Genomic DNA, 57,671 nt, shown 5'->3' with positions numbered 1-57,671 from the left:
GCCAGGGTTCACTTCTTATTACAAACGCCTGCAATACCAAGTTTACGATGTAACGCCATTTTTGCAAGAAGGCGCAAATGCGCTAGGTGTCATTCTCGGGGACGGTTGGTGGAGAGGGGCTACGGGTGGAGCAAGTTTAAAGAACAATTTTGGCTATAAAGTAGCATTTCTGGGGCAATTAGTGTTGGACTACGAAGATGGAAGCCGCGAGATCATCGGCAGTGACGGCTCTTTTAAGACTTCCCATGGTCCTTTGTTGAAATCGGATATGAAAGCGGGAGATCTTTATGATGCCAGAATTAATATAAAGGGTTGGAATCAACCATCCTATGACGATTCTTCTTGGGAAGAAGTGACGGTCACGGAGGATGGTTACGACAACTTGATAAGTTCTCGAAGCGTACCGGTAAAACAGAAGGAAAGATTTACACCGAAAGTAATGCGGACACCGAATGGAGAGACGATTCTCGATTTTGGCCAAAATATCGCAGGTTGGGTAGAAATGCAGGCTCAAGGCGATGCAGGAACTGAGATTGTTCTAGTCCATGGGGAAGCCTTAGATAAGCATGGAAATTTCACCTTACAAAATCTCTCAGATCATGGAACTTTGGAGGATTTCCAAGAGGTTCGTTACATTACGGCTGGACAGGGTGTAGAGAGCTATCGTCCACGTTTTTCGATCTTTGGATTCCGTTATGTTCTCGTTAAGAATTATCCGGGAGAAATAACGCCTGAGAGTTTTACAGCAGTGGCCGTGTATTCCGATTTAGACGAAACGGGAGATTTCACTTGTTCGAATCCGCTCATTACGAAGTTAGTATCTAACTCTAAATGGAGCCAGAAGGGCAACTTTATGGAGGTGCCTACCGATTGCCCAACCCGGGAAAGAGCGGGATGGACAGGGGATGCCCAAGTATTCAGTAGAACGGCCTCTGACTTCATGAACGTGTATCCATTCTTTGAAAAGTGGATGGCCGACGTTGCAGCGGAACAATTTGCTGACGGTTCGGTCGGCAGCACAGTGCCAACTGTTATCGGGCATCACAGCGTGGAGGCATGGAAAAGATTCGCAGAACAAAATAAAAACCCAATGGTGGCCATGCGCAGGCCCAAACCTGGTACAGCCAGTATTCTTGACGGTTCTGCAGGTTGGGGCGATGCGGCTGTTATCATTCCCTGGACGATGTACCTTTGTTATGGAGACAAGGCTATTGTAGAAAAGCAGTTTGATTCAGCAAAGGCATGGGTCGATTACATGGCTACTAGCGCGAAAAATGCGAATGAGCTATATCAAAATACGCCTGCTTATCAAAATTATACAGATGGAGAACGTGATGCTGATTACATCTGGGATACAAGATTTCATTGGGGAGAGTGGCTTGAAACGGATACGGAGTTCAGTGATCTCATGGCCGTTTTGAGCAAAACCAAAGGAAACCATCCGGATGTATCAACCGCCTACTTTGCCTATTCCACCCGTTTGCTGGCAGAAATGGCAGCTGTGCTAGGCAAGACAGAGGAAGAAGCCAAATACCGAGCACTTTATGAGAAAATTAAACGCGTATATAATCAGTATTTTATTAAAGATGACGGCTCTATATTGGAAGGCAGGCAGGCACCTAATGTTCGTACGCTTGCATTTGACTTGGCGTATGCAGATAAAAAACAAGCCGTTGCGGACAGACTGGCGCAGTTGGTCGTCGAACAGAACTACCACTTGAACACAGGTTTCCTTTCAACTCCTTTCATTCTTCAAGTGCTGGCGGATTACGGACATACTGATATCGCTTTCCGATTATTAGAGCAGGATACATGTCCTTCGTGGTTGTATGCCGTCAGTAACGGTGCGACAACGATTTGGGAGAGTTGGAAAGGCATTAAGCCAGATGGAGAATTGTCAGGGTCACTCAATCACTATTCGTATGGGGCCGTATGTGATTTTCTCTTTTCGGGCATAGCCGGAATACGTCCTGTTTGGGAGAAACCAGGTTACAAGCATGTCATATTGAAACCAAGGGTTGGAGGAACGCTGACGCAAGCATCCGCTACGTATGAGTCCCTCTATGGAACCATTGCATCTAGCTGGGAAAAAACGAATGAGGCTGTAAACTATCGTTTTGAGGTACCGGCGAATACGACAGCGACGATCATGCTTCCTGGGAATCAAGACGATCTTAAGCAAGTATTCATCGAATTCCCAGATGCCCGATATGAAGATGGCCGAATTGTATGTACGGTAGGGAGCGGCGAATATCAATTTACAATTTTGCTAGGGAGAGTGGCTGCACAATGAGAAGAAATATAGAGATCAACGAGACTTGGAGATTTATTCGTCAGGACGAAGAACAAGCTGCAAGTGAATTGTACAAGGATGATCATTGGCATACTGTGAATATTCCTCATACATGGAACGCGATCGATGGAGCCAACGGCTACGAGTATTATCAAGGCGCGTGTTGGTACAGGAAATCTTTTGTGGTTGAGCCGACTTACGAGGGAAGTAAACTATTTATCGAATTCAATGGTTCCAACAGTATAACGGATGTCTATGTAAATGGTCAGCACCTTGGACAACATAAAGGTGGGTACTCCACATTCAGGTTTGATATGACAGACGTTGTTAAACATGGCGATACCAATGTACTTGCCGTAAAAGTAGACAATACCGTTGTGGATGACGTTTATCCTCAGAAAGCAGACTTTACCTTCTACGGTGGGATTTACCGCGATGTGAAGATGGTGGTTACGAATCCTGTTCATTTCGATTTGATGGACCATGGTTCACAGGGTATTTATATTGTTCAAGAAGAGGTATCCAAGGAAAGAGCCCTACTAAGCATTAGAGCAAATCTTGTAAATGACGGTAATGAAGAGAAAAAAGTTCGATTGTGGGCAGACATTTTCGATGCTAATCATCATGTTATAACGTATGCCTCTAAGGAAGTTATACTGGCTGCAGGAGAAACTCGAACGGAAGAAATGCCTTGTGTTATTGATCATCCAACACTTTGGCATGGTAGAAGAAATCCCTATATGTACAGTGCTAATCTATCGCTGACTAGTTTTAATGACACAATCGATGAAGTATCGATTCCTTTTGGTGTCAGATACTTTCATGTTGATCCTGAAAAGGGCTTCTTCTTAAACGGCGAGCATCTGCCTTTGCATGGTGTATCCAGACACCAAGACAGGAAGGATATGGGCTGGGCTATTACGGAACAAGAACAAATCGAAGATATGGCCTACATTCGGGAAATTGGAGCCTCTTCCATTCGATTAGCTCATTACCAGCACAGCCAATATTTTTATGATTTGTGCGATAAAGAAGGTATGGTGGTTTGGGCTGAAATTCCCTTCATTTCAGTTATGTCGCAGAACGAATTAGAAGGGATCAATGCAAAGCAGCAGATGGTCGAATTGATCAGGCAGAATTACAATCATCCTTCTATCGTATTCTGGGGGATACAGAACGAAATTCAAATCGGCGGTGAACGACCAGAGGTCAGAAGACTTGTTAAAGAGTTACATGACTTAACGAAGAAAGAAGACCCGACTCGCCTTACGACAATGGCTAATGTTTTATTTGTCAGTGAGGAAGATGAATATAATCGTATGACGGATGTGATCGGTTACAACAAATATTATGGTTGGTATCATGGAAACGCGGGGGATTTTGCGCCTTGGCTTGATAAGTTTCACCGCATTAACCCCGATGTGCCGCTTTGTATATCCGAATACGGGGCAGAAGGTATTGTCCAATACCATAGTGCTGATCCCAAGGTAAAAGACTACACGGAAGAATATCATGCATTGTTCCACGAAACGGTTTGGAAGACTTTCGAGCAGAGACCTTATCTTTGGGCGACTTATGTATGGAACATGTTTGATTTCGGAGCGAACATCCGAGATGAAGGTGGCGTTCAAGGTAGAAACAACAAAGGGCTTGTCTCCTATGACAGAAAGATCAAAAAGGATGCCTTTTATATGTATAAAGCGCATTGGTCCGAGGAAAAATTTGTTCATATCACGAGTAAGCGCCATGTGGATCGAGCAGAGAGCAACATGACAGTTAAAGTGTACTCAAACTGCAACAACGTAGTGCTATATGTCAATGGAACTGAATTTCAATCTAAAATCAGCGAGGATAAGGTTTTCATTTTCGAGAATGTATCCTTAGTTAAAGGGTTGAATGACATACGTGCAGTGGCCACCGAAGATAACGCGCAGTACGTTGATATCGCCAAATTTAGCAAAGTGGAAGAACCCAATCCAAGTTATGAAGCTCCCGTAGAGGAAAAAGGCGGCGAAGTTACGAACTGGTTCCAAATGCCTGATCTGGATGGAGAGATCGAGGAATTACAGTTCACGGACGATGTTTATTCTACGCGTTGCACGTTTAAAGAGCTTTTCGAGAATAAAGATGCGGCTGTGGTCTTAAATAAATATTTAGGAGAAAGTTTTAGGGAGAGACCAACGTATAGTATGACGCAAGGATTTAAGATTGATACCTTGGCTGAAATGGCGCCAGAGCACTTCACTGACAAGCTATTATATGCACTAAATAGAGAGCTTACGAAAATTAACAAGAACAAGTAATGTTCATTAAAAAGTATCGAAAAAAGCCGGCGATTCCGGCTTTTTTTCGCATTTTCACCTAAAGCAAGTACAATGTTGGGCTTGAGTCCTCACAATGATATACTATTTAAATAGTTGCAAATTGAAAGGGGCAAGAAAGATGGCAGTACAATCAAGAATAATGCGGATGATCGTATTGTTAACCGTAGGCGCATTGCTTGCCCTAACAGTAACAGGATGTTCAAGTGTTGGTTCAGGTGGAAATGACACCGCAACTGGAAGTGCTTCAGGGAGTGAACAGAAAAAGGAAGCTAAGGCAGTGTACATTCTCATGTTCAGCGATTACGGGAGAATGCCTGGGCCAAACGATAAGCAGATGAAATACGTTACAGAGCAAACAGGTATTGCAGTTAACACATCAACGCTTCCTTGGAATGGCGGCACGGACTTTACAAAGGGTTTAAATGTGAAGATTGCAGCTAACGAACTACCAGATCTGTTCTTACCTCACGGGGTTGAAGATACGCTACTCAAGCAAGGTGCTTTACTTGCCCTGGATGATTTGCTGCCACAGTATGCACCTACCTTATGGAAGGCAATTCCTCAAGATGTGTGGGAAAGTGTCCGAGCCAACTCTCCGGATGGAAAAATTTATTTTATTCCGAGAGTTAATTTGTATCCAAGATATAGTTCATTGATTCGCAAAGATTGGTTAGACAAGGTAAATATGAAGATACCGACAACAAAGGATGAATATGTTGCTGTCCTTAAGGCATTTCGTGATCAAGATCCCAACGGCAACGGTATAAAGGACGAGATTCCTACCAGCGGACGAGAAGCGGGGCGATGGATGGATGACATATTCTTGATGTACGGTGTCGCTATGGTAGAAGGGTACCCGGTTTGGGATCTGTATAACAATGAACTTACGTACTCTGCTGTCACTCCCAATATGAAAGCAGCTCTTACATTTGCAAGAGAACTTTATAAAGACAAATTGCTGGATAATGAAACATTTTTGAATAAAGAATTGACATGGAAAGCTAAGATTCAGCAGGATAAAGTTGGCGTTTGGTATCATGTTCCGTATGGAATTAAGCAAAACTTTTTTGAGAATTTGCCTAAAATAAATCCGAATGCCTATATTGTCGGAATGCCGGTCCCTAAGGTAGAAGGGTTTGATGGTTTTACTCCGAGACCGCTTATCAATAATATGGAGTGGGCCATTCCCAAATCATCCAAGAACGCAATAGAAGCTTTGAAGCTCCTTGAATTTTATGCGAAGCCCGAGAATCGTAATTTTGCGTCTTTTGGAATTGAAGGCGAACATTATGAAATGAAGGATGGCAAAAAAAAGCGACTGCCTATCGGTTCGGATCAAACTTATCTGATCGATTTATTTCCAGTTATAACAACGGAGCAGATGGCACTGACCCTTCAGGATCAGTATGAACCGAAGGTTGCCCAGATGATGATAGATGCCATGATGGTAGGTGGAAGAGACGGTAAACGGATTGCCGGCGATGGAATACCTGTATCGATCTATGATGGCTTCCCGGACATTAAATCGAACAAGCTGTATCAAGAATACATGTCTAAAATTATTATTGGTGATTGGCCGATTGATAAATTTGATGAATTTATTCAAAGATGGAAAAGCAGTGGCGGAGACGAAGTCACGAATCGGGCGCGCGAGTGGTATGCAAAGAAGAAATAATGAGGGAAAACGGCAGGGGAAAGCATGAATGTATACAAGTACAAAGTGAAACTGATTTTCTCGAATATCAAAACAAGATTAATCCTTATACTGACACTGGTTATTTGCCTTGCTATTGCATTGGTTGGTACTGTCATGTACAGCCTCGCCAGACATTCACTGCTAGAGGAGATTAAAGTTCCGCACCAGCAGATGGTGACCTTCGTCAGGGATGATGTTGACAGGAAAATGAACGATATTATGACAACGTCTATTTATGCAGTTCTCGATCCACTGACGATCGATTTCTTGCGTTATGACAATCATAAAAGTATGGATACCATACTTGGAGTTGTGTCCATGTTGGATACATTAACTCAAAATAGTTCAATCATAGATAGTATCTATATTTATGATGAGAAAAATCGTCATGTTGTTGGCAGTTCTCCCTTCGGGTTTAATTCCAGTATTGAGACTTTTGGTGACAAAGGCTGGTTGTCTCAATTGTCTTTAGCTGAACAGGACGCAAACAATGTGACTTTCGCTAAAAGGATGAAAGACCAAGGCGAAATGATAAGTTTCATTAAACGGATATACGAGGGTAACCAAATATCCGGATACCTGATCATAAACTTGAAATCCTCCAAACTATTTTCCCAGATCATTCCGGAAGGTTCATCTAACAATGAAGCAGTTCGAATCATTCAAGACGCAAAGGGAGAAACGTTATTCTCAATTGGTGAAAATAAGAAAGAGCAGGTGAACCCCAACAAATACTTTATTACTCGCCTGACTTCAACTTCAACGCAATGGAATTACGTGTATGCAGTTCCTCAAAAACAAATTTTCGGCAAATTGTATTGGATTCGGACCATGACTTTCGTAGTGTCCGCGGTTACCATGTTAATCGGAATGCTGATTATCTTCCAAGTTAACCGCATTACGTTCAGACCTATTGAACGATTGATTAAAACGGTTCAGAGCCATCGGAATGAGGCGTTAGAAGTTGACTTCACTCAATTGGAGTCCTATGTCGGCAGACTGCTCACGCAACTAACTTTTTTGCATGGCAGTAACAAAGAACTAAAAGCCAAATTTATTCAAGATATGGTTTACGGAAGACTACGTCGTAAGGAATTTGATCGGAAATGGCGGCTGCTTTACTCAGAATGGCGTCCTGACTTACCTGTTTATGCGGTTATTGTTTCGGTGGATGCCTATTACAATTGGTTGAATGGGTACAAGCAAGATGATCAGTTATTACTTAAGTTTGCAGTAGGTAATATTTTCGAGGAAATTCTGGGAGAGAGTTTTAGGGTGCAGTTTGAGGATTTAACCCAGGATCGCAGTGCCCTCATTGTACAACCCTTGTCTTCTGATATGGATTTGCAAATGCTCTATAATAAACTTTCAAATGGGATTGAAATCGCAGAAAAACTATTGAAAATTTCATTATCAGTAGGTGTTGCCGAATCGCTATATCCGATTAGCGGTGATCTCAGCAGTCGCTACAAGCAAGCTGAAGTGTTGCTGCTGGATCGCTTGTATATGGGGTATAAAAAACTTCATGTGCCGGAGCAAGCATTACCCTACTCAGAAGCGCAAGGCCCTGGCTCTAAAAATGAAACCATGCATGAAATTGTTCAAGGGATTAAAGAAGGAAAGACGGAATATACAAACAACATCCTAGAGAAAATACGGATGGAGTGGGAAACGTCAAATGCAAAACCTCTGTACGTATACCGCTGGTATTCCAATGTAATTAAGGAAATGATAACGAAATTCAGAGACCCAGAAGATGAACAATTCCAGGAAATCATGGATTCGTTGGATTCCCTTCAAACGTTGACGTTTTCAGATTTGCATCAAATGACATTGGATGAAGCTACCTACCTAGCAGAAGAAGTGAAGAAAAGAAAACCAACAAAGCATGAGAATTATTTTAGGAAGATGGTCGAGTACATCCAAGAGCATTATCCAGAAAATATTGGCGTATCGCATGTAGCCGAGGCTGGAAGCATTAGTCAGTCTCAGGCAAATGTCCTTTTTAAACAAGAAACCGGAACTTCGATTTACGATTATATTACACAAGTACGAATTGAGAAAGCGGAAGAATTGCTTAAGAATACGAACTTGAAGGTCATTGAGATTTCTGAGAAAGTTGGCTACGCTAGCGAAAACAGTTTTATACGTAACTTCAAAAAAATTAAAGGGATTACACCTGGCAAATTTAAAGAATAAAAGACTTATATGTGAAGCGGAGAAGCTGAAAAAGCATCTCCGCTTCTATTTTTTTTATCTTCATTTTCAACAATTCATAACTATATCCACCATTAATACGGTAATTTGTTGGATTCAGTGGTGGATTGGGCAACTTCAATGTTGAGTCTGGATACAGATGACCGTATTGTTGGATCAAACAGAAGTGGAGGGGTCAGGTAGAGCTGAGCCGATCACAGTAACTAACAACTAAGAATCAGATTCAGGGGGGAATAAGTTGAAAGTAGTTGCATCTCATCGCATGAAGGTATTTTGGCCGCTGTATATCATGGCTATACCAGGTATAGTTTTTCTCATTATATTTAAGTACATTCCGCTTGCGGGCTCCGTAATCGCATTTCAAAACTATTCTGTATTCAAAGGATTCTTGGATAGTCCATGGGTTGGATTCAAAAACTTTGAAACCTTGTTCCAGTATCCGGATTTTATTAGGGTGTTCAGCAATACACTGGTGCTTGGATTTCTGCGCATTGTTATTGTGTTCCCAATTCCTGTCCTGTTGGCGCTCATGATCAATGAAATCCGGAAATCGGCTTTGAAGAAAGGGATTCAAACGGCTCTGTATGTGCCACATTTCCTTTCATGGGTCATCGTATCTGGCATTGTATTTGATATGTTTTCACTAAGCGGCCTGTTTAACATCGTGATCGGGTGGTTTCACCATGATCCTACCTTGGTTATGCAGGAAAGTTCCTATTTCCGTATTGTATATGTGCTTTCTGCCATCTGGAAAGATGCGGGGTGGGGAACTGTTGTTTATATGGCAGCCATCAGTTCGATAGATCCACAGTTGTACGAATCATCGATGATTGACGGAGCATCCAGGTTCAAGCAAATCCGGCATATAACATTTCCACTGCTGTTACCTACGGTATTAGTCTTACTTTTACTTGAAATCGGTAATTTCTTGGATTTGGGCTTTGACCAAGTATTTAATCTACAGACGCCAATGACTTATAGTGTTTCGGATATCTTAGATACTTATGTTTTCCGAACAGGTATTCAACAAGGGCAGTATAGCTTTGCTACAGCCGTCGGATTATTTCAATCGTTAATTGGATTTATTCTAGTATTTACTTTCAATAAGTTGTCAAAGAAAGTTTCAGACGGGGGGTTATGGTAAGAATGCTTGAATCCAGAGGGGAAAAATTATTCGGTTCAGTCGTTACTATCATCCTTCTACTTGTATCTTTCATCGCAATTATTCCGCTATTATCCGTACTCTCGACCTCATTTAGTTCTAAACGGATGGTGGATATGAATCTGGTCACAATTTGGCCAAAGGAATTTACATTAGCCTCATGGGATTTTATGATGTATCGTCCCGATCTATGGAAGTCATTCTTCTTAACACTGGGCACAACGTTAATTGGAACGATTTTGGCGCTGCTCGTCACGGCCCTTCTTGCATATCCGTTGTCTAAATCGGAATTTCGTTGGGGCCCTGTCATTATGATCGGTGTCGTAATTGCGATGATCTTCAAAGCGCCACTTGTTCCTTATTTTCTGACAGTAAAAGGTATCGGGCTTTACAATAACCCATTGGTGTTAATCATACCTCATATCTTAAATCCATTTAATTTGATCATTATGCGTACATTTTTCAAGCAGTTTTCCAAAGAGTTGGAAGAAGCTGCCTTTATAGAGGGCTGTGGATATTTCCGAATGCTGTTCCAATTCGTACTTCCGCTTTCCAAGGCTGTACTAGCTACTCTGGCTTTATTCTATGGTGTTGTGTTATGGAACCAGTTCCAGCATCCGCTGATGTTCTTGCAAGACACGAATCTATTCCCACTGCAAATTAAGATTCGGCAGTTCATCACCGACGACAACATATTGGTTACAGGAGCCGTTTCTACAGCTGGTTTAGCGTACAATGAGCGTACCCTTCGGGCGACAACTGTTATTTTTGCTATGATCCCTGTTGTGGCTGTATATCCTTTCTTGCAAAAATACTTTGTTAAAGGAGCTATGCTTGGCTCTGTAAAAGGATAATCCACATCGGTTTGTAGGCTCATTGAGTCTTAAACATAAACTATTTTAATAATTAGGGGGAACATGGAATGGTCATCAAAAAGATTGGGGTACTTGCGGCAGTCAGCGCCCTTGCTTTTACAGTAGTGACAGGTTGTAGCGACAAATCGAATTCTTCCGAAAGTGCAAGTTCTTCATCGGCGGCGCCGAGCCAAGGGGCATCTCCCAAGGCGGAAGAAATTGTTGATGTTGAAGTTTGGGGAACAAACATCGGCTATAAACCAACCACGAAAGGCAGCAAATTGTATGAATTTTATAAAGAAAAATTAGGCGTTGGCGTAATTAGTCCATATGTGGAATGGAACGGTGGAACTGCTTATTTAAATACGTTAAACCTTAAAATCGCATCTGGAGAATTACCAGATTTGTTCTTGCCACAACAAGGCCTTGAAAATACGTTGGCAAAAAATGGGGCTATCGCTGATCTAACCGATTTATTGCCTAAATATGCGCCCAATTTATGGGAAGCTATTCCGAAGGATATGTGGGACATTGTGAAAGCCAACGACCCTACCGGTCAGGGCAGAATTTACTATATCCCTGGTATGGTAGACTACGGAAGGTATTCCGGCATGATCCGCAAAGATTGGTTAGACAAGTTAGGCTTACAGATGCCGAAGACGCAAGATGAATATGTAAAGGTTTTGGAAGCATTCAGGGATAAGGATCCTAATGGCAATGGCCAGAAGGATGAGCTTCCGGCTGGTGGCCGTCAGGAAGCGCGCTGGATGGATCAATTGTTTGCGATGTACGGTGTAGCTATGTTTGAGGGCTATCCGGATTGGGACCTTTATGACGGTAAGCTGACTTACTCCGCGGTATCACCGAATATGAAGTCTGCCTTGGAGTTTATCTCCAAGATGTACAAGGATGGATTAATCGATAAAGAATCCCTACTGAACGATAAAGCGAAGTGGGATGGCAAGGTTGCAGCTAACAAGGTAGGTAACTACTTCCACTGGGCAGAACAAACGAATCTGTATTTAGATAACTTGCAAAAGAACAGTGGTGTCAAAGGTACTTTTGCTTCTCTTCCATTACCAGAGGTTCAAGGTTATAAGGGTTTCTATACTTGGAAGCGATTTACACCTCCGGCTTGGGTTGTGAAGAACAACAAGGACCAAAAGAAGTTAATGGCGACTTTAAAGTTACTGAACAATATGTATGACAAGAAAAATTGGAATGCCTTGTACCTGGGTGTTGAAGGCATGCATTATACGATGAAGGATGGCAAAGCCGTTAAACTTCCGGATGATAAAAGCACCCAAGAGAATCTTATCTTAGATCCTTATTCCAAAATTTCGACCCTTGATTTTACAAGTAATCTCCTGAAAACGACGTCATCGGAAGATAGAATGTGGGAGATTGATCAAACTGTTCAAATCATGCAGGATGCCCAGAAGTATGCGAAAGTCATTGCTGGAGACGGAATGCCGGCAAGCGTCTATGAGGGTTTTCCAGATATCAATAATCGCACACTCTATATCGAATACGCCAGCAAGATCATAACAGGACAGTACCCGATCAGCAAGTTCGATGAGTTTGTAGAAAAATGGAATAAATCGGGCGGCGAAGAGGTTACAAAGCGTGCAAGAGAATGGTATGCAAAAGTGAAAAAATAAATGTTAAAACGCTAATATCCGCTCGGCTTCTCATCGAAGTCGAGCGGATATTTCAATCTAATCTCGGGAATCGAATGAACCGAACCTAAATAGGGGGCTACACGCTAATGAGTAATCGTATTAAGGAAGTACTAGAGGGGCAAGAACATAATTATATCCTTCCTTTCTTATGGCAGCATGGTGAGGAAGAACAGGTGATACGTGAAGAGATGGCCCGTGTTCATGAAGCTGGCATCGGAGCGGTTTGCATCGAAGCTCGTCCTCATCCTGATTTTCTTGGACCAAAATGGTGGACAGATATGGACATTATCATGGACGAAGCTCGAAATCGCGGTATGAAGGTATGGCTGCTGGACGACGATCATTTTCCAACTGGTCATGCGGCGGGGAAGGTAAAGGAGGCTCCGGAGGAGCTTCATCGCAAGTTTTTGGGGGAACGATACATCGATACCATTGGTCCTGCACAAGGTACATCCCTGCTTCTGGATACTTTGTTATTGCGTGGGCTTAGGCCGACTATCTCTCATACGCAACGAGCAACTGGCAAAAATAAATTAATCTCCGTAGTCGCGGTCCGCCGACATCCTTCTAGTGGAGAATTACTCGATGATTGTATGGATATCACGGATCTTGTACAAGACGGTATCCTCTATTGGGATATCCCTGAAGGATATTGGCGCGTATTCATTATTTCCGAAAATAAGGATGGCGGCAGCCTACAGCAGGAGGATTATCTGAACCCGCTAGATCGAGATTCCGCTCGTATTTTGCTTGATACGGTGTATGAAGCAGTGTATGAACGATACAAGTCAGATTTCGGGAAGACATTTGCCGGATTCTTCTCTGACGAACCGGGATTTTACAATGATAAGACTACCTTTGACTTTAATTCAAGACCAGGAAAGCAAGGAGTACCGCTTCCTTGGAGCAGTGAAATGCCGATCTTACTTGAGCAGGCATTGGGTGAGAACTACCGTAAGCACCTCTATCTACTCTGGCATGATGGGGGAGAACAGTGCAATATTGTACGTTACACCTATATGAATATCGTTAGTAAGCTCTACGCGGATAACTTTTGCAGCCAAATCGGAGAGTGGTGCAGAGACCGCGGAGTAGAATACATTGGACATGTCCTCGAAGACAACAACGTACATGCAAGGCTTGGCTCCGGAGCCGGACACTTCTTCCGCTCAATGTGGGGACAAGATATGTCTGGTCTCGATGTGGTGCTATGGCAGATTGTTCCCGGCTTTGATGAATTGTCTTATAGCAAGCCTGGCGGGGATACGGATAGTGAATTTTTCCACTACGGCCTTGCTAAGCTTGGTGTATCGCTTGCACATATCGATCCGAAAAAACAAGGTCGAACCATGTGTGAGGTGTATGGTGCGTACGGCTGGGCAGAAGGTCTGAAACTAATGAAATGGCTCACAGATCATATGTTAGTTCGTGGTGTTAATTACTTTGTCCCGCATGCTTTTTCTCAAAAAGCTCCTGATCCGGACTGCCCGCCGCATATGTATGCAGGCGGGAAAAATCCGCAATACCGCTATTACAAACATTTAAATCATTACATGAATCGGATTAGTCACTTGATCTCAGGCGGAAGACATGTGGCCACTGCAGGCGTCGTATACCACGCTGAAGCCGAATGGTCTGGGGAAGCGATGTATTTTCAAAAGCCCGTGAAGCAATTGATGCAGCATCAGATCGACTGCGATGTGCTTCCCATTGATATTCTTCTAGGTGACGCTGGTGTGAGTAACAAGAAGCTGCATGTCAATAACGAAGATTTCCAATGCCTTATCTTCCCTTATGCAGAGGCAATTCCCGCAGCGATGATTAGGCGGTTAGTGGGGTTTGCCGAGCAAGGGCTAGCTGTTCGTTTTGTAGATGGACTACCGGAACGATCTAGTGAGGGTTCCGAGGTTTCTGACGATCTAGCTTACCTTGCCGATCACAAGAACGTAAAGGTTGTTGCTTTAGAAGATCTGGCTCAAGTACTTATTACTGACGGACATTATGAAATTAGTGTGGACGAACCTGAGCCATATCTTCGGAACTATCACTATAAGCATGACGGGTTAGATGTGTTTATGTTCTTTAACGAACATCCGCATCAAACGATCCGTAGGAAAATAACTTTGCCTGTTCAAGGTGATGTATATGCTTACGATGCATTTCGTAATCAGTTGACCAGTTTACATGTAACTCATGAGAATGGTGCGACTGCGGTGGAGGTCATACTTCATCCGTATGAGTCCACCGTACTGCTACATGGTACTGCCCTTGAAGGTTATGAGGCATTGCCGCAGCATACAGTTGGCTCTGGCGTTGAGTTGAAGGGTGAATGGAGCGTATCCACTGCAGAGTCTGTACACTATCCTCGTTTTAAGGAATGGGGGAAACTGGGGGCTTTAACGAATATGAGCGGACCTAGTTATTTACCTCGATTTACAGGTACCTTCCGTTATGAGACGGAATTTGAGTGGAACGAGTCTGCTGACCAAGCAATTTTAGACTTGGGGGAGGTCTATGAGACCGCTCAAGTGTGGATCAATGGTGAGGAAGCAGGCGTACGCATCTGTCCGCCTTACCGGGTTGCGATTAATGGCCTAATTAATAAGGGTAAAAACAAGCTAGTTATCGAGGTTACGAATACGTTGGTGAAAGAACAACCTGATTTCTTGTCGGCATTTGCGCAGCAAGAACCAAGTGGACTCCTTGGACCTGTAAGAGTGATCCAAATAGAATAGAGATATAGGAGACTTCAGATAAATCGCCTACAGTAGACGGCACTAGAATAATTTAGTTAAATAGATTTGATGATATAAAAAGAACCCAGTGGATTTGGTTCTTTTTATGCTTGTAGGCATAACTATTACAAATGAATGGAGGTTAAGGATGAGATACAGAAGCATACCCGGTACAGCGTTAACTCCATCTGTCATTTGTCTGGGCACATCGAATTTTGGTGAAGCTGTTAGCCGTGACACTTCAATTGAGCTGATGGACCGCTTTTTGGACAAAGGTGGAAATTTTCTTGATACAGCCAAAGTGTACTCCGATTGGTTACCAGGCGAGCGTAGTCGTAGCGAGAAGCTCATTGGGGAATGGATGAAGTCGCGTAAGAATCGCAGCAAGATCGTTCTCGCGACCAAAGGAGCACACCCTGAGTTAGAGACGATGCACCTACCACGCTTAAGCAGGGAAGATATTATTAGCGATGTGGAACAGAGTCTCCGTCATTTACAAACAGATTATATTGATCTGTACTGGTTACATCGGGATGACCCACAGCGTCCAGCCGATGACATTATGGATACGATGAATTTGTTGGTACAACAGGGCAAAATTAGATATTTCGGTTGCTCTAATTGGAGATCGGAACGAATAGAAGTTGCACAGCATTATGCAGGAAAGAAAGGAATACAAGGGTTTGCTGCCAGTCAAACCAAATGGAGCCTTGCTTCGTATTCCCCTGGAAATGATCCCACGACAGTTACAATGGATGAAACTGAGCTAGCGTATCACGAACGTACAGGAATGCCTGCGATTCCTTATAATGCACAGGCATCTGGCTTTTTCAGCGGTCGATACAAGAGCGAAATGCTGCTTGAGCCGAATAATGATAATAAAAATGTATGGAAGCTTTGTAATGAAAAAAATATACAGAAACTAAAGTCTGTCGAAGCGATTGCCCAGCGTTTAGATCTTACGATGACCCAAGTATCTCTAGGCTACTTACTTAAGCATCCTTTTCCTGTCTTTCCAATTTCCGGTTGCAAAAATAACAATCAATTGGACGATTCCTGTGCTGCAGGCGATGTTCATCTTGATGATCAGGCTTATGCTGAGCTGCGGGGCATTTAATAGAAGATATGTGGAACAAGTTCTGGTAACCAGATAGAAACGGCGACAGTTTTAAATTTCTTCATCCATGACTGTCGCTGTTTCAATTTGCTATGTTATAAGAGAGTTTTGGTCATTATAATATCTATTTGTTCTTCATCACCCATATAGAAAGAGTGGGCTCCTGTTTGTACAAAGTCCATTTTTTTATAAAAGGTAATTGCGCTCTCATTTTCTTCCCAAACCCCTAGCCAGATCTTCTGTTTTTTCAGTTCTACCGCTCTTTCTATGGCTATATTGACTAGATATTTGCCAAGCCCCTGTTTATGATGGTTTTTCCTTATATAAATCCTTTCGATTTCAAGCGAATCATTGCCCATTATTTCAGTTTGAGCATCATGGGTGTTTACCTTTAAGTACCCGGTAATTTCCTCATTAGCATAAATAAAATAGAATTCTGTAGAGAGATTTGATAATTCTTTTTCTAATTGTTGTAAGTTAAATGCTTTTTTCAAGTATGCATTCATATTTTCAGGTGAGTTTTGATCTTTGAATGTTTCAGTAAATGTTTCAACGCTAATTTCTTGAAGTAAATCTAGATCTTTCAATGTGCACTTCTTTATGTGTACAGTCATTTTTGTGCTCTCCTTTAAAAATCAATAAATTCTCTTGTTTCCTTTTTTTACAAACTCCCAGTCTTTTTCTACGTTTTTTCTGACTCTTTGCAGCAGATTATAAATCGTTTCTATTTCATTTTCGGCTAATCCAGAAAGTGCGACTGAATTGGAATAATCGTTTTCCTTCTTTATAAAAGGATAAACGGTCTCCCCTTTCTCTGTAGGAAATAGTTTTTTAATTTTTTGGTTAGATGGATCATCATTCTTTTCAATAAATCCACTAATTTCCAGTTTCTTTATTGCGCGAGCAGCTGTTGTTCGGTCTACCTTTATCATTTCAGCTAACTTTTCTTGAATAATTCCCGGATTTTCACATATTCGTACGAGGTATAAGTACTGACCTTTTGTAAGGTCATAATTTTTAAATTCTATGTTACTTATAGAATCCAAAGCTCTAGCAATCATCCCAACCTCACGTAGAATTTCCTTCATAATGGCAACTCCGCTGATATTTTATTTTCAAACATGTAGAAATAGTATATCGTTTTTGTTGTATTTGCAATAAAAATTCGTTGCAGTTCCATAATATTAAGATTAAAGATAGATAATGTCTTATTTACAGCCAATTTAATTGTATGGTATTCTATGAATCAAACTTCGCTCTATTACATAAAAGCGTTAAAGCAAAAAGTTAAACGAGGAGGTAATCTGGATGACAGAACTAGATAAATTGAGAAATGATATTGACGAAATTGACCAAAAAATAATAGCTTTATTAGCTAAAAGATTTAAATATACAGAAGAAGTTGGCATATATAAAGCGAAGAATCAGCTAAATGCACAGGATACTAACCGTGAAAATCAACAGTTTCAAAAAATTATTCAGCTCTCAGAACAGAATGGTTTAAATCCTGAATATGCATCAGAAATATATAGACGTATAATCGATATTGTAATTTCTCGGCATCAAGAGTTACTTACAAAATAATAATTATTACACCTAATGGGAAACGATGTTGAATGACTTAAGAATAAGAAGGCTGCCGATCGTAATTGTTCGGCAGCCTTTTCAGCTTACCGGCAGGACTTGGAAAATACTTATTTCATGGCTGATTATTATTTTTGGAGTTCTAGGAACGATGGGGAAGTCAAATGTAGCGTCTACTGCGAATCCGAAGATGAAGTACAGGTTGGGGACATGGTGAGGATCTTAGAATATGCTCACTGGAATAATGGCGAGGCATTTTATCGTACAGCCATTTGCTCTACAATGGTTGACCCAGAATTTTTTAAAAAATCTAGATATTATCCAACATCTAAGACCTGGAAATCTAAATATCAAAATGCAGGGCTAACTCGATGGGATTCTGAAGGTAATAAGTATCAAGAAAAGTATCAAAGAATAAATAACCCAATCAATGGCCTGTCTGTTACTCATTCAGCGCATCCTCTAACTCCCACGTATCGCCAATCCCACACACCTTATAGCAGGTGCCCTCCAACGAGCTCGAGCCGTGGAAAGATTAACAGCCAGCTCTCCTCATTGTTCTCGTATCGAATGGCGCACTTTCACATCTGGGTTAATGCACATACCAGCATCTCTACTATTTCTTCAACTCCGCGACTAGGTTTGGAGGAATTTCGCCTTGCAGGCCTTTCACCAAATTATTTGCAGCAAGCATCGCCATATCGAAACGAGTCTGATGTGTAGCCGATCCGATATGCGGCAGGGTTACGACGTTAGGCATTTGCAATAGCTTGTTGTCTGGATCTACTGGTTCTTGCTGGAAAACATCAAGACCTGCTCCACGGATGTTTCCTTTTTCCAAAACTTCAATAAGTGCTTCTTCATCCACAAACTAAATCCAAACTTTGCCCGTCTTGCAATCGCTTCCCCGATACGGCCCATGCCAATAATCCCGAGTTTAGCATGATGAACGTCAATACCGAAAATGTGCTCATCGCTTCTTTTTTTCCATTTTCCAGCCTTCACGTAAGCATCAAGCTCTGGAATTCTTCTCGCTGTAGCCAAGATAAGTCCGAAGACCGTATCGGCTACTGTTTCATCCAGTACACCCGGTGTGTGAGTACCCATTACATCCCTGGCTTTCATTGCCGTTGTATCGAAATTATTGTAGCCAACCGAGACATTGCTAACTATTTTGAGCTTCGGTGCATGTTCCAATAGTTCCTGATCAATGCTTCCGCCGGTTATTAAAAGTCAATCTGCATCGGACAGCTTTTCTAACAGCTGGTTACGAGGGATTTCCTCTTCCCTGTCCCACTTTCGATAATCGCAGTGCTGAGCAATGTACGCTTCCACTTCAATTGGAACTTGCTTTGCAAGAAATACTTTTGGCCGCATTTCCATAACTCCCTTCCATTCTATGGATGCATCATACCAAAAAAAAATAGTCAAAGAAGTTTTTTTTGCCGACCTTTCACAGAAAAAAATACACACATCAGAAAGAGAAGGAAGTTCTAGACACTACTCACCTCTACGTGGTATCTTATTGGTATTATATTGTTTTTGAATGGTATTACCCGGATTGGTGGTTTGTACTTATGGAGAAATCTCCACTTATTAAAGAGAAACTCGTCGAACAGCTTCGAATTCAAATTCAATCCTTGCAAAAGGATCAGCTTGTCAAAATCCCCTCTGAGCGAGATTTGGCTGATAATTTCGAAGTGAGTCGGGTAAGTGTTCGCGCTGCAATCAAAATATTGGTTCAAGAAGGCTTGCTCGTTCAATTGCAGGGCAAAGGTACTTACATCGTGCCAGCAGTCCGGTTAGACACACTTTATGTCATGTGTTCGCCTGATATTAAAGGCAATGACCCCTACTACACGAACTTCCTTGTTGAAATTACGAATCTAGCTGCGAAGCAAGCAATCAAGATTTCGATGCTGCACTATGATCAGTCAAAAGAACTCCCAAGTCCGCTCATTCTGATCGGGCAAATGGAGGACGAGCAGCTGGATCGCCTTAGCCAGTCATCTGCCCAGCTGTTCTCCGTTCAGAGATACGCGCATCGAGAGGACATCATCCAAATTTATTTTGATGATTATCGAATCGGCAGCAAAGCGGCCAAAACATTGTACGATGCAGGACATCGGACGTTCACCTTGCTTGCTGGCCCAGATAAATACGATTCCTCTAGGCTGCGCAAGCAAGGATTTCTCGCGTATTGCCAAGGGCAGAACGCCAACGTCGAAGTCATCACGGAGAAAATGAACTGGGAGGGCGGCCGCCGAGCCGCAGATCTCTTACTCGCGACCGGCTTGCCGCAAGCTATTTTTGCAGTAAACGATTGGATGGCTGTCGGATGTATTCAAGGCCTTCGTGAGAATGGCCGCGCCGCTCCGGGCGATGTGTCCATCATCGGCTGCGACGATATTCCACTTGCTGCGCAAATCTCACCTAGACTGACGACGTTCAGCTTGGATGCCAAGCATCTCGTCGAAGAACTGCTATCCGCGATTCATCGCAATCACGCGCAAGAGTCCATCGCGAAGAAACAAATCATACTTTCGGCTGCTCTGATCAGTCGGGAGTCGGTTTCCAATATCAATCAATAAGGAGTCGATACTTTTCATGGCTAAGCTGACTATTCATTCGGATTCACCTCAACACACAATTAATCGCAATATTTACGGTCATTTCTCCGAACATCTGGGACGCTGTATTTATGAAGGCATCTGGGTTGGACATGACTCTCCGATCCCTAACACAGAAGGTATGCGGAACGATGTGCTAGAAGCGCTGAAAAAGCTGCAAATTCCCGTTCTTCGTTGGCCGGGAGGCTGCTTCGCGGACGAATATCACTGGAAAGATGGCGTCGGTCCCGCGGAAAAGCGTAAACGCATGATCAATACCCACTGGGGCGGTGTACTGGAGAACAACCATTTCGGGACACACGAGTTTCTGCGTTTATGCGAGTTGATCGGTGCTGAGCCTTATATCAGCGGCAATGTTGGAAGCGGTACCGTCGCTGAAATGTCGGAGTGGGTTGAGTATATGACCTTCGACGGTGAGTCGCCGATGGCGAACTGGCGTCAAGAGAACGGCCGCGAGAAGCCGTGGAAGCTGAAATATTTTGGCGTAGGTAACGAGAACTGGGGCTGTGGCGGGGATATGCGGCCTGAATACTATGCAGATTTGTATCGCAGATACGCTTGCTATGTTAGGAATTATGGAGATAATAAAATTTTCAAAATCGCTTGCGGCGCCAACAGTGCTGATTACAATTGGACCGAAGTGTTGATGCGCGAAGCGACCAAGTACATGGACGGAATCAGCCTCCACTACTATACAGTGCCAACGGGTGTTTGGAAGGATAAAGGCTCCGCAACCGATTTCAATGAACAAGACTGGTTTAAAACCCTGGAAAAAACGTTATTCATGGATGAACTCATCACTCGTCATTCTGCCATTATGGATACTTATGATCCGGACAAAAGAGTCGCCCTCATCGTCGATGAATGGGGCACTTGGTACAATGTGGAGCCTGGCACGAATCCTGGCTTCCTCTTTCAGCAAAATACGATCCGCGACGCACTTATCGCTGGCATTAACTTAAACCTCTTCCATCAGCATAGTGATCGTGTGCGTATGGCCAATATTGCTCAGGTCGTTAACGTTTTACAATCCGTTATCTTAACGGAAGGCGCTGACATGCTGCTTACGCCGACTTATCATGTTTTCGATATGTACAAGGTGCATCAGGATGCGAGCCACATTGCTGTAGAAGCTGAAAGTCCTGCTTACGCCATGGACGGCAAGCAAATCAGCCAGCTCAGCGCCTCCGCTTCCCTCAATGCGGACAATCAATTGCATGTTTCTCTTTGTAATTTGCATCATGAGGAACCGCTTGTGGTTCAATGCGAATTGAAGGGTTCGCAGCGCGGTACGATCTCTGGTACAGTCATCACATCTGATACGATGCAGGCACACAACACCTTCGAGGAACCAGATGCCGTGCAATCACAACCTTTTACCGACTACCGTATCGAAAATGATGTACTCTTGGTTACCCTTCCTGCTCGTTCCGTGGTCACACTTTGTCTGACGTAGGAGCTTAACTTGATGGATAACTGGGCTGAAACTAGATCAGAAGTCGGCACTGATTGTAAAGGCTGTTCGGCCTCCGTTCACGTGACACCAGAGGAAATAGCCAAGCTTTTCGGCGAGACGCTCCGCGTTCGTAACCTGAAACTGACAACAGAAGCGGAATATGACCGTCGAATCGCCGTCTGCACAAGCTGCAGCGACTACCAGTTGGGCACAACATGCCGACACTGCGGTTGTTTAATGGGCATAAAAGCGAAGCTTAGCAGCGCTCGCTGTCCTTCTCCGTTTGGTAGTAAATGGTAACTAAATGCTAGCAATTTGATAGTAAAGTGATGAGGAAACCCCTTGTGAAAGGGGGTTTTTCTCGTCCTCAAAATTTTTTTAATTGCGCTTACAACTCAGCAACGATGGGTAAGTAAAGTAAAGAGTTGTACATTGTTCAGCTCTGGTGTGGGTCCTATAATGAAAGCGTACACATTATACAGTGTCACAGTAAGAGAATCGTTAAAACTAGAAATGGGGGATGTTCATGAAACTTATGAAGCACAAAATGAAAACGTTATCCGTTTCAATCTTAGCCATGTCTACGCTCTTGTCCGCATGCAGCAGTCAAGATGAATCAACCGAGAAGAAAGAAGCAGCAAAGGAAGCAGTGAGCACTGCCGGAACTAATGATGCGAAGGGTGCAGCAGCAGAGCCGCTTGGCAAATATGATCCGCCAATCACGGTATCGTTTGTTCGCAATCTCAGCGATGTTGTAGAAAACAACGTACTTGGCGCGCTAAAGGGTGAAACCTTTGAAGACAATCGCTGGACGCGTTTATACAAAGATCAGCTGGGCGTCTCGATTAAAAATAATTGGGTCGTAAAAGGAAGCGATTCTTCAGAGCAATACTTGCAAAAGCTGAATGTAACGCTTGCTTCTGGCGACCTGCCTGATGTGATCCAAGTCAATGCGACGCAATTAAAGCAATTGGCCGATGCCGGTCAAATTGAAGATATGACAGCCTTATACCAGAAGTATGCCTCGCCATTAACGAAAGAAATCTTGTCGCAGGAAGGGAAAAGCCCCTTCGACGCCGCTACGATTGACGGCAAGCTGATGGCGATTCCGCAGGTCGATTCTTCGCTCGAACGTGCGATGTTCATCTGGATTCGTACAGATTGGCTAACCAAGGTAGGCATGCAGGCTCCGAAAACGATGGCGGATGTGCAGGCGATTTCAAAAGCTTTTGCGGAAAAAGACCCTGACGGCAACGGGAAAAAAGATACATTTGGCCTTGGCTTAACCAAAGGGCTGTGGGGCGGAGCCATGGGATTGGAAGGATGGATGGCCGGGTACAAGGCTTATCCAAACATGTGGCTGGCTGACGCATCCGGAAAACTAGTTTTTGGCGGCATCCAGCCGGAAGTGAAGAAAGGGCTTCAAGCTCTTCAGAGCATGTTTAAGAACGGAGAGCTGGATCAGGAATTCGGTATTAAAGATGGCGGCAAGGTTTCCGAGACCATCGCTGCCGGAAAGATCGGAATGGAATACGGCGAACAATGGAATTCCATTTGGCCGCTTCAATTGAATCGCAACAACGACCCGAACGCGCAATGGCGGGCCTATCCGATTGTTTCCGAGACGGGCGATACACCTAAAGTGCCTCTGAAGTTCAGTACGACCAAGTTCTTTGCGGTTAAAAAGGGATTCAAGCATCCCGAAGCCGTCATCAAGATGTTCAATCTGCACTTGGAGAAAAACTTCGGCGCTACAGCGGAGTTTGATAAATATTACGCACCGCCGGAAGCGGAGAGTGTCTGGCAGCTATCCCCGGTCATGCCTGCACCGGTAAAGAAGAACGTAGAGGCATTTAGAGCGATTGATGCAGCGCGTAAAGCCAACAACTTCTCAGCATTGAAGGGAGAGGCCAAAACCATTCAAGGGAAGCTTGAGGCTTACAATTCGAAATCGAAGGAAGGATTTGCACTCTGGGGATGGGAGCGGATCTATGGTCCCGAAGGTTCCGAGGGAGTCGTTGACCAGTATGACAAAAATAATCAGTTCCTGATGGATAAGTTCGTTGGCGCACCTACGCCTACCATGGTTGAGCGTAAATCAACGTTGGAAAAGTTAATGAATGAAACGTACATGAAGATCATTATGGGTGGATCTATCGATGAATTCGATAAATTTGCCAAAGATTGGGCGAAGCTGGGCGGAGAGCAAATTACGAAAGAAGTAAACGACTGGTATATGGCAACGAAGAAGTAGCGACGGGCAGAGGAGGATTTACTTTTCTTCCTCTGCTTATTTTGTTTCAAAAGATGGAGGGTGGATATGGGAACTAAACAAATATGGAGAGAGCTTCCGCTGCATCTGATGATATTGCCAGGACTGATACTTGTTATTTTATTTTCCTATGTGCCCATGGCGGGAATTATTATCGCGTTTCAGAAGTTCATTCCAGCGAAGGGGCTCTTCGGTGATCAGCGCTGGATTGGTTTAGATAACTTTGATTATGTCATGAACTTGCCCAGCTTTAATCAGATTCTGTGGAATACGCTATTTATTTCAAGTCTTAAGCTTATTCTTGGCTTACTTGTGCCGATTGTATTCGCCATTCTTCTTAACGAATTGAAGAATGAGGTGATTAAAAGAAGTGTACAAACGACTATTTATTTACCGTACTTTTTGTCATGGGTCGTGCTGGGCGGTATACTTATCGATATTTTATCGCCTTCGAACGGTATTGTTAACCAACTATTAGGTACTCTCGGGATTGAAAAAATATTTTTTCTTGGGGACAACCAATGGTTTCCGTTTACGCTCGTATCATCGGATATATGGAAAAACTTTGGTTATGGGACAATCGTTTATTTGGCAGCTATCACAGGTATTGATCCCGGTTTATATGAATCTGCAACGATAGATGGCGCTAACCGCTGGCATAAGATGTGGTATATCACGATTCCCGGCATGCGCATGGTCATCGTTCTGTTGTCGGTTCTAAGTTTAGGACAGTTGCTGAACGCAGGGTTCGATCAAGTGTTCAATTTATATAGTCCACAGGTGTATGAGAGCGGCGATATCCTGGATACGTTTGTATATCGAATCGGTTTGCTGGATGCCCAATACGGTGTAGCAACGGCGGTGGGACTATTCAAGTCTCTGGTTTCGCTGATATTGATTTCCGGCTCTTACTTTGTTGCGTATCGTTTTGCGAAATATAGAATCTTCTAGGAGGAGGGAAAACAGTGGTACAGCCATCACCAAGATCGGAATATGAGGCACAAAAACGGGCCCCCCACAATCGAAGACGGTTCGAATGGTTTTCCGTTCTGAATAGTTCCTTTCTCATAGTGGTATCGTTGATATGTGTTCTTCCATTAATTCATATCGTCGCCGTTTCGTTCAGTTCAAGTACGGCAGCGGCAGCAGGGCATGTGAAGCTGTGGCCGGTCGATTTCACATTGGCGTCATATGCGTTTACAGCTAGCCGTGAGGCATTTTGGCAATCCATGCTTGTTTCAATAGAGCGGATAGCGATTGGGACGCCATTAAATTTAATCATGACGATTCTCGTTGCATTTCCTTTATCCAAGGAATCGAAGACGTTCCGCCTGCGAGCGATGTACGCTTGGATATTTTTCATGACGATGCTTTTTCACGGAGGCTTAATCCCTTGGTACACAACGCTTAAGCAGTACAACCTCCTTGATACCATCTGGGCACTTGTTTTACCAGGAGCGGTTCCTGTATTCAGTGTAGTCTTGCTGCTCAACTTTTTTCGGGAGGTGCCTAAAGAGTTGGAGGAGGCAGCTGTCATGGACGGCGCTGGCTACTGGACGACACTATGGCGAATATATGTGCCGATATCCAAACCTGCACTTGCAACGCTAGCCTTATTTTCGATGGTCGAGCATTGGAACAGTTGGTTTGATGGACTATTGCTAATGGGAGATCCGAGCCATTATCCCTTGCAAAGTTATATTCAAACGATCGTCATACAACAAAATTTAACGAACATGTCGCGCGACGAAGCGTTGAATATGGCTCTCATTTCCGACCGAACATTGAAAGCATCACAGATTTTTCTGGGCTCGCTTCCCATTATTATGGCGTACCCGTTTTTGCAAAAGTATTTTGTGAAAGGAATTGTACTTGGCAGTGTGAAGGGGTGACGGGTGGATGAGGGGAGCCATTGTTATCCATCCACCAGCAGTAAAATAATCATGCTTTCAAGAGAGATGATCAAATTAATTAAATTTTGAGGAGTGAGCATTTATGAGAATTATTCATTTTGTAAATGAAGGGCGTTCACAGCTGGCTGCAGTTAATGACGAGGGGCAAATGTTTGCATTGCCGCAAAACAATTTTTTATCCTTGATCCAAGAAGCTGATGAAAAACAGATTTCACCGCTTGAGTTGGTTTTAAATTCGACTGAAGGCAGAGAAGCACTATCAGGTCAAGTCGAGCAGATGCAGCTTCTTGTACCCATCGAAGCGCCTGAAGTGTGGGCTGCAGGAGTTACTTATGAACGAAGTCGCGATGCGCGGAATTATGAGGCAACGGAAGGAAGACTGGATGCCTTGACCTTTTACGATAAAGTTTATGACGCTGTTCGTCCTGAGATTTTTTTCAAATCGACAGCAGCCCGAACAGTAGGGCCAGGAGGCGAAGTACAGCTCCGAAGCGATTCCGTGTGGCAGGTGCCAGAACCGGAGTTGGGGCTTGTTCTGAACGCAAAGGGGAGAATCGTAGGATACACCATTGGCAATGATATGAGCTGCCGTGATATTGAAGGAGAGAATCCTCTCTACCTGCCACAGGCCAAAGTATGGAAGCGATCCTGCTCCTTGGGACCCGCGATACGTTTAGCTGAAACGGTAGATGATCCTTACAACTTGCAGATTACAAGCCGAATATATCGCAATGGAGAACAAGCAGTCGAGGGAACGGCTAATACCAGTCAGCTAAAACGCAAGTTTGACGAATTGACGGAATTTTTGATGCGGGACAATGAATTGTTTGAGGGTACTGTCCTGTTAACGGGAACGTGTATTGTGCCGCCTAATGAGTTTACTCTCGCTCCTGGAGATCGGATTGAAATTGAGATTACCGGCATTGGGACACTTGTTAATCATGTTGTAGGTGCAGTAAGCTAATCAATCGTAATCTGGTATTTAAAATTTAAGGAGGAGAATAGATGACATCCGTATTTGTTGGCGAGCAAATTTATCTAAACTATATAAATGGTGAATGGTGTCCAGCGAGTGCTGGACAAACAGTTCCTAGTATCAACCCGGCTAAAAAAACGGAAGTGGTGGGCTATGTTCAGTCGTCATCATTGGAGGATTTGAACCATGCGGTTGCATCCGCAAGAAAGGCTCAGAATAGTTGGAGAAAGCTATCGGGGGCGGCGAGAGGGGATTACTTGTTTAAAGCAGCCAATGCTATTGAAAGACGCATTGACGAAATTGCGGAGACGATGACGCGTGAAATGGGCAAAACCTTGCCGGAAGCAAAGGGAGAAACTGCGCGAGGGGTCGCTATCTTGCGCTACTATGCCGGTGAAGGAATGAGAAAAATCGGTGAGGTGATTCCTTCCACGGATAGCGAAGCGCTGATGTTTACGACCCGAGTGCCGCTGGGAGTTGTTGGCGTTATTTCACCCTGGAATTTTCCTGTAGCGATTCCAATATGGAAAATAGCTCCAGCATTAATCTATGGGAATTCGGTTGTGCTGAAACCTGCTCTGGAGACGGCAGTGACAGCTGCAAAAGTTATGGAATGCTTTGCTGAAGCGGGTCTTCCAGCTGGTGTTCTAAATATGGTTACCGGCAGCGGATCTATTATCGGACAAGGTCTAGCGGAGCATCCGGAAGTAAATGGAATCACTTTTACCGGTTCCAATCAAGTAGGCAAACGGGTCGCTCAGGCTGCACTGGCCAGAGGGGCCAAATATCAGCTTGAGATGGGCGGGAAAAATCCGATCCTCATCGCTGCAGATGCCGATTTGGATTTGGCCGTTGACGCAACGATCAGTGGCGGAATCCGATCGACAGGTCAGAAATGTACGGCAACAAGCCGTGTCATTGTGATGCGTGATGTATATGAAACTTTTAAAGAAAAGCTTCTGAGTAAAATAAAAGGTTTAACTGTTGGGTACGGTCTGGATGCCGGTACGTGGCTCGGCCCCTGTGCGAATGAAAATCAGTTGCGAACGGTGCAGTCCTACATTCAAAAGGGGATAGAAGAAGGGGCAGAGCTGCTATTCGGCGGAGCATCGCCAGTTCATCCGGATCTCGCAGAAGGATTCTATATACAGCCAACCGTGTTCGGTAATGTAACACCGGCAATGGCGATTGCCCGCGAAGAGATATTCGGTCCGGTTCTAGCGCTGATTCAGGTCGAATCGATGGAAGAAGCCATTCGAGTGGCAAATGATTCAGAATTTGGACTGTGCGCTTCCATATACACGAATAACATAAGCAACATTCTGTCGTTTGTTCAAGATATGGATGCCGGTCTAGTAAGAGTTAATTCCGAGACAGCCGGCGTGGAGTTGCAAGCTCCATTTGGCGGAATGAAGCAGTCCAGCTCACATTCACGCGAGCAAGGTCAGGCAGCCATCGAATTTTACACGTCCATTAAAACGGTATTTATCAAAGCGTAACTGTAACAATTATTTTGTAATTAAACTTAGTGCGGATGGGTGTGAGTGAATGACAGAGCAAATAAAATCAATTATGGCTCATGAAAATAATGATGTATTTACGATCCGTACGCACGCACAGGGACCGCAAGGCTCATTGCCACTAACTGCAGATATGTTATTGAATGCGCCAAGCGGAGATTTATTCGGTCTTACTCAAAATGTTGGTATGGGGTGGAAGCCTTCCCGGCTGAAGGGTAAACAGTATCTTTTGTTAAGCACGCAAGGAGGCATGCGTAAAGAAGACGGCAGTCCAGTCGCACTCGGCTATCATACCGGTCATTGGGAGGTTGGTATTCTTACACAGGCTGCTGCTGAAGTCATTACAGAAAGCGGTGGAATTCCATTCGCAGGGTACGTGAGCGATCCTTGCGACGGTAGATCCCAGGGTACGGAAGGCATGTTTGACTCCCTTCCTTACCGCAACGATGCAGCGATCGTGTTCCGGCGCCTCATTCGCTCCTTGCCTACGCGTAAAGGAGTACTTGGAGTGGCAACCTGTGATAAGGGGTTGCCTGCCATGATGATTGCTCTGGCGGGGATACACGAACTTCCTTCTGTAATTGTGCCAGGCGGAGTGACCTTACCTCCTACGAAGGGCGAAGATGCAGGGAAAATCCAAACCATAGGTGCAAGATATGCAAATGGCGAAATCAGCTTAGAAGATGCTGCCGATCTCGGCTGCCGGGCTTGTGCAACACCAGGAGGAGGCTGCCAATTTCTAGGAACGGCAGCCACCTCGCAGGTTATTGCAGAAGCTATGGGCTTGACAGTGCCTCACGCTGCGCTTGCGCCTTCAGGACAACCCGTTTGGGAAGAGATGGCAAGGCAGTCGGCACGCGCTATGATGACGCTGGATGAAAAGGGAATTCGGATGAAGGATCTTTTGACCGAAGCGTCCATTCATAATGCGATGGTTGTTCATGCGGCATTCGGCGGCTCCACCAATTTGCTGCTGCATATTCCAGCGGTCGCTCATGCAGCAGGGCTGACGGTTCCAACAGTGCAAGACTGGATTAGAGTTAATAAAGCGGTGCCAAGGCTAGTTAGCGTTTTACCGAACGGTCCAGAATATCATCCGACTGTGCGCGTGTTTCTAGCCGGTGGCGTGCCGGAAGTCATGCTTCATCTTCGACGTTTGGGTGTATTACAAGAACATGCGATGACAGTAACTGGTGAAACGTTGGGTTCTGTACTGGATTGGTGGGAAACTAGCGAGCGCCGAGGGCGGATGAGAAGTCTTCTAATGGAAATGGATGGCATTGATCCGGACAACGTCATCATGAGTCCAGAACGTGCCAAAGAAAGGGGATTAACCTCAACAGTTACGTTTCCTATGGGCAATCTGGCTCCTGAAGGATCAGTTATTAAATCAACCGCTATTGACCCGACAACAGTTGGAGAGGATGGGATTTTCCGTCATCGGGGAAAAGCCAAAGTGTTTACCTCAGAGAAAGCGGCAATGGCAGCAATCAAGAATAGCCACATTCAAGCTGGGGATATTATGGTATTGATGGGGCGCGGACCATCGGGTACGGGGATGGAGGAGACCTATCAATTAACCTCAGCTCTTAAGCATTTGACGTATGGCAAATATGTGTCTCTAATTACGGATGCACGCTTCTCAGGGGTATCCACAGGCGCATGCATTGGTCATGTTGGTCCTGAAGCGCTAGCCGGCGGACCGATTGGCAAGCTGCGGGATGGAGATACGATCGACATTGTCATTAATCGTAATAGTTTGGAAGGCAGCATTCATTTTCTAGGCGAGGGTGACGAAGTGTTGACGCCAGAAGAAGGAGCTCTTGTACTTGCTGCCCGAATCCCTCACCCAGAGCTCGCTGCTGACCCAAGGCTTCCTGACGATACTCGTTTATGGGCTGGCTTACAATCTGTCAGTGGAGGAATCTGGGCAGGAAGCGTGTATGATGTGGATCGGATTCTTGCTGTTTTAGAGGCGGGAAAAAAAGCTTTGGCTGCGCAAAATAATTAAGAGGAGAAGTATGAAATGAGCTATATTACGAACCCGATATTACCAGGATTCAATCCAGATCCTTCTATTCTTAGGGTTGAAGATAATTACTATATTGCCACATCTACGTTTGAATGGTTTCCTGGTGTTCAAATTCATCATTCAAAGGATCTAGTTCATTGGCAGCTGCTTCCTCACCCGTTAACAAGAACGTCACAAATAAATATGGAAGGCAATTTGGATTCCTGCGGAATCTGGGCGCCATGTTTAAGCTATGATAACGGTATCTATTATTTGATATATACGGACGTGAAAAGCAGAATTGGAGCTTACAAGGATACCCACAACTATCTAGTAACAGCAACCGATATTAAGGGGCCTTGGTCGGAGCCTATTTATCTGAACAGCAGCGGATTCGATCCGTCTTTGTTTCACGACGATGATGGACGCAAGTGGCTTGTCAATATGCTTTGGGACTCCCGTAAGGGGCATAATCGATTCGCAGGCATTGTACTGCAGGAATATTCGATAGAGGAACAAAAATTGGTCGGTCCGATCAGCAATATTTTCAAAGGAACGGAATTGAAGCTAACAGAGGGTCCTCATCTCTATAAACACAACGGCTATTACTATTTGTTGACTGCAGAAGGGGGAACGCAGTACAACCATGCCGCCACAATGGCGCGCTCCCGTCATATTCAAGGGCCTTATAAAGTAGATCCGCAGAATCCCATTCTGACCTCTGCAGGAAGACCGGATCTCCCGCTGCAAAAGTCAGGGCATGCCAGCCTTGTGACTACACCGGCAGGAGAATGGTATATGGCGCACTTATGCGCTCGTCCCGTCAAGGATAAATATTGCAACCTGGGTAGGGAAACTGCTATTCAGCGCTGTGAATGGAGTGAAGATGGTTGGCTGCGGCTAGCCGGAGGAAGTCGTTATCCGTTGCTTCATGTCCCAGCGCCGGATTTGCAGCCATTTCCATTCGAGAGTGAACCTGAGAAAGATGATTTTGATGGTGGGGAGCTGAGTGTTCACTGGAGCACGTTGCGTATTCCGGCGGATCCGACGTGGCTAAGTCTAAAGGATCGGCCTGGTTATCTTAGGCTGCGTGGTATGGAGTCGATGATATCAATGCACAGGCAAAGCCTTGTAGCACGTCGACAGCAAGCTTTCCGCTGTGAAGCGGAGACGTGTTTAGAATTCGATCCTGATCATTTTCAACAAATGGCGGGGCTAATACTCTATTATGATACGAAAGATTACGTCTATTTACGGTTAACACACCATGAAGAGAGTGGAATTTGCCTTGGGATTCTGCAATCCAAGAATGGTGTCCAAGATGAGTTGTTGGATCAAGATGTCAGTATGAACGGGAACTCCAGATTCCGTTTGAAGGTTGTCGTTGACCGTGAGAACGCCCAATTTTATTATGTCAATTCCGATGAACAATGGACTGCAATCGGCGTGGCGATCGACATTAGCCATTTGTCAGACGATTTTCCGGATTATATCCGCTTTACTGGAACTTTCATCGGAATGTGCGTGCAGGATCTTGGGGGGACGCAAAAGCATGCTGATTTTGACTATTTCATTTATAAAGAAATCGAATAGGGATGAAATAAAATAAATATTCAGTTTGATTGCGCTTACAACTCAGCAACGATGGGTAAGTAAAGTAAAGAGTTGTACATTGTTCAGCTCTGGTGTGGGTCCTATAATGAAAGCGTACACATTACACAGTGTCACAGTAAGAGAATCGTTAAAACTAGAAATGGGGATGTTCATGAAACTTATGAAGCACAAAATGAAAACGTTATCCGTTTCAATCTTAGCCATGTCTACGCTCTTGTCCGCATGCAGCAGTCAAGATGAATCAACCGAGAAGAAAGAAGCAGCAAAGGAAGCAGTGAGCACTGCCGGAACTAATGATGCGAAGGGTGCAGCAGCAGAGCCGCTTGGCAAATATGATCCGCCAATCACGGTATCGTTTGTTCGCAATCTCAGCGATGTTGTAGAAAACAACGTACTTGGCGCGCTAAAGGGTGAAACCTTTGAAGACAATCGCTGGACGCGTTTATACAAAGATCAGCTGGGCGTCTCGATTAAAAATAATTGGGTCGTAAAAGGAAGCGATTCTTCAGAGCAATACTTGCAAAAGCTGAATGTAACGCTTGCTTCTGGCGACCTGCCTGATGTGATCCAAGTCAATGCGACGCAATTAAAGCAATTGGCCGATGCCGGTCAAATTGAAGATATGACAGCCTTATACCAGAAGTATGCCTCGCCATTAACGAAAGAAATCTTGTCGCAGGAAGGGAAAAGCCCCTTTGACGCCGCTACGATTGACGGCAAGCTGATGGCGATTCCGCAGGTCGATTCTTCGCTCGAACGTGCGATGTTCATCTGGATTCGTACAGATTGGCTAACCAAGGTAGGCATGCAGGCTCCGAAAACGATGGCGGATGTGCAGGCGATTTCAAAAGCTTTTGCGGAAAAAGACCCTGACGGCAACGGGAAAAAAGATACATTTGGCCTTGGCTTAACCAAAGGGCTGTGGGGCGGAGCCATGGGATTGGAAGGATGGATGGCCGGGTACAAGGCTTATCCAAACATGTGGCTGGCTGACGCATCCGGAAAACTAGTTTTTGGCGGCATCCAGCCGGAAGTGAAGAAAGGGCTTCAAGCTCTTCAGAGCATGTTTAAGAACGGAGAGCTGGATCAGGAATTCGGTATTAAAGATGGCGGCAAGGTTTCCGAGACCATCGCTGCCGGAAAGATCGGAATGGAATACGGCGAACAATGGAATTCCATTTGGCCGCTTCAATTGAATCGCAACAACGACCCGAACGCGCAATGGCGGGCCTATCCGATTGTTTCCGAGACGGGCGATACACCTAAAGTGCCTCTGAAGTTCAGTACGACCAAGTTCTTTGCGGTTAAAAAGGGATTCAAGCATCCCGAAGCCGTCATCAAGATGTTCAATCTGCACTTGGAGAAAAACTTCGGCGCTACAGCGGAGTTTGATAAATATTACGCACCGCCGGAAGCGGAGAGTGTCTGGCAGCTATCCCCGGTCATGCCTGCACCGGTAAAGAAGAACGTAGAGGCATTTAGAGCGATTGATGCAGCGCGTAAAGCCAACAACTTCTCAGCATTGAAGGGAGAGGCCAAAACCATTCAAGGGAAGCTTGAGGCTTACAATTCGAAATCGAAGGAAGGATTTGCACTCTGGGGATGGGAGCGGATCTATGGTCCCGAAGGTTCCGAGGGAGTCGTTGACCAGTATGACAAAAATAATCAGTTCCTGATGGATAAGTTCGTTGGCGCACCTACGCCTACCATGGTTGAGCGTAAATCAACGTTGGAAAAGTTAATGAATGAAACGTACATGAAGATCATTATGGGTGGATCTATCGATGAATTCGATAAATTTGCCAAAGATTGGGCGAAGCTGGGCGGAGAGCAAATTACGAAAGAAGTAAACGACTGGTATATGGCAACGAAGAAGTAGCGACGGGCAGAGGAGGATTTACTTTTCTTCCTCTGCTTATTTTGTTTCAAAAGATGGAGGGTGGATATGGGAACTAAACAAATATGGAGAGAGCTTCCGCTGCATCTGATGATATTGCCAGGACTGATACTTGTTATTTTATTTTCCTATGTGCCCATGGCGGGAATTATTATCGCGTTTCAGAAGTTCATTCCAGCGAAGGGGCTCTTCGGTGATCAGCGCTGGATTGGTTTAGATAACTTTGATTATGTCATGAACTTGCCCAGCTTTAATCAGATTCTGTGGAATACGCTATTTATTTCAAGTCTTAAGCTTATTCTTGGCTTACTTGTGCCGATTGTATTCGCCATTCTTCTTAACGAATTGAAGAATGAGGTGATTAAAAGAAGTGTACAAACGACTATTTATTTACCGTACTTTTTGTCATGGGTCGTGCTGGGCGGTATACTCATCGATATTTTATCGCCTTCGAACGGTATTGTTAACCAACTATTAGGTACTCTCGGGATTGAAAAAATATTTTTTCTTGGGGACAACCAATGGTTTCCGTTTACGCTCGTATCATCGGATATATGGAAAAACTTTGGTTATGGGACAATCGTTTATTTGGCAGCTATCACAGGTATTGATCCCGGTTTATATGAATCTGCAACGATAGATGGCGCTAACCGCTGGCATAAGATGTGGTATATCACGATTCCCGGCATGCGCATGGTCATCGTTCTGTTGTCGGTTCTAAGTTTAGGACAGTTGCTGAACGCAGGGTTCGATCAAGTGTTCAATTTATATAGTCCACAGGTGTATGAGAGCGGCGATATCCTGGATACGTTTGTATATCGAATCGGTTTGCTGGATGCCCAATACGGTGTAGCAACGGCGGTGGGACTATTCAAGTCTCTGGTTTCGCTGATATTGATTTCCGGCTCTTACTTTGTTGCGTATCGTTTTGCGAAATATAGAATCTTCTAGGAGGAGGGAAAACAGTGGTACAGCCATCACCAAGATCGGAATATGAGGCACAAAAACGGGCCCCCCACAATCGAAGACGGTTCGAATGGTTTTCCGTTCTGAATAGTTCCTTTCTCATAGTGGTATCGTTGATATGTGTTCTTCCATTAATTCATATCGTCGCCGTTTCGTTCAGTTCAAGTACGGCAGCGGCAGCAGGGCATGTGAAGCTGTGGCCGGTCGATTTCACATTGGCGTCATATGCGTTTACAGCTAGCCGTGAGGCATTTTGGCAATCCATGCTTGTTTCAATAGAGCGGATAGCGATTGGGACGCCATTAAATTTAATCATGACGATTCTCGTTGCATTTCCTTTATCCAAGGAATCGAAGACGTTCCGCCTGCGAGCGATGTACGCTTGGATATTTTTCATGACGATGCTTTTTCACGGAGGCTTAATCCCTTGGTACACAACGCTTAAGCAGTACAACCTCCTTGATACCATCTGGGCACTTGTTTTACCAGGAGCGGTTCCTGTATTCAGTGTAGTCTTGCTGCTCAACTTTTTTCGGGAGGTGCCTAAAGAGTTGGAGGAGGCAGCTGTCATGGACGGCGCTGGCTACTGGACGACACTATGGCGAATATATGTGCCGATATCCAAACCTGCACTTGCAACGCTAGCCTTATTTTCGATGGTTGAGCATTGGAACAGTTGGTTTGATGGACTATTGCTAATGGGAGATCCGAGCCACTATCCCTTGCAAAGTTATATTCAAACGATCGTCATACAACAAAATTTAACGAACATGTCGCGCGACGAAGCGTTGAATATGGCACTCATTTCCGACCGAACATTAAAAGCATCACAGATTTTTCTGGGCTCGCTTCCCATTATTATGGCGTACCCGTTTTTGCAGAAGTATTTTGTGAAAGGAATTGTACTTGGCAGTGTGAAGGGGTGACGGGTGGATGAGGGATGTCTAATTTAGGAGAGTTCAGGGTTTCAGGCTATAATTGAAGAAAAAAGTTGGAGGCTTGTGCCTTGATAAACCGTAACCCGCTTTCTTTGAAAAATACAATTTTCCTACGACTGCTTATCACATTTATGTGTATCATGCTGCCAATTATTTTCTTTGGCGTCTACCTGTATAGTTGGATTGTTCAGACGGCTAGTGAAGATATCTCTAAAACTGCGGTTTCTCAGATCACCTTCTTTCTAAGCGATCTTGAGAACGAAGTAGAACGGATGAAGATTCTTCAGTATGGCATTCTAGAGGATGAAGATCTCAATGAACTCACACTAACTTGGAATACGATGGATGTATTCACGCGCACTGAAAAAATTAATTCACTGCGCAAACGACTTTACGTCATTCAAAACAGCAGTCCCTATATTAAAAATGTGAGCGCCCACATCTATCAGGTATCAAAAACGATTTCATCCGCTAACGGTCCTCGTGATATTGATATCGAGCGGTATTATGGACTTCGCGCGACCTTAGGCAACCGGAATAACCAGCTTATTGAGTGGAATGGAGGATTATATTTAAGTGCGGTTAGGAAAAGCGGAACCAATGGGAATCAACCGCTGTTCATTATTGAAATCGAGCTTGATCAAGCTCGACTACAGGAAGCGTTAGGCCAGTTCAACACCTATACCGGCAGCGGAACTGTAATGACCCCGAAGAACTCCAGTATCATTCTCAGGAGTGGGGCACTAGAACTCTTGCGTCTGGATATGACTTCAATCGTTCAACAAATAAAAGAATCTGATATTCATAACACTGGAACTCTTTCCATAACTGGAAGTCGTTACTATACTGCTTTTGCAGTGTCTGATTATCTAAGTATGTCCATATACCGGTTCATTCCTGAACAAATGATTAAGAAACCGCTGGATAAGTTTTATATGTGGGCGTGGTTGTTTATTTTTGCAGCAGTAGTGGTAATTGCGATATATGCCTATTACACTTACCAGTTTATTCACAAGCCGTTGTTAACGCTCGTAAAAAGTTTTCGGCGTATGGAGAATGGAGATCTTGAGGTAAACATCCAGCATAAGTCTAATGATGAATTCGGTTACCTGTATGGACGGTTTAATCAAATGGTCGGAAATCTTCGTTCTCTGATCGATCAAGTTTATAAACAGAAAATAATGACTCAGCGGGCTGAGCTAAAGCAGCTTCAATCTCAGATTAATCCACATTTTCTATACAACAGTTTCTTTATTTTGAGAACGATGGCAAAAATGGGAGACTTGGATCGAATCGGACAGTTCACAACTCAGCTTGGCGAATATTTTCAATTTGTCACAAGGAATGCTTCTGATGAGATTGTACTGAAACAAGAAATTCATCATGCCAGAATGTATACGGAGATTCAACAGCTACGCTTCTCGCGGCGTATTCGAGTGCAATTCGACGCTCTCCCGCAGGAAATCGAGCGGGTGTTAGTGCCGCGGTTGATCGTTCAGCCCATCATTGAAAATGCATTCGAACACAGCCTGGAACAAATGAAACAGAATGGATTGATTGTCATCCGCTTCGAGATCATAGAGACGGAAATCCTCATCGTGGTGGAAGATAACGGTGAGAACTTAACGGACAAGAGTTTGCAAAGTATTTTAGAAAACTTGGATAACGTTGATAATCATATGGAAACGACAGGATTGGTAAATATTCATCGACGAATTAAGAGCACGTTTGGTGAATCATACGGTCTTGGAATAAGTCGGAGTGAGTACGGGGGATTAAAAGTAACTATTAGTTTTCCCTTAAAAGGGGGTGAAGCTCGTGATTAGAATGCTGATCGTTGATGATGAGGAGATCATAACGGATGGTTTGTTTGATATATTTAGTCAATTAAATCTGGATCTTGATTTGTACAAAGCTTATTCAGGCGAAGAAGCAGTAGCTTGGATGAGGACAACGAGAGTGGACATCGTGCTGTCTGATATCCGTATGCCTGGTATGGATGGCCTTGAGCTAATGACCTACATTCGGAATAATTGGTCGCATTGCAAAATCATTTTTTTAACGGGGTATAATGATTTTGATTACGTCTATCAAGCGATTCAAACACCGGGAGTCAGTTACCTCCTAAAGAGCGAAGAATATGAAGTAATTATTAATGCAGTCAGGGATGCTATTCATGAACTGGAAAAAAGTTTGAAATTCGACCATCTCGTCATGCAGTCGAGAGAGAAACTTACCACACTTGAAACTCTTGCTCAAGGGAATTACTTCCAGTACTTGTTGCAGGGAACGCGGGAAATGGAGGAGTTAGCATCTGATTTCAGCAAATTAGGAATTGTTCTCGATCCAAATCTGCCTGTTCTAATGGCAATAGGTGACTCGCAGAGAAAGGATATGAATTACTCTTTTGCCGAAAGTCAGGAGACAGCTCTAGCCGTAAAGTTTTTGGCAGATACATTTCTCGCGGAACGAACAAGCTGTCTTGGAATCATTGATCGTTACGGTGGTCTCGTCTGGCTTATTCAGCCGATGCCTGGCCATGGATCAGAATCGGACGAATCCTATGCCCGCACAGTAAAGTTTCTAGAAGGACAATTTGAGCTTATCCAGCAAGCTTGTTTTGAATCTATGGGACTGACTTTTGCCATTACATGTTGCGCTGACCCCTGTGAATGGAAGCAACTATCTGAGGTATATGACCGAGTTAGAAGTCAGCAATTTTGGCGAGCAGGCGACGGCGCTCAGATGGTCCATACAGTTAACTTTGAAACGATAGAAACTGCAGCACATTCACGAACACTGAGAGAAAAGGCGGAGTCATTGGCGATTCATCTTGAAGGCGGGAATAAAGAGGGGTTTCTCCAACTGTTGCGAGAACTGACTGAGTCGGTATTTGACGAGCGTGGAAGTTGGGGACCTTTTCATTTGGAGCTTTATTATACGATAGCGCTGCTCCTTTTGTCATATATAAACCGTTGGGAACTGCATGAAAAGGTTGGAACAACAGGTCTTATGCAAAGAGATATGCATGCTTCAAGGCATGATAGTTTTGAGTTTTTGAAAAAGATGGCAGAATCCTTGTTTGATCTCAGATTGAGCGTAGAACGCAATAGGGCGGCTGCAGTGGTTGAGAAGATTCGTTCGTATATCGAGGAGCACATAGGCGAGGACTTGTCTCTCGTACGTTTAGCCAGCGTGATTCATTTCAATCCATCTTATTTATCGAGGCTTTTTAAACAGGAAAGTGGCGTCAATCTGTCGGATTATATTGATGAAGTAAGAGTAGAGAAAGCCAAAAATTTGCTCAAGCAAGATGTACTGAAGATTGCTGAAGTGGGTTCTCAGGTGGGGTACGAAACCCCGCATTCGTTTACTCGATTTTTCAAGAAATTAACGGGGATGACACCAGTTGAATATCGGGAGATTTTGCGTGATTAAGAACGTGTGTTCTTAATATCATTGAGGAGAAATGGCGATGGGGAGTCTGATAATTACAAATCCAATCATTTGGGCTGATGTTCCGGACATTAGTGTCATTAGAGTGGGGACAGCTTACTATATGGTAAGCACAAGCATGCATTCGATGCCCGGATGCCCAATCATGAAATCAGATAATTTGCAGTATTGGACAATCGTAAACTATGTCTACGATACCTTGGAGGATAACGATGCTCATAATTTGTTGGATGGGATCGGCATTTATGGGAAAGGATCTTGGGCTGCAAATTTACGTTATCATAATGGCCTGTATTATGTGTGTTTCTCGTGCAATGATATGAAACAGTTCTATGTGTTCCGGACTGCTGATATTGAGAATGGACAATGGGAACGCACCGTATTCCAAGGCGTATATCATGATCCGAGTCTGCTGTTTGACGAAGAGCGTGTCTATGTTCTACATGGCAATGGGAATATTTACATTACAGAGTTGATGTCTGATGTTTCGGCAATTAAATTAGGCGGCGTCAATCAACTGCTTCTCGAGACAGAGCATAAGGGGATCATGCTGAGGTGCGAGGGATGTCATGCCTATAAGTTGAATGGCTACTATTATTTATTTTTTATTGAATGGCCAAATACCGGAAATCGTCGTCGAAGACAACTTTGTTATCGCTCACGAGGACTTTTGGGGCCTTATGAACATAAAGTAATTCTCGATGACGACCTGGGCTATCGTAATCACGGTATTGCTCAAGGCGGTATTGTCGATACGCCAACCAATGAGTGGTATGCGGTATTATTTCAAGATCACGATGCTGTGGGACGTATTCCAATCGTACAGCCATTATCTTGGGTGGAGGATTGGCCTGTTATAGGTATGGACGGAAAAGCGCTATTGGCATTTAAAGCACAATTGCCAAGTACGAATCCTATATCTTTGGTGCAAAGTGATGAGTTTGAATATTCAGAAAATAAATTGATCCTGAATTGGCAGTGGAATCATAATCCAGATAATCGGTTATGGTCTGTAACTGCGCGCTGGGGATGGCTGCGGCTACAAACGGGAAATATTTCTAAAAATGTATTATTTTCAAGAAATACATTAACACAACGGACGGAAGGTCCGGCATGCATCGGGATTACCATGTTGGATGTTTCCCATATGAGACCGGGTGACCACGCAGGTTTAGTTGCATTACAGAATCAATTTGGAACTGTAGGCGTGCAAATCACAGAAAACGGTGAGCGCCAAGTTGCAATGTGTGTCAAACGAGGTGAATGTGATGAAGAAACAGTCGAAAAGCATTCATTCGAGGGTAGTCTGATTTATTTGAAAATTCATTTCGATTTTGAAAACAGTGTTGATATGGCAAATTTTTACTTTTCTAGCAACGGAGAAGATTGGAAGAAAATTGGAAGTCCATTGAAGATGATATATACATTGGATCATTTTATGGGCTACCGAATCGGGTTGTTTAATTATGCAACTAGACATGTTGGTGGACATGCGGATTTTGATTATTTTCACTTTGTGTGTAAAGGAGCTGATGATGATAAATGGCACATACAACATTGAATGCTGCTGAAGTCACGAAAGAAATTAGGCAAAAAGACCGCCTCCGTGTGCTCAAACAAATGAGGCATGATTACCAACTATATTTGATTATTTTATTGCCAGTGATATGGTTAATTCTTTTCCAGTACGTTCCGATGTATGGCCTTCAACTAGCATTCAAAAATTTCAGAATTCTTGAAGGTATATGGGGAAGCCCTTGGGTTGGCATGGATCATTTCACCAAATTTTTTAATTCATACCAATTTATCAAAGTGTTAAAAAATACGATTATTATCAGTTTATATGAGCTAATCGCAGGGTTTCCTCTCCCGATCATTCTGGCATTAGCATTGAACGCAACAATAAGAACGAAGTTTAAGCAAGCTGTTCAATTTATTACTTATATGCCATATTTTATTTCGACGGTCGTTATGGTTGGCATGATTCTGCAGTTTTTGAATCCACGGGTCGGTGTTATCAATACAGGGCTTGGTTTAGTTGGAATTGAGCCGTTCAATTTCATGGGTGATCCCGGTTGGTTTAAGTCCATCTATGTATGGTCAGGAATATGGCAGAGTACAGGATGGGGGACCATCATCTATCTGGCTGCACTGTCGGGGATCAGTCAAGAAGTTCATGAAGCAGCGATGATTGACGGCGCAAGTCGGTTCCAGCGAATATGGCATGTTGATATTCCAGGTATTATGCCGACGATTGTAACGCTGCTGATATTGAATGTTGGTACGATTATGGGGATAGGCTTTGAGAAAATTTACTTGATGCAAAATCCACTGAATATTGGTTCTTCGGAAGTTATATCTACGTATGTTTATTCGGTCAGCCTAGCATCTAGCGCTCCGGATTACGCCTATGCTACTGCGATTGGCCTTTTTAATTCCTTCATCAATATGATCTTAATTTTATCCGTCAACCAAATAGCCAAAAGAGTAGGAGATACCAGTCTATGGTAACAAAGGAGGCTGCCGCATGAAATCCAATAAAGCTAGGCTTACGAATTCGGATAAAATATTTTATTTTATTAATGATTTGATCTTGTTACTCGCACTGATAATCGTACTTTATCCGCTTATTTATGTATTCAGCGCTTCTTTCAGCGATAAGCTGGCTATTATATCGGGAAAAGTATTCCTTTGGCCGGTTGACTTTTCTTTGGAAGGCTATATCGCCGTTTTTAAAGATTCGAGAATCATGCCCGCCTACGGAAATACAGTGTTTTATACTGTTGTCGGTACCACGATTAATGTGGTGCTGACGATCCTGGTTGCATACCCGCTTTCTCGGAAAACGATGGTTGGCCGCAATCTAATCATGTACCTATTTGCTTTTACAATGCTGTTTCACGGCGGATTGATTCCCAACTATCTGTTGATGAAATCGTTGGGGATGATTGATACGAGATGGGCGATGCTCCTGCCAGGCGCGATTGCCGTTTGGAATATGATCATCGCGCGCACCTTTTTCCAATCCACCATCAGTCATGAGCTTTACGAAGCCGCTGCTATGGATGGATGCTCCCATGTGAGGTTTCTATGGAGTATCGTGCTTCCGCTCTCAAAATCAATTATAGCCGTATTGGTCTTATTCTACGGCGTATCCCATTGGAACGCCTACTTTAATGCTTTCATTTATTTAAAGAATAAAGATTTGTTCCCCTTGCAAATCGTTCTGAGGGATATTCTTATTCAGAGTGAAATCGATCCATCCAGCATTACGGATACGGATACGATGACAAGGAAACAAGGCTTGGCCGATCTACTGAAATACTCTGTCATAATTGTGGCTAGCCTGCCTGTGTGGCTTGTTTACCCGTTCGTCCAGAAGCACTTTGTAAAAGGAGTCATGATCGGGTCAATCAAAGGTTAAAGTCAATAAATCGGTGTATGCTTATGTAAACCATAAGTAAAGTGCCGATTCATTGTATAGATATCAAAAAACTGAGGGGAGCATGTAAATGAAGAAAAGATTGTTAACAAGAGCTGTTGTTCTAGTGATGTCCAGTTCTATGATTTTAAGTGCTTGCAGTTCCGAGAAAGAAGCGAAGGGGGGAAAAACGGAATCCAAGGAAGCGGCAAGTCTGTCTGCGCCTGGTCAATTGCCGTTTTCTAAAGAAAAGATCAACATCACCGTTACGGTGCCAGCCAGTCCCTACGTGTTGTCATGGGAGTATGGAAAGAATGAGTTTACGACCTGGATTGAGGATCAGACTAATATTCATATTAACTGGAATCTCTTTCCTGCAGCGGATGCTAAGACAAAGCTTAATTTGGAGCTATCCTCCGGGGGCGATCTCGGTGACCTAGTTATGGGTGAATTCGGCCTTGACAACTCCATGCTGGCAACATATGGATCCCAAGGACTACTATTAAATATGAAGGATTTACTTGAAAAGAACGGCTCAAATTTGAAAAAAATGTATACCGAGTTACCTGCTATTAAGCAGGCCACTACCGCACCGGACGGAAATATATATGGCGTACCAGATGTAGGTGTCTGCTATAATTGCGATCGTGCGATGCGCTTCTGGGTGAACAAAAGCTTTCTTAAAACTTTGAACATGTCCGTGCCGACAACCACAGACGAGCTGTATCAATATTTGAAGGCCGTTAAAGAAAAGGATCCAAATGGTAACGGCAAGAAGGACGAAATTGGATTGGTTGGCTCACCGAAAAGCTGGTTCTCGAATGTGCACCAATTTATTATGAATGCATTCACTTATCATGACAGCAATGAGCTTTATGTGAAAGATGACAAAGTTGTTGCTGCTTTCACCACTCCGGAATGGAGAGAAGGATTAAGATACCTGAACAAGCTGTACAAAGAAGGGCTAATTGATACGTCATCGTTCACTAACGATGAGAGTCAGTTGAGACAATTGGTAGAGTTAAATAACGGGAATACCGTTGGTTCAGTTGGGAATGGTGGGCCGCATGCATTTGCAGCTAACGATTCCACCAAATCCAATTATGAAATCGTACCTCCTCTGAAGGGGCCTAATGGCTTTCAAACGGCCTTTTACAACGAATATGGCATGGTCGGCGCATACCGATACATCATTCCGGCCAAGAGCAAACATCCTGAAGCAGTCGTGAAGCTAATTGACTTTATGTACTCTAATGAGGCTTTCTTGAGAGGCCGCTACGGTGTGCCTGGAGTTAACTGGGAAGTGCCTAAGGACTCAATTGCAGCTAATGGCGGACCAGCTAAGTTTAAGCTGATTGGCAAAGATATATGGGGACAGCCTGATAAAGCGCACTGGAGTGGCACTAACGGAGGATGGCCGCCTTTCGGTTCTGATGCAAGAGAAGCGCTGAAGTCAGGTTATGATTTGGAGTCTGAACTTTACAAAGCTGCAAAATTATATGATAAAATGGCACCGAAAGTTTCAGTGCCAAAGTTTTTCTTTGACCCTAATACTTCAAAACGACATAATGAATTGAAGACAGAGATTAAGAAGCGGTTAGATGCGGCTACGGCTGACTTTATCGTAGGCAACCTGAATATTGAGAAGGATTGGGATAAATTCCAGGCAGAGTTGAAACAAATAGGCATTGAAGAGTACGTTTCCATCATGCAAAAAGAGTACGATGCGAAATGGAAGGGTTCAAAGAAATAAATAGGTTGTTTTTCGTGTTTTTTTAAAAAAAACATTCTAAACGGGTAGCCCTTACTTCACAGTAGGGCTACCTTTTTTTCATGAAGTATCCATTTGATCTTCAGAATGGCTGAAGCATCCTTTAAACATTTTTGAAGAACTAACTGAAGTGGATTACAAGTTACCTTATCATGAGGTTCATATGAAATACAGGAAGCCTGATATGTTCGTAGACTTGGGCGAAGGATCTTTTGATTTCAAGAGTGTCTATAGCAAAATTCAAGAACTTGGACATGTCAAATATACCATCGTGGAAAGTGACGGAGAGCGAAAGGATAAATATAAAAGTCTGGAAAATGAATTAAAGCTATTGGAACAATATGTTGGTGACGAAGCGAGAGATTAACCGCTTGCATCCTTCAATAATGGAGTGTTACAACATGGAAACGATTAAAGTAGGAATAATTGGTACAGGATTTTCGGCAAATTTTCATATTGAATCACTTAGACGTATTCCGGGCGTAGAAATTGTTGCTATTGCCGGGAGCACACAGGAAAAGGCAAAGTGCGTTGCTAACATTTACGGGATTCCTTTAGCCTATGGCAGCTACGAAGAAATGCTGTCCAATCCTCTTATCGAAGTAATTCATAATTGTACCCCAAATTTTCTTCATTTTGATATTAATAAATCAGCAATTTTAGCAGGCAAGGATCTGATGTCCGAGAAGCCGCTTGCAATGAACAGCTCCGAATCCGCGGAGTTAGTAGCGCTGGTGGAAAAAAACGAGATCATAAATGGCGTTTGTTTTAACTACAGACATTTTCCAATGGTTATGCAGGCTAAGCAGATGGTACAAGATACCATCTGCGGCCAAGTACATTTAGTAACTGGAGGATATTTGCAAGATTGGCTGTTATACGATACAGATTACAGTTGGAGACTTGAGCCTGGCAAAAGCGGACCATCTAGAGCAATTGCAGATATTGGTTCTCATTGGTGTGATACCCTACAGTTTGTTCTTGGAAAACAAATAATCGAAGTGTTTGCTGATCTAAAGACAATTCATCCGACTAGGAAGAAGCCAATAACAAGTAGTACCACCTATGCGAAGGATGAGGATGGTGAGTACGAAGTTATAGATGTTAGCACGGAAGACTGCGGTTCGGTTTTAGTCCATTTTGAAGATGGAATATCAGGTGTATTTACCGTGTCCCAAGTGAGTGCCGGACGTAAAAATAAATTGCACTTTGAAATTTCAGCGTGTGAATCAAGTTTATATTGGGACCAAGAGAATTCGAATCGATTATGGGAAGGCAAAAGGAACAGGCCTAATATAGAGATTTTACGTGATCCTGCGTTACTCTTACCTCAAGCCGCTGAGTTAGCTCATTTCCCAGGCGGACATCAAGAAGGATGGCCTGATGGATTCAAGAATCTGCTTATCGATTTCTATAATGAAGTTAATTGGAAGAGAAGACAGCAGCATATCAAAGGAAATCTGATATTTGCTTCTATTGCAGACGGACATCAGATCATGAAAATTATTGATGCTGTTTTGGAAAGCCATCGTACCAAAACTTGGGTGAAGATTGATAATTTTGATTAAGAGTAGGACTAGTTGAGAGGAGTTTAACAATTATGGGCAGTACAAGCAAAATTAAAATCGGTGTCATCGGCGCAGGCAATATTGGTAATGTTCATATCAACGAATTCTTGAAGCTACCAGATGAGTGTGAAATTACAACTATTACGGATACGTATTTACCATTGGCAGAATCCCGAGCGCAAGAGTATGGGATTGGAAATGTTGCTACTATATAATGACTTATTGCTCTCGCGTTCTATTTTAAGTAGGTTATTTAAATTAGTGGAAACAAGAGTTGAATAATAAAAACTAGGCTGCCAGCGGATATTCTTTCTGAGGGCAGCCTTTGCTCACCTAGACGGGCAGAAGAGTTGAATAGAAGGGTTTTCATATTCAAGGTATTTTCTTGTCGTTGTACTATCATCTGGGGTTTTGGTAACAGCAAGTTGACAAAATATCCTTCCTGCCGTATCATTTAAACATTCGTTTTAAATGATTGTTTAATAATAAGGAGTGGTCAAAATGGGATCGTCAATAGCGGCTTTTTTGAAGCCTGCAACAACTAAGGTAGGGATTATTACAGCGATTACGTTTCAGTTGTTGTTTAGCATCATATGGATGACTGGGTATTCGGGAGTTTCGGATAATACGAAGAATTTGAAGATTGCGATCGTGAATGAAGATCAAGCCATGGGTGGCAAAATTGTTCAAAGCCTGCAAGGCAATCTTCCTTTTCAAACGGAGGTTATCGCGTCGAATGAAGAAGCTCAGAACAAGCTAAACATGCGTGAAGTGCAGATGGTTATGCATATTTCATCGGATTTTTCGAAAAAACTCCAAACGCCAGGCCAAACAGTACCGATTACCTATACGGTTAATGAGTCCAATCCGTCGATGACGAAGTCAGTCATGCAAGCTGTGGCGGGGAACATTACGGCAACGGTAAATAAAGAGGCGGTAGCGGCAGGGGCATTGGCTGTCTTAACACAGATGAACCCACAGCTGCCGGCTGAGCAAGCGACTCAGATTGCACAAGGGTTAGCGAGTAAAGTGAGTTCAGATATCCAAAGCACCAATAAAGTAAAGGATATGCCGAACCAAATGCTGCCGATGATGCTCGTGCTAGCTTCTATTGTAGGTACAATGATTATGGGAATGAACTTCAGTGTTTCAACCAATCTCCTAGGTGCTTCTTTGTCTAAAACGCAAAAAATGGCAGCGCGCATCGGAATAACGGTGATTGCTACGATAGTGGTTGGACTTATCAGTGCCACCATGGTTGTTTCGTTGGGAGGGCACGTGGATAAAGGATTTGTTGCGCTATGGGGCTTTGAATCGTTGTTCTTATTGACGTTTGCCTTGGTTGCTCAAATGTTTTTGACATTGTTTGGGAACGCAGGTATGCTATTTAACATTGCTATGTTATCTCTGCAGTTGGTCTCATCAGGTGCGATTGTACCGAGAGAGCTTCTGTCTAATTTCTATCACTCGATCAGTAATTTCTTCCCGGCAACATATGCAGTGAACGGGTTGATGAATATTTTGTTCGGTGGACCTGGTGTTGGCAGCGAAGTTGGCTATTTATTTGTGATTGCCGCGGTGGCGCTTGTCATTGATATGGTGGTTGTATTTTCGAAAAAAACCAAGGTAGTCCCATCGGTAGGAAGTGTTCCATCAAACGCTTAACTAAGAATTAGGAGGGCGCTAGACATGGTTCATCAAGAGTCAGATATGAAAATGAAAATTCTGTTGGCCGCGAAAAAGCTGTTTGCACAGCATGGCTATGATGCGACTAGCGTACGTCAAATATGTGAGGAGGCTGGGGCCAATGTGGCTCTGGTTTCCTATTATTTTGGTGGAAAAGAGAGCGTTTTCCATGAAATATTTAAGCAGTTTTTTCCTGCAATTAAATTAACGGAGTTTTATGAAGTGGAAGATCCCCTTGCTGGCATCCAACAAGTGATTAGAGAAGTTGTCAAAATTCGAAACGAAGATCCGCAGCTGATCAGCTTGATTCAAATGGAGATTATCACGATTACCCCACGTGTAGATAAAATGAGGGAGCTTGTTTTCCCACTGTGGAAAAAGGTTCGTGATTTATTGGACAAGGGTAGAAAAGAGGGGCTCTATGAGTTTGAAGGGCTGGACAGTACGCTCATGTTTGTGTTGGGAGCAATGTTTTTCTACAAGCAGCGAGAGTTCTTCGAACCGATGTTTACAGAGGAACGCCCTGATATGGATACGCTGATTGGGCAAACGACAGCATTCATCATGCGCGCTCTCGGGTATCACAAATAGCAGAGCGCTTTCATTTGATAACTCCAAATTTATTGTAAATAGATGTTGAAATTTGGAAGTTTATGTGATACTTTTAGTGTATTGTTTCGAACTGATAATCATATAGTTTGATTTGCGAAGAACGCAAATTTCGGAGATGAATTCTCCGGGGTTTGCGTTTTTTTGTTGTGTTTGTAGGTGAGAAGAGGGAGGTGATCGATTGAATCGCAGGAGAAGCCTGCTAATTAGTGTGGTTGTTGCATTGCTGGCTGGATTGCTCGTATACGGGGTCTATGTGTTGCAAGTGAATCAGGTCGAGCTGCAGCAGACAGTTCAGGTTGTGGTGCCGAAGGATTTTATTCGAGCAGGTCAGTTTATTCATGCCGATATGGTCGAGTTCAAGGCGATTCAGAAAGGTAGCTATACATCGAGTATGATGAAGGAACTTACGGATGTTGTTGGACAGGAGTCCATGATTCCTTTAGGCACACAGGAGCCCATTCTGAAGTGGAAGTTGAATCGCTATCATCTCCTTCCTAATGAACAACAGGCAACTTTTCAAATTCCCAAAGAGTATCTACTTACGGTTTCGAATGGTATTCGTGCCGGAGATCGGGTTCGTATGTATGTGTCAGGGAGCGATGGCAGCTCACGCAGGTTGTTTAATGAGAAGGAAATTACGGTGGCCTCTGTGAAGTCATCCGCCAATGTGGAGGTAGACAACCCGAAGAACTCCAATTTGTTGTCCAAGGCCCAGGGAGATGAGCAAAAGATGTATACCTCCAGACTGGAAGCCAATGGAGCCATAGATCAGATTAATTTGAATTTGACGGAAAACGAATGGCTTCAGATCGATCAATTATGCTCAGCGAAGAAGGCCAAGCTGGTCATTGCTTTTAGTTCCACGTCAATTCAAGTCCAGGAGTAGCATGTAATTTGGCAAAAAGAGAGGTGAAACCATGTGCAAATCGGGCTAGTGTCGACAGATCAGCGATTAATTGATGAGTTAACGAATGTGGTGTATGCCAAACCGTTCGGGTGGCGAATATTTACGGAGGCGAATGATTTACAGTCTAAATCATTGGAGCAATCTTACTCCCATGTCATTCTTTCGGATCGGGAGCTCTCGTACGGGGAGCTGGAGGAGTTCCTTGAAGGTATGCAAGGGCAAGAGCCAACGACGAAAATCATTGTGTTGCTTTCAAATTATCACGATGCCTCAATCAACGAGAAATATGTGAAAATGTGCAAGCTGATGAAATTGGATTATATCCTCCCAGGGCGCAGTACGGCTGTGATTGCGGATGAAATCCGCGCCTGGGTTGATGGGTCAAACGGGGGTCAATTAAATCAGGCGCTTTCTGGTAAATTAATAACGTTCGTCGGTTCAACACCGAATATTGGTACGACACTGGCTTCTTATGGAGTAGCCTGTATGTTAGCGATGGAGACTTCAAAGAAGGTTGGTTACCTCTGTTTGAATCTGAAAAGTTCAAAGCTTCATCGGTATTTGGGTCGTGAAGAGCACCTTTTTACGTTAGACGGATTGAGGGCGGAACTGAAGGCTCAAAGCTTAACACCAGAAAGGTTGCTCCACGTTTGTGATAAGCCAAAAGAGGCACATGGCCTACATGTTCTTTATGGCAACATGCTGCGCGAACAGGCGGAATTCTTCACGCCATCAGAAATTATCCATTTACTGCGTGTGGCGCGAGGCGCTTTTGACATCTGTATCATCGAAGTAAGCGCGTATTGGGATAATGCAGCGACCGTAAGCGGGCTGCTGGAAGCTGATAGCAAAATTGTCGTCACGACAGGGGATATTTCACATTTTCAGGAGGATTTCTCGAGGTGGATTAGGCAGGTGGGATCTGTGTTTGGCTTGCAGCCAGATGCTTTCGAGCTTATGGCGGTACAAACGGATCGGCATGCGAAGCAAAGCGAGTTCACGATCAAAGATATTCGCAAAGAAACGCAGCTTCATTTAATTGGACATGTCAGTCGACATGGGGATGCGCTTGCACGTTGTAACCAAGGTAAGCTGATGGAACTGTTGAGCCCAACCCACCCCATGCATCATGAGGTGAAAGCGGTAGCGCGGAAATTTGCTGATTTTTACAAGCTGCCCCAGAAGATGAACGTGCGGCAGGAAACATGGTTCCAAAAGCTCATTGCCGGCAAACGCGCGGTCAGCTAAATCAGGATCAGGAGGGTAAAGGAGTGAGTGGAAAAAGGTTTTCGATGATTACCTACATGCATGAACGTAGGACGGAAGAGGCTGTGTTGGGATTGGGACGCTCCCTGACAATACACGCAGCTGATGCTAATGATTTGGGCGATAGAATGGTCGAACAGACTAACGGAGTGCGTGGAAATGGCAGTGTTCAGGATCACGCGGGCGCAGGTGAGGAAGCCTTTTTCCAGCAATGGGTGCAAGAGATTCGCAGTGAGTTGGTTGCCCTGAAAGGTAGATCAGAGACTGAAAAACAGCTGTATAACGAGACGCTGAATCGCGCAATTCTAGGTTATGAAGAGGATCGTGGCAAGCTCCTGGCCATTATTCATGATCTCGTGTCGAAAAGGAGACTTTCGGACATCCCGCCTCGGACAAGTGGGTATACGACGCTTCCTGAAGCGATTTTTGCTGAAATTATTGGCTTAAATGTCCTTGAACTCGTCCTCAAACAGAAGGAAGGATTGGAAGAGATTCAGGTTGTGGGGAGGCAGATTTTTGAAGTACGTGGAGGAATGGCGTCACCTTCATCTTACGAGCTTCCATCCATCCGAGAATTAGAGCGAATTCAACAAAATTTAGTGTTATTTAACCACGACACCCTCAATCCTAGAAAGCGTTGGGCAGAGGTTGTTCTGCAGGATGGGTCACGTGTAACGATGACTGGCTTCGGATTTACGGCTGAACCCACCTTAACGATACGTTTTTACACGGTAAAAAGATTTGATTTAGCCTCGCTTGCTTCCCCAGATCTGGCCACGATGGATTTCCGCATGGAAGTGTTACTTCGTTGTTTCATCCACACGTATTTCAATTTGGTCGTTATTGGTCCGACAAATTCAGGGAAAACCAATTTAATTAAGGCGCTCATTGCCGAAATGGACGATAACGAACGAATTATTACGATCGAATCCCGATTCGAGTTGAATTTAAAACGAGATTTTCCTCATAAAAATATCGTCGAATACGAAATTGACGAGGAAGATCCGAGGCATTCGGGTTTGCAGGCTTTTAAACTGGCATTAAGGCAGTCTCCAAAGCGCATATGTCACGCAGAAATTAGGGATGAAGATGCCAATTTATATGTTCGTGCTTGTACACGTGGCCATGAGGGCAGTTTGACGACGGTCCATGTGAGTGAGCTGGAAGATGTACCGGATGCGATTACTGACATGTGTATGCTGGATGGCAGAGGGATGGATTCGAAGCGTTTGACGAAAAGGATTACGGAATTTGTGACACATATCGGCATTGAAATGCAGGTTGTTCACGGGAAAAGAAAGATTGTGCGAATCGTCGAATATCGCTATGAAAATGAATGCGTGTTCGTCACGGATTTAGCACTTTATGACAACTCGACAGGCGAATGGACATTTCCCGGGAAATTGTCGCTTCATGCATCGCGAAAAATAAGGAAGGCTGATCGAAGACAGTATTCGCTGTTGAGAGAGCACGGATTTATCGAAAATGAAGAGAAAGAAGGCGGTTTTGAACCGTGATTTTCGCCAAATATGTCTTTCTCTTGTTGTTATTTGTGCTCGTCTATGTCGTTTTTCGAGTTCTGTTAGAGCTGCTTATTAGACAACGCAAGGCTAGATTCAGGTTGCACTATGTAAGAAATGCTACAGTTAGCGCGAGAATATCCACTTATTTGGAGACATGGGGCTGGATATATAACCATATGAAGGAGTTGCTGGAATCCGTCGAATCTAGACTAAGTATGCAAGCCATGTTGACGATAAGTTTAATTGGGTTGTTATTCGGCTTATTGGTTGGGGGTGTTTTTTTTCAAACCTTCAAAGGCGCACTTATTATGACGATGATTGGCGCTTCGCTGCCGTATTTGCTGCTTCGAGTGAAGTTGGTAAGTGTCCGTTTGCGAACGAGACTAGAGTTTCTTCCGGCTGTTGAAGTGTTTTTCCAGTCTTATATGATGGACCCTAATCAAAATATGAAAATTGCGCTGAAGTATTGTATAGAGGAAAATCGTATTTTGTACCCGATTAAGCCTGTTTTCGAGCAATTATATCGTCATCTCATGACACAAAGGGATACCGAGGAAAGCTTGCGAATTTTCAATCTGACGCTTGGGCACATCTGGGCGGACTATTTTACAGGAATCATGCGAGTGGCTTTGAAAGAGGGAAGCTTTGTCGGAGATAGCCTGAAGGAACTGATCACCGATATGCGGAAAGCACAGCGCTTTGATCAGATGGAAAGAAATCGACTATTGGAAATACGCATTGCCAATTTTACACCAATTGGATTTATGGTCTTATTCATGTGGATTAACTTTAAGGTAAATGCGGATAACGCCTATTTATATTATGTGATTGATCCTGCTGGTCGAAATATGATTTTGGATGCACTTATATTGATTTTTATATCGTTTCTGATGGGAATCTACTTGTCTATGCGAAGAATGTGAGGAGGTGAATACTGTGGTTATGATCAATACCCAGCTGTTAATGCTGCAGTACGCTTCGCGTTTGCTCTTATTTATACTTTTTATGATCTTGATTCACCAAGGGTTAAGGTACTTACCAGCACGTAAGAGAAGATGGCGATCTTTACAGGTAAAGAGCACGCTCAAAGAGGCCGAAATACCCCAAATGTTGTATAAAATGCTGGGCATGAGCACGAAAGCGGTGGAGGCGAAGCGCCAATTACTGTTGGGATGCGGGATTTGGCTGAATGCGAACCTGTATGAGGGAACGAGAAGATTGCTTTTAGCAGTGACATTGCTAGTAGGCGGGATGGGATATGCGGCTTTCGGGCATTCTTGGATTACTTTGCATATGCAGCCTGCGTATGTGTTAGTTGGAGCAGCAGTCGTGTCGATTTTTCTTATATGGGATGGCAAAGTGCTTGCACAGCTCAAAGAAAAGCGTTCCCAGCGCATCGTTCGGGATATTTATGCGATCAGTCGACAGCTCTTGTACTATAATGATTCGAAATTAAACTTGCATGACAAATTATCACTATGTGTCGGTCAGACGACATCGACTCGAGTTCATGTTCAGCTGCTGCTCAATGAATGGTATCAAGGGGCCGAAGAGGCGATTTCCCATTTTAAAAAGAGACTAGGAACGGAAGAAGCTCATAGCTTTGGAGAAACGCTGAATGCGCTCAGGTTGAATGAACATGGAGGCTATTATGAGCTGCTAAAGCAGCGTATTCAGGATTACAAAGAGAAGATGGAATTGATTCGCGACAGCAAGAAGGAAACGGTATCGTATGTGCTTTTTGTACTTGCGGGTCTGCCGATATTGAATACTTTCCGAGTGTTTATGTACCCTTGGATCGCCGAAGGGCAACGATTATTTGATGCAATTAACTAACATGCGATGGGGGAGTAAGTAGATGAGAAATATTTTGGTAACGGTGATGATGCTGATTGTGGTGGCTTTATTGTTTACGACGATTATTAATGATGGCTCAACAGGTATGAGACGAAATATCGGGACCCATGGGACGACGGCAAATACGAATATTACGGCACTTACACCATAGAGATGGCAGGTCATGTATGAGGTCTATTCTTGTAACAGTGCTGTTGATGATTGTTGTAATCGGCATTTATATGGATGTTGTTGGGGGAAGCACGGGAACTCGCAAGCAGGTTAGCAACAGCGGGGCTAGAATTAGTGGATCCATTGAGCGGATTAATCCATGAAGCAGATTTTGGTGTTTATACTATTTGCGACTCTGCTCTGTTGGTTCATGTTCGCACCGGTGTACAAGCATATCATTATTGTTCGACAGGCTGTGCTGCAGAAGGAAGTCGATTATTTGCTCGAGGTCGGGGCGAACGGCAGCCATGGGTATATTAATGCAGCGATGATTGCCGAGTCCAAGGAGCGTATGGCGGAAAGAGGTTTCTTGGTTGATGAGCTTGCCTATATGGTGGCTACCAACTCAGGTGTTGGTGGAATGGATGCAAATGCGCCGGTCTGGCGAGGAACGGGCTTGCGCTTAACGATTACGTATCCGTATCAGCGGCTTTTTGTCATTGATCAGCTGGTCGGCATTTCGGTGCCGCTGGCTTCCGATCGTATGGGTGCGACGGGCATGAAGATGAGTGAATATGTGCCATGAGAATTGAGGGAATGGCGTGTATAAGCTGCTATTAATGGTGTTAATGAGCGTGGTTTTTATGTCGCTCTATGGGCTTCAAACAGATGAAGAGTTGGCTATGCATACCGTATTTCAGGGGAAACATGGGCTGAACAATGCTGTGCATGCGGCTGCTCAACAAAGTGATGCAGCGAAGCTTGCACAAGGGATTCATTCGATTGATGAAACGAGAGCAAGAGAGGCTGCAATGGCGTATTTGCAGGCCAATTTACGATTAAATACGGACAATGAGCCTTTGCCGGATACGTTTTTGCAGAGCACGGTGGTGGTTGATTTATTTAAGATTGTTAATGAGGGGGAAATATTTCCCTATACGTATCGAGATGATGCACAGGACTACACGGTCACTCTGGAACGCCCTGGGGTGATTATGTTTATACGGTTGGCTTTTCCGCGGACGTATACGGTTTTGCAGCCGATTACTTGGACGATTAGGTCTTCTGCGGAGATGGTGTATTGAGACAGGCCGATCTCACCCTCATCTCATCTTGTCATGCCTTTCCTTGACTTACCCCCACTCGCACTTCCACTCTCAATTTTCACTCTCACTTTCACTCCCGCTCTCGCCTACGCTCATCCCTCACGCCGTTTAACTGGAAAACTTACAGCTAATTTGAGTAGAAAAGATAAATATTTGAGTATAGATGGAAAATGTACAGGTAATCTGCTCGTAATCACTCATTTACGCAAAATTCGAGGAATATAGCTGGAGGAAATCCAGTTATTCCGCAAATGAGCCCAAAAGTGACCAAATTAGATACAGGAAATCCATCTATTTCATTGGAGTTGGTAGACGGAGCTGGAGTTAGAGGAAGAGAATCATCGGAGTGTAGATAGAGTGTAGATAGAGTGTGCTGGAGTGCTGATGAGTGATGTTAAAGTGACGATGGAGCAGCGTTAGAGCGATAAAGGTTATTTCCATGTATAATGTGAAGGTGAGGTGTTAATCTACGGCGTATAGGAGTCGATTTCGATGACGATTTTTCAGCAAAGGCAGCAATGGTTGCAAGATGAGATGCGTAAGCGAGGGTGGTCAGGCTTCCTGGTCACGCACAATGTTGATATATATTACTACTGCGGCTCGATGCAGACGGGGTATTTGTTCATTCCGACGGAGGGCGAAGCGATCTATCTCGTCCGTCGAAGTTTGGTCCGAGCGGAGGAGGAAGCGGCAGCGGCCGTCGAAGCGCTCGGCTCTTGGAAGACGCTCGGCGAGCGGCTTCGCGCTCGCCTTGGCGGTGACGCAGCGGCGGGAGATCCGCTGCGTATAGCGACAGAGCTGGACGTGTTACCCGTCCAGCTGTACGTGCGCTTGCAGACCGCGCTGCCCGGCGCGGTCTGGGAGGACGGCTCGCTGCTCGTGCGAGAGCAGCGCATGATCAAATCGCCGGACGAAGTCACGGCGATTCGGGCGGCAGCGCGCGTCGTTAACGACGCGCTGGAGGCGGTCATCCCCCACATTCGTGAGGGGATGGCGGAAGTTGAGCTGATGGCGCTCATCGAGCATCAGCTCAGACTGCGCGGGCACCAAGGGCTGATGCGCATGCGCGCGTACAATTCCGAGTTAATCACCGGAATGGTCGCGTCAGGCGCATCGGCAGCGGTGCCCACCTATTTTGACGGGCCGGCCGGGGGCACGGGGCTTCACCCGTCCAGCCCGCAGAGCTCAGGCCGCGCGCTGATTCAGCGCGGCGATCCGATTCTCGTCGATATTGGCTGCACCATCGACGGGTACTTGATCGATCAGACGCGTACGCTCGTGATCGGAGATCTAGACCCTGAGCTGCAGCGAGCCTATGACGTGGCGGAGGAGGTCCTCCGTGCCACGGAAGCCAGGCTGCAGCCTGGCACGATTGCCGAGCATTTGTATCTGCTCGCGCTGGATCAAGTACAGGTAGCTGGCCTCAGCGCCCACTTCATGGGGTACGGCGCTGACCAAGTGAAATTCCTTGGTCACGGCATTGGTCTCGAAATCGACGAGTTACCCGTTCTCGCCAAGGGATTCAAATACCCGCTGGCGCCCGGCATGGTCATCGCGATCGAGCCCAAGTTCACCTTCCCTGGGCGAGGTGTTGTGGGTATTGAAGATACGTATCTGATCACCGAAGATGGGTACGAGAAATTGACCGTATCCCGTGATGGGATACGGCGTCTATAACGAAGACTAGCGAGATTTCGCATCGGAATACAGTAAAACCTGCTGTCTTGTTTCTTTGGAAACGGATGGCGGGTTTTTGTTATTTTGTGCGAAGCACGGGGGAGAGGGATGAGTTGTATGTCCGGTTACGAGGGCGACTATCACCACTTTCCCCATCGCTCCGTTCAGCAGGCAGTTTAATTAGCGCAGGCCACAACTATTAATGCGATGAAATAAAACGAAAGACTACCAAGAGGTAAGCTCTTCGGTAGCCTTTTTCATTTTGCAGATATTCGTTTAAATTCGCGAAATTACCTTATCAATCAACCCGTACACGCGCGCATCCTCTGCTTCTAAGAAGTAATCGCGATCCGTATCCCGTTCGATTTTCTCGATCGGTTGTTTGGTTGTTTCGGCAAGGATGCCATTCAGAATGCTGCGTGTGCGAAGAATATGCTGGGTGCGTATTTGAATATCACTCGCTTGACCCTGTGTACCTCCCCAAGGTTGGTGAATCATAACTTCAGCATTCGGTAGAGCAAAACGCTTACCCGGAGCACCAGCTGTCAGCAGAACAGCGCCCATGGAGGCAGCCATACCTACGCAGATCGTGGATACATCAGGTTTGATGAAGTTCATCGTGTCATAAATTGCGAGACCAGCTGAGGTAGATCCGCCTGGCGAGTTGATGTAGAGCGAAATATCTTTCTCAGGATCCTCTGCGGAAAGGAACAGAAGCTGGGCAATAATCGCGTTCGCTACTTGATCATTAACTTCCGTACCGAGGAACACGATGCGGTCTTTCAGCAATCTGGAGTAAATATCATACGAGCGC

General features: G+C 44.2%; 47 protein-coding genes and 1 pseudogene (2 of these 48 only partly in view). 44 read left to right on the top strand and 4 right to left on the bottom strand.

The features are described from left to right. The 9 genes from ACSQ8O_RS24940 to ACSQ8O_RS24900 form a co-directional block, all read left to right on the top strand. Positions 1-2,293, top strand: partial view of a family 78 glycoside hydrolase catalytic domain gene (locus ACSQ8O_RS24940; protein ID WP_436243811.1) — the 3' portion only. The gene continues 521 nt to the left of window position 1, outside the view; only the last 2,293 of its 2,814 coding nucleotides appear in the window; its start codon lies off the left edge, out of view; its stop codon occupies positions 2,291-2,293. Continuing rightward, the gene (locus tag ACSQ8O_RS24935; protein WP_436243810.1) at positions 2,290-4,596 is read left to right on the top strand and encodes a glycoside hydrolase family 2 protein; all 2,307 of its coding nucleotides are present in this window, start codon (positions 2,290-2,292) and stop codon (positions 4,594-4,596) included. The genes ACSQ8O_RS24940 and ACSQ8O_RS24935 overlap by 4 nt, the downstream gene beginning before the upstream one ends. A 139-nt stretch (positions 4,597-4,735) precedes the next feature. Beyond that, positions 4,736-6,292 carry an extracellular solute-binding protein gene (locus tag ACSQ8O_RS24930; RefSeq protein ID WP_436243809.1) on the top strand — a complete coding sequence of 519 codons (1,557 nt, stop codon included), beginning with the start codon at positions 4,736-4,738 and terminating at the stop codon, positions 6,290-6,292. Positions 6,293-6,316: 24 nt separating this feature from the next. After that, positions 6,317-8,512, top strand: coding sequence for a helix-turn-helix transcriptional regulator (locus tag ACSQ8O_RS24925; RefSeq protein ID WP_436243808.1), 2,196 nt, complete (start codon positions 6,317-6,319; stop codon positions 8,510-8,512). 256 nt (positions 8,513-8,768) lie between these two features. Further along, entirely contained in the window at positions 8,769-9,674 is a 906-nt protein-coding gene (locus tag ACSQ8O_RS24920; protein WP_056617213.1) for an ABC transporter permease, read from the top strand. A gap of 2 nt (positions 9,675-9,676) precedes the next feature. After that, positions 9,677-10,546: a carbohydrate ABC transporter permease gene (locus tag ACSQ8O_RS24915; protein ID WP_436243807.1), complete on the top strand. Its 870-nt coding sequence runs from the start codon at positions 9,677-9,679 to the stop codon at positions 10,544-10,546. Between the two features lie 68 nt (positions 10,547-10,614). Next, a complete protein-coding gene (locus tag ACSQ8O_RS24910) occupies positions 10,615-12,207 on the top strand; it encodes an ABC transporter substrate-binding protein (protein ID WP_436243806.1) in 1,593 nt (530 codons plus the stop codon). A 107-nt stretch (positions 12,208-12,314) separates the two neighbouring features. Next, the gene (locus ACSQ8O_RS24905) at positions 12,315-14,963 is read left to right on the top strand and encodes a glycosylhydrolase-like jelly roll fold domain-containing protein (protein ID WP_436243805.1); all 2,649 of its coding nucleotides are present in this window, start codon (positions 12,315-12,317) and stop codon (positions 14,961-14,963) included. A 148-nt stretch (positions 14,964-15,111) separates the two neighbouring features. Then, the gene (locus tag ACSQ8O_RS24900; protein ID WP_436243804.1) at positions 15,112-16,080 is read left to right on the top strand and encodes an aldo/keto reductase; all 969 of its coding nucleotides are present in this window, start codon (positions 15,112-15,114) and stop codon (positions 16,078-16,080) included. 95 nt (positions 16,081-16,175) lie between these two features. Here the strand turns inward: ACSQ8O_RS24900 and ACSQ8O_RS24895 are convergent, their stop codons facing one another. Together ACSQ8O_RS24895 and ACSQ8O_RS24890 are read right to left on the bottom strand one after the other, a co-directional pair. Then, positions 16,176-16,694, bottom strand: a complete 519-nt coding sequence (locus tag ACSQ8O_RS24895; RefSeq protein ID WP_436243803.1) for a GNAT family N-acetyltransferase — start codon at positions 16,692-16,694, stop codon at positions 16,176-16,178. Positions 16,695-16,715: 21 nt separating this feature from the next. Continuing rightward, positions 16,716-17,168 carry a MarR family winged helix-turn-helix transcriptional regulator gene (locus tag ACSQ8O_RS24890; protein WP_436243802.1) on the bottom strand — a complete coding sequence of 151 codons (453 nt, stop codon included), beginning with the start codon at positions 17,166-17,168 and terminating at the stop codon, positions 16,716-16,718. A 220-nt stretch (positions 17,169-17,388) separates the two neighbouring features. On the opposite strand from ACSQ8O_RS24890, the gene ACSQ8O_RS24885 reads away from it, so the two are divergent. Further along, positions 17,389-17,664: a chorismate mutase gene (locus ACSQ8O_RS24885; RefSeq protein WP_056617187.1), complete on the top strand. Its 276-nt coding sequence runs from the start codon at positions 17,389-17,391 to the stop codon at positions 17,662-17,664. A gap of 616 nt (positions 17,665-18,280) precedes the next feature. Here the strand turns inward: ACSQ8O_RS24885 and ACSQ8O_RS24880 are convergent. Beyond that, a pseudogene (locus ACSQ8O_RS24880) lies at positions 18,281-19,041 on the bottom strand (NAD(P)-dependent oxidoreductase). A gap of 200 nt (positions 19,042-19,241) precedes the next feature. Between ACSQ8O_RS24880 and ACSQ8O_RS24875 the strand changes: the two are divergent. The 34 genes from ACSQ8O_RS24875 to ACSQ8O_RS24710 all read left to right on the top strand — a co-directional run bounded on the left by ACSQ8O_RS24875 (position 19,242) and on the right by ACSQ8O_RS24710 (position 56,857). Further along, positions 19,242-20,255, top strand: coding sequence for a GntR family transcriptional regulator (locus ACSQ8O_RS24875; RefSeq protein ID WP_056617181.1), 1,014 nt, complete (start codon positions 19,242-19,244; stop codon positions 20,253-20,255). Between the two features lie 16 nt (positions 20,256-20,271). Further along, positions 20,272-21,750 carry an alpha-N-arabinofuranosidase gene (locus tag ACSQ8O_RS24870; RefSeq protein ID WP_056617178.1) on the top strand — a complete coding sequence of 493 codons (1,479 nt, stop codon included), beginning with the start codon at positions 20,272-20,274 and terminating at the stop codon, positions 21,748-21,750. Between the two features lie 12 nt (positions 21,751-21,762). Then, positions 21,763-22,050, top strand: a complete 288-nt coding sequence (locus tag ACSQ8O_RS24865; protein WP_436243801.1) for a DUF6171 family protein — start codon at positions 21,763-21,765, stop codon at positions 22,048-22,050. A gap of 226 nt (positions 22,051-22,276) precedes the next feature. Continuing rightward, complete coding sequence (locus ACSQ8O_RS24860; RefSeq protein ID WP_235550456.1) at positions 22,277-24,004, top strand: extracellular solute-binding protein; 1,728 nt, start codon at positions 22,277-22,279, stop codon at positions 24,002-24,004. Between the two features lie 66 nt (positions 24,005-24,070). Further along, complete coding sequence (locus ACSQ8O_RS24855; protein ID WP_056613810.1) at positions 24,071-24,973, top strand: ABC transporter permease; 903 nt, start codon at positions 24,071-24,073, stop codon at positions 24,971-24,973. Between the two features lie 14 nt (positions 24,974-24,987). Then, positions 24,988-25,914, top strand: coding sequence for a carbohydrate ABC transporter permease (locus ACSQ8O_RS24850; RefSeq protein ID WP_436243798.1), 927 nt, complete (start codon positions 24,988-24,990; stop codon positions 25,912-25,914). A gap of 103 nt (positions 25,915-26,017) precedes the next feature. Further along, entirely contained in the window at positions 26,018-26,899 is an 882-nt protein-coding gene (locus ACSQ8O_RS24845; RefSeq protein ID WP_436243800.1) for a fumarylacetoacetate hydrolase family protein, read from the top strand. 41 nt (positions 26,900-26,940) lie between these two features. After that, positions 26,941-28,410 (top strand): alpha-ketoglutaric semialdehyde dehydrogenase GucD, encoded by a 1,470-nt coding sequence (gene gucD / locus ACSQ8O_RS24840; RefSeq protein ID WP_056620757.1) that lies wholly within the window; start codon positions 26,941-26,943, stop codon positions 28,408-28,410. A 49-nt stretch (positions 28,411-28,459) separates the two neighbouring features. Further along, positions 28,460-30,442: a YjhG/YagF family D-xylonate dehydratase gene (locus ACSQ8O_RS24835; RefSeq protein WP_056620760.1), complete on the top strand. Its 1,983-nt coding sequence runs from the start codon at positions 28,460-28,462 to the stop codon at positions 30,440-30,442. Positions 30,443-30,457: 15 nt separating this feature from the next. Further along, positions 30,458-32,035: a glycoside hydrolase family 43 protein gene (locus ACSQ8O_RS24830; protein ID WP_436243799.1), complete on the top strand. Its 1,578-nt coding sequence runs from the start codon at positions 30,458-30,460 to the stop codon at positions 32,033-32,035. Between the two features lie 172 nt (positions 32,036-32,207). Continuing rightward, a complete protein-coding gene (locus tag ACSQ8O_RS24825; RefSeq protein ID WP_235550456.1) occupies positions 32,208-33,935 on the top strand; it encodes an extracellular solute-binding protein in 1,728 nt (575 codons plus the stop codon). Between the two features lie 66 nt (positions 33,936-34,001). Continuing rightward, on the top strand, positions 34,002-34,904 hold the full coding sequence (locus ACSQ8O_RS24820; RefSeq protein WP_056613810.1) for an ABC transporter permease: 903 nt from the start codon (positions 34,002-34,004) through the stop codon (positions 34,902-34,904). 14 nt (positions 34,905-34,918) lie between these two features. Next, entirely contained in the window at positions 34,919-35,845 is a 927-nt protein-coding gene (locus ACSQ8O_RS24815; RefSeq protein ID WP_436243798.1) for a carbohydrate ABC transporter permease, read from the top strand. Positions 35,846-35,925: 80 nt separating this feature from the next. Then, complete coding sequence (locus ACSQ8O_RS24810) at positions 35,926-37,683, top strand: sensor histidine kinase (RefSeq protein ID WP_436243797.1); 1,758 nt, start codon at positions 35,926-35,928, stop codon at positions 37,681-37,683. A 1-nt stretch (position 37,684) separates the two neighbouring features. Continuing rightward, a complete protein-coding gene (locus ACSQ8O_RS24805) occupies positions 37,685-39,295 on the top strand; it encodes a response regulator transcription factor (protein WP_436243949.1) in 1,611 nt (536 codons plus the stop codon). A 37-nt stretch (positions 39,296-39,332) separates the two neighbouring features. Then, positions 39,333-40,874 carry a glycoside hydrolase family 43 protein gene (locus ACSQ8O_RS24800; protein ID WP_436243796.1) on the top strand — a complete coding sequence of 514 codons (1,542 nt, stop codon included), beginning with the start codon at positions 39,333-39,335 and terminating at the stop codon, positions 40,872-40,874. Continuing rightward, positions 40,856-41,824, top strand: a complete 969-nt coding sequence (locus ACSQ8O_RS24795; protein WP_056613827.1) for an ABC transporter permease — start codon at positions 40,856-40,858, stop codon at positions 41,822-41,824. Before ACSQ8O_RS24800 ends, ACSQ8O_RS24795 begins: the two co-directional genes overlap by 19 nt. Before the next feature lie 16 nt (positions 41,825-41,840). Further along, a complete protein-coding gene (locus tag ACSQ8O_RS24790) occupies positions 41,841-42,737 on the top strand; it encodes a carbohydrate ABC transporter permease (RefSeq protein WP_056613830.1) in 897 nt (298 codons plus the stop codon). A gap of 88 nt (positions 42,738-42,825) precedes the next feature. Continuing rightward, positions 42,826-44,487, top strand: a complete 1,662-nt coding sequence (locus tag ACSQ8O_RS24785) for an extracellular solute-binding protein (protein ID WP_056613832.1) — start codon at positions 42,826-42,828, stop codon at positions 44,485-44,487. 181 nt (positions 44,488-44,668) lie between these two features. Continuing rightward, positions 44,669-44,872: a hypothetical protein gene (locus ACSQ8O_RS24780; protein ID WP_436243795.1), complete on the top strand. Its 204-nt coding sequence runs from the start codon at positions 44,669-44,671 to the stop codon at positions 44,870-44,872. A 34-nt stretch (positions 44,873-44,906) separates the two neighbouring features. Next, positions 44,907-46,073 (top strand): Gfo/Idh/MocA family protein, encoded by a 1,167-nt coding sequence (locus ACSQ8O_RS24775; protein ID WP_436243794.1) that lies wholly within the window; start codon positions 44,907-44,909, stop codon positions 46,071-46,073. 32 nt (positions 46,074-46,105) lie between these two features. Continuing rightward, the gene (locus ACSQ8O_RS24770; protein WP_436243793.1) at positions 46,106-46,288 is read left to right on the top strand and encodes a Gfo/Idh/MocA family oxidoreductase; all 183 of its coding nucleotides are present in this window, start codon (positions 46,106-46,108) and stop codon (positions 46,286-46,288) included. A 286-nt stretch (positions 46,289-46,574) separates the two neighbouring features. Further along, positions 46,575-47,738: a YhgE/Pip domain-containing protein gene (locus ACSQ8O_RS24765; protein ID WP_436243792.1), complete on the top strand. Its 1,164-nt coding sequence runs from the start codon at positions 46,575-46,577 to the stop codon at positions 47,736-47,738. A gap of 24 nt (positions 47,739-47,762) precedes the next feature. Then, positions 47,763-48,350 (top strand): TetR family transcriptional regulator, encoded by a 588-nt coding sequence (locus ACSQ8O_RS24760; protein ID WP_436243791.1) that lies wholly within the window; start codon positions 47,763-47,765, stop codon positions 48,348-48,350. 199 nt (positions 48,351-48,549) lie between these two features. Beyond that, a complete protein-coding gene (locus ACSQ8O_RS24755) occupies positions 48,550-49,257 on the top strand; it encodes a flagellar biosynthesis protein FlgA (protein WP_436243790.1) in 708 nt (235 codons plus the stop codon). A gap of 33 nt (positions 49,258-49,290) precedes the next feature. Then, positions 49,291-50,526, top strand: a complete 1,236-nt coding sequence (locus ACSQ8O_RS24750; RefSeq protein WP_436243789.1) for a hypothetical protein — start codon at positions 49,291-49,293, stop codon at positions 50,524-50,526. Positions 50,527-50,549: 23 nt separating this feature from the next. After that, entirely contained in the window at positions 50,550-52,061 is a 1,512-nt protein-coding gene (locus tag ACSQ8O_RS24745) for an ATPase, T2SS/T4P/T4SS family (protein WP_436243788.1), read from the top strand. Then, the gene (locus ACSQ8O_RS24740; protein WP_436243787.1) at positions 52,058-52,990 is read left to right on the top strand and encodes a hypothetical protein; all 933 of its coding nucleotides are present in this window, start codon (positions 52,058-52,060) and stop codon (positions 52,988-52,990) included. Before ACSQ8O_RS24745 ends, ACSQ8O_RS24740 begins: the two co-directional genes overlap by 4 nt. Before the next feature lie 13 nt (positions 52,991-53,003). Then, positions 53,004-53,903, top strand: coding sequence for a hypothetical protein (locus ACSQ8O_RS24735; protein ID WP_436243786.1), 900 nt, complete (start codon positions 53,004-53,006; stop codon positions 53,901-53,903). 22 nt (positions 53,904-53,925) lie between these two features. Then, positions 53,926-54,075, top strand: a complete 150-nt coding sequence (locus ACSQ8O_RS24730) for a hypothetical protein (protein ID WP_171628621.1) — start codon at positions 53,926-53,928, stop codon at positions 54,073-54,075. Positions 54,076-54,112: 37 nt separating this feature from the next. Next, positions 54,113-54,238, top strand: coding sequence for a hypothetical protein (locus tag ACSQ8O_RS24725; protein WP_436243785.1), 126 nt, complete (start codon positions 54,113-54,115; stop codon positions 54,236-54,238). Further along, entirely contained in the window at positions 54,235-54,660 is a 426-nt protein-coding gene (locus ACSQ8O_RS24720) for a hypothetical protein (RefSeq protein ID WP_436243784.1), read from the top strand. Before ACSQ8O_RS24725 ends, ACSQ8O_RS24720 begins: the two co-directional genes overlap by 4 nt. A 43-nt stretch (positions 54,661-54,703) precedes the next feature. Continuing rightward, positions 54,704-55,159, top strand: coding sequence for a hypothetical protein (locus ACSQ8O_RS24715; RefSeq protein WP_436243783.1), 456 nt, complete (start codon positions 54,704-54,706; stop codon positions 55,157-55,159). Positions 55,160-55,672: 513 nt separating this feature from the next. Next, positions 55,673-56,857, top strand: a complete 1,185-nt coding sequence (locus ACSQ8O_RS24710) for a M24 family metallopeptidase (protein WP_436243782.1) — start codon at positions 55,673-55,675, stop codon at positions 56,855-56,857. A 276-nt stretch (positions 56,858-57,133) separates the two neighbouring features. On the opposite strand, the gene clpP is transcribed toward ACSQ8O_RS24710, so the two are convergent. Next, positions 57,134-57,671, bottom strand: partial view of an ATP-dependent Clp endopeptidase proteolytic subunit ClpP gene (clpP, locus tag ACSQ8O_RS24705; RefSeq protein WP_056613869.1) — the 3' portion only. The gene runs 44 nt beyond the window's last position; only the last 538 of its 582 coding nucleotides appear in the window; its start codon lies beyond the right edge, outside the window — the gene reads right to left on this strand; its stop codon occupies positions 57,134-57,136.

The organism is Paenibacillus sp. LjRoot56 (assembly GCF_964253335.1).
Lineage (GTDB): Bacteria > Bacillota > Bacilli > Paenibacillales > NBRC-103111 > Paenibacillus_E > Paenibacillus_E allorhizoplanae.
This window is presented reverse-complemented; position numbering and strand designations above follow the sequence as displayed.

What these genes read in the sequence shown, in the direction of transcription:
- ACSQ8O_RS24710 (WP_436243782.1), top strand. Translation starts at nt 55,673, where the DNA reads ATGACGATTTTTCAGCAAAGGCAGCAATGGTTGCAAGATGAGATGCGT.
- ACSQ8O_RS24715 (WP_436243783.1), top strand. Translation starts at nt 54,704, where the DNA reads ATGAGCGTGGTTTTTATGTCGCTCTATGGGCTTCAAACAGATGAAGAG.
- gucD (WP_056620757.1), top strand. Translation starts at nt 26,941, where the DNA reads ATGACATCCGTATTTGTTGGCGAGCAAATTTATCTAAACTATATAAAT.
- ACSQ8O_RS24775 (WP_436243794.1), top strand. Translation starts at nt 44,907, where the DNA reads ATGGAAACGATTAAAGTAGGAATAATTGGTACAGGATTTTCGGCAAAT.
- ACSQ8O_RS24720 (WP_436243784.1), top strand. Translation starts at nt 54,235, where the DNA reads ATGAAGCAGATTTTGGTGTTTATACTATTTGCGACTCTGCTCTGTTGG.
- ACSQ8O_RS24790 (WP_056613830.1), top strand. Translation starts at nt 41,841, where the DNA reads ATGAAATCCAATAAAGCTAGGCTTACGAATTCGGATAAAATATTTTAT.
- ACSQ8O_RS24890 (WP_436243802.1), bottom strand. Translation starts at nt 17,168, where the DNA reads ATGAAGGAAATTCTACGTGAGGTTGGGATGATTGCTAGAGCTTTGGAT.
- ACSQ8O_RS24915 (WP_436243807.1), top strand. Translation starts at nt 9,677, where the DNA reads ATGCTTGAATCCAGAGGGGAAAAATTATTCGGTTCAGTCGTTACTATC.
- ACSQ8O_RS24910 (WP_436243806.1), top strand. Translation starts at nt 10,615, where the DNA reads ATGGTCATCAAAAAGATTGGGGTACTTGCGGCAGTCAGCGCCCTTGCT.
- ACSQ8O_RS24930 (WP_436243809.1), top strand. Translation starts at nt 4,736, where the DNA reads ATGGCAGTACAATCAAGAATAATGCGGATGATCGTATTGTTAACCGTA.
- ACSQ8O_RS24780 (WP_436243795.1), top strand. Translation starts at nt 44,669, where the DNA reads ATGAAATACAGGAAGCCTGATATGTTCGTAGACTTGGGCGAAGGATCT.
- ACSQ8O_RS24835 (WP_056620760.1), top strand. Translation starts at nt 28,460, where the DNA reads ATGACAGAGCAAATAAAATCAATTATGGCTCATGAAAATAATGATGTA.
- ACSQ8O_RS24770 (WP_436243793.1), top strand. Translation starts at nt 46,106, where the DNA reads ATGGGCAGTACAAGCAAAATTAAAATCGGTGTCATCGGCGCAGGCAAT.
- ACSQ8O_RS24785 (WP_056613832.1), top strand. Translation starts at nt 42,826, where the DNA reads ATGAAGAAAAGATTGTTAACAAGAGCTGTTGTTCTAGTGATGTCCAGT.
- ACSQ8O_RS24795 (WP_056613827.1), top strand. Translation starts at nt 40,856, where the DNA reads ATGGCACATACAACATTGAATGCTGCTGAAGTCACGAAAGAAATTAGG.
- ACSQ8O_RS24900 (WP_436243804.1), top strand. Translation starts at nt 15,112, where the DNA reads ATGAGATACAGAAGCATACCCGGTACAGCGTTAACTCCATCTGTCATT.
- ACSQ8O_RS24895 (WP_436243803.1), bottom strand. Translation starts at nt 16,694, where the DNA reads ATGACTGTACACATAAAGAAGTGCACATTGAAAGATCTAGATTTACTT.
- ACSQ8O_RS24875 (WP_056617181.1), top strand. Translation starts at nt 19,242, where the DNA reads ATGGAGAAATCTCCACTTATTAAAGAGAAACTCGTCGAACAGCTTCGA.
- ACSQ8O_RS24730 (WP_171628621.1), top strand. Translation starts at nt 53,926, where the DNA reads ATGAGAAATATTTTGGTAACGGTGATGATGCTGATTGTGGTGGCTTTA.
- ACSQ8O_RS24805 (WP_436243949.1), top strand. Translation starts at nt 37,685, where the DNA reads ATGCTGATCGTTGATGATGAGGAGATCATAACGGATGGTTTGTTTGAT.
- ACSQ8O_RS24885 (WP_056617187.1), top strand. Translation starts at nt 17,389, where the DNA reads ATGACAGAACTAGATAAATTGAGAAATGATATTGACGAAATTGACCAA.
- ACSQ8O_RS24800 (WP_436243796.1), top strand. Translation starts at nt 39,333, where the DNA reads ATGGGGAGTCTGATAATTACAAATCCAATCATTTGGGCTGATGTTCCG.
- ACSQ8O_RS24830 (WP_436243799.1), top strand. Translation starts at nt 30,458, where the DNA reads ATGAGCTATATTACGAACCCGATATTACCAGGATTCAATCCAGATCCT.
- ACSQ8O_RS24905 (WP_436243805.1), top strand. Translation starts at nt 12,315, where the DNA reads ATGAGTAATCGTATTAAGGAAGTACTAGAGGGGCAAGAACATAATTAT.
- ACSQ8O_RS24855 (WP_056613810.1), top strand. Translation starts at nt 24,071, where the DNA reads ATGGGAACTAAACAAATATGGAGAGAGCTTCCGCTGCATCTGATGATA.
- ACSQ8O_RS24935 (WP_436243810.1), top strand. Translation starts at nt 2,290, where the DNA reads ATGAGAAGAAATATAGAGATCAACGAGACTTGGAGATTTATTCGTCAG.
- ACSQ8O_RS24820 (WP_056613810.1), top strand. Translation starts at nt 34,002, where the DNA reads ATGGGAACTAAACAAATATGGAGAGAGCTTCCGCTGCATCTGATGATA.
- ACSQ8O_RS24925 (WP_436243808.1), top strand. Translation starts at nt 6,317, where the DNA reads ATGAATGTATACAAGTACAAAGTGAAACTGATTTTCTCGAATATCAAA.
- ACSQ8O_RS24865 (WP_436243801.1), top strand. Translation starts at nt 21,763, where the DNA reads ATGGATAACTGGGCTGAAACTAGATCAGAAGTCGGCACTGATTGTAAA.
- ACSQ8O_RS24765 (WP_436243792.1), top strand. Translation starts at nt 46,575, where the DNA reads ATGGGATCGTCAATAGCGGCTTTTTTGAAGCCTGCAACAACTAAGGTA.
- ACSQ8O_RS24845 (WP_436243800.1), top strand. Translation starts at nt 26,018, where the DNA reads ATGAGAATTATTCATTTTGTAAATGAAGGGCGTTCACAGCTGGCTGCA.
- ACSQ8O_RS24860 (WP_235550456.1), top strand. Translation starts at nt 22,277, where the DNA reads ATGAAACTTATGAAGCACAAAATGAAAACGTTATCCGTTTCAATCTTA.
- ACSQ8O_RS24825 (WP_235550456.1), top strand. Translation starts at nt 32,208, where the DNA reads ATGAAACTTATGAAGCACAAAATGAAAACGTTATCCGTTTCAATCTTA.
- ACSQ8O_RS24760 (WP_436243791.1), top strand. Translation starts at nt 47,763, where the DNA reads ATGGTTCATCAAGAGTCAGATATGAAAATGAAAATTCTGTTGGCCGCG.
- ACSQ8O_RS24870 (WP_056617178.1), top strand. Translation starts at nt 20,272, where the DNA reads ATGGCTAAGCTGACTATTCATTCGGATTCACCTCAACACACAATTAAT.